We start from the raw sequence: 55,456 nt of genomic DNA, 5'->3' as shown, positions 1-55,456 counted from the left end.
TCTCGACCGCCGCGATGCCGGCGGAGGCGAGCGCCTCGTTGAGGCCGATCTCCTGGGTGGCCATCGACTTGACCTTGACCACCTCGGTGCTGCCGGTCCGCCCGACCAGCTCGGTGACCACCGCGCACGCCTCGGTCGAGTCCCGGGCCCAGTGCACGGTGGCCCCGGCGGCGGTGGCGGCCGCCTCGAACTGTTCCAGCAGCTCCGGCAGGCGGGCCAGCACGTCGTCCTTGATCGCCGCGCCGGAGCGGCGCAGCGCCTCCCAGTCCGGCACCTCGCCGACCACCCGGAGTCGCTTGTCCCGGATGGTGTGGGTGGCCCGGCGCAGGTTGGCCCGAAGCTGCCCGTCGGCCAGTTCGCGCCGGGCCGCCGTCGGAAACGGCAGCGGCGCGACGATGTTCCCGGTACCCGCGGTCATCCCCGCTCCTCGTTCGGTCCGTCGCCGCCGGCTGTCGACGGCGGCCGCTGCGGCCCGGTACCCCGCCGACCGCGCCCGTGCGCCGACCCGGGCCGCCCGGTCACGGCCGCTCCCCGGGGCTGGCCAGGATCTCCGCGTAGTGGATGGCGCGCGGGCCGCCCGGCCCGGTGCCGTCGCGCCGGGACAGGCCGCCGCCGATGTGCGCCAGGCAGGAGTTGTCCGCCGCCGCCACGTATGCCGCCCCGGTGTCGCAGACCGCCGCGCACTTGTCGGCCAGCATCGCGGCGGAGACGTCGGCGTTCTTCACCGCGAAGGTGCCGCCGAAGCCGCAGCACTCCTCGGCGCCGGCCAGCGCCACCAGGTCGAGTCCGCGTACCGCGCGCAGCAGCCGCAGCGGGCGGTCGCCCAGCCGCAGCATCCGCAGGCCGTGGCAGGTCGGGTGGTAGGTCACCCGGTGCGGGAAGGCGGCACCGACATCGGTCACCCCGAGCACGTCGACCAGCAGCTCGGAGAGTTCGTAGACCCGGGGCGCGAGGTCGGCGACCGCCGCCGCCAGGCCCGGGTCCGGACCGGCGAGCCGGGGGTACGACTCCCGCACCATCGCCACGCACGAGCCGGACGGGGCCACCACGGCGTCGTACCGGCCGAAGGTGTCGACGAAGCCCCGCACCAGCGGCAACGCCTCGGCCCGGTAGCCGCTGTTGGCGTGCATCTGCCCGCAGCAGGACTGCTCCACCGGGAACTCGACGGTGTGCCCGAGCCGCTCCAGTACGCGTACCACGGCCCGGCCGGTGGCCGGGTAGACCAGGTCGTTGACGCAGGTCACGAAGAGGGCTATCCGCATCGGGTTCCTTCGAAGAACGGCAGGTGCCGGTCGGCGGCGGCGAGCAGGTGGTCGCGCATGGCGGCGCCGGCGGCGTCCGGGTCGCCGGTGCCGATGGCGTCGACGATCAGCAGGTGCTCCCGGGCGCTGGTCCCGTGGTGCGCGGCGGGGAAGTGCAGCCGGAACAGGTGCAGGTGGGCGCGGAGCCGGACCACGGCCGAGTGCAGCATCCGGTTGCCGGAGCGTTCGGCGAGCAGGTGGTGGAAGCGCGCGTCCTGCGCGGTGAAGGCGGCGATCGCGGCGAAGCCCTCGGTCCCGGGTACCTGGTCGGGCAGCTCGGCCTCGCGGCGCAACTCGGCCAGCTCGCCGTCCGGCCCGGCGGACCCGCCGTCCCCGTCGGCGCCGCCGGTAGGTCGCCGGGCGAACCGTTCGGCCACCCGCCGCGCCGAGGCGGTCTCCAGGATCAGCCGCATCTCCACCAGCTCGTCGAACTCGGTCCGGGTGAGCAGCGGTGCGGCGGTGTAACCGGCCAGCGGCCGTTTCCGGACCAGCCCGTCGGACTCCAGCCGGGCCAGGGCCTCGCGGACCGGGGTCGGCGACACCTCCAGCCGGCGGGCCAGCGCGTCGATGTTGATCCGCTCGCCGGGGGCGACGGCGTGGTCCATCACGAGGGTCCGCACCGACTCGTACACGTCGTCGGCGAGGGTGGTCCGGCGAGCCGGCCGGAGCAGACCGTTCACGATCGAAGATCCTATAGGAAACCGTTGGCAGCCGGAAGATCGTCGAGCCCGGCGGACGTGATCGCCGGTCCGGTGGGGGCAGGTTCTGGTTTGATCGTGCCGGAGCGGCGCGACCGGGGCGGTCGGCCGGGAACGGAGCGGGCATGTCCGACGGTGCCGGGATCGTCTATATCGGCTGCTACACCGGGCAGAGCGGCGGGCGCGGTACGGGCATCGTGGCCGCCCGCCGGGACGCCGCCACCGGCGGGCTCGACGTACTCGGCGTGGTGGCGAGCACGCCGTCGCCGTCCTTCCTGGCCCGGCATCCCCGGCTACCCGTGCTCTACGCGGTCAACGAGCTGCCGGAGGGCACGGTCAGCGCCTGGACGATCCACTCCGGCGGTGCGCTGACCCCGCTCGCGGTCCGGTCCACCGGTGGCGCCGAGCCGTGTCACCTCGCCGTCGACCCGGGCGGGGAGTTCCTCTTCGTGGCGAACTACGGCAGCGGCAGTGTCGCCGTACACCCGTTGGACCCGACCGGGGCGCCGGGTGACCGGACCGACCTGGTCAGGCACGACGGACGCGGGCCCGTACCGGACCGCCAGGCCGGGCCGCACGCGCACATGGTCTCACCCGACCCGGCCGGCACCGGGCTGCTCGCGGTCGACCTCGGCACCGACTCGCTCTACCGGTACGACCGCGACCCGCAGGGGCGGCTGCACGCCACCGGCCGGATCCCGACCCGGCCCGGCACCGGCCCCCGGCACCTGGCCCGGCACCCGGACGGGCGGCGCTGCTTCCTCGCCGGCGAGCTGGACGCCTCCGTCACCGCGTACGCCTTCGACGACCACGGCCGGCTGGTCGAGCGGGCTCGGGTCGAGGCCAGCCGGCGGCCGGGCCACGTCCAGCCTTCGGAGATCGCGGTCGGCCCGGACGGCCGGTTCCTCTACCTGGCCAACCGGGGCGTCGGCACGGTCACGGTGTTCGCGCTGGACGGCGAGGCGCCCCGCTATCTGGCGGAGGTCTCCGGCATCGGCGACTGGCCCCGGCACCTGGCCCTGCTCGGCGGGCACCTCTACGTCGCGGAGGAGCGGGCCGACGCGGTGGCGGTCTTTCCGGTCGACCCCGACTCCGGGCTACCGGCGGCGCCGCCCGGCCGGGTCGCGGTGCCGAGTCCGACCTGTGTACTCGGCGACCAATCCTTAATTCTGGGATAAATATCCATAAGATCTTTTTGGCGCGGGGTGGGCCGATGACGCCCCGTTGGCCGGTATTATCGACGTTCTGAGGCCGAGCAACTACCTGAAGTGAACGATTTTCAGAAAGTCTTTGCTGCCTCGGTAACATTCCGCCGTTCGCCCCTGGCACGACTTCTCAGAAGCCCGCAAGATGGTCAGGTGCCTGGCCGCCATCGCATGCGTAGAAGTATCCGAGGGGCGGGCGCCATCGCCAGCGCGATGGCGCTCGTCCTTGTCGCGGTTGGAGGGTGGTATGGCTATCAGCAGTGGGTAGGCCCCGACTGCTCGGGCGAGCTGAAGCTCACCGTCGCCGCGGCCCCCGAGATCGCTCCGGCCGTCGAGAAGACCGCGGCCGACCTGAGCGCCGAGGAGACGTCGGTCGACGGCCTCTGCGTCGCCGTCGAGGTCACCGCCAGCGAGTCCGTGGACGTGGCCGCGGCCGTCGCCGGGCAGCACGGTGTGTCGCTGTCCGGGGTCGGACAGGCCAGCGGCAGCGCCGTACTGCCCAACGTCTGGCTGCCCGACTCCTCCACCTGGCTGCTGCGGCTGCGCCAGCAGGCTCCTGCGTTCGCACCGCAGAACAACACCTCGGTGGCGCGCAGCCCCGTGGTGGTGGCCATGCCGGAGCCGCTCGCCACCACGGTCGGCTGGCCGCAGAAGAAGCTCGGCTGGAAGGACCTGCTCGGCAGGATCACCACCGGTACCCAGCTCAAGACCGGCCTCGTCGAGCCGAGCCGGGACGCGGCCGGGCTGTCCGGGCTGCTCTCGCTGGCCATCGCGGCCCAGTCCGGCGGCGGGGTTCGGGCCCAGCAGGCGACCACGGCCGCCCTGCGGGCGCTGGCCACCGGCGCCTCGGCGGTCCGTGAGGAGCTGATCGCCCGCTTCCCCCGGGCGACCGACCAGACGTCCATCGCCCGCGGGCTGGGTGCCGCGGCACTCTCCGAAGAGGACGTCATCGAGTTCAACGCGACGAAGCCACCGGTGCCGCTCGCCGCCCTCTACCTGGAACCCGCGCCGATCTCGCTCGACTACCCGTACGCGGTGATGCCCGGCATCGAGCCGGCCAAGACTGCGGCGGCGGAGAAGCTCTTCGCCGCGCTCGACTCCGGGACGTTCCGCCGCCAGTTGGCCGCGCAGGGGCTCCGGGCCCCGGACGGCACCTGGGCGGACGGCTTCGCGCCGCCCCGGGGCGCGCCGAGCCCGGCGGGCACCCAGCCGACGCCGACCAGCGCGGCACCCAACCCCGGCGGCACCGCCGGTGGCGGTGACGGTGCGACGATCGAGCGGGTGCTCTCCAGCTGGGCCGTCGCCACCCAGTCCGGCCGGATGCTGGCGATCATCGACATCTCCGGCTCCATGTTCGAGAAGGTGCCGACCGCCAACAACGCCACCCGGATGCAGGTGACCCTGGAGGCGGCCAAGCGCGGCCTCGCGCTCTTCGACGACTCCTGGGCACTCGGCCTCTGGGTCTTCTCCACCGAGCTGAACGGCTCCCGCGACTACCGTTCGCTGGTGCCGATCGGCCCGATGTCCGCCCAGCGCGAGCGGCTGGAGAGCGAGCTCGCCGGCATCACCCCCAAGCGGGGCGGCGACACCGGCCTCTTCGACTCGATCCTCGCCGGTTACAAGGCCGTGCAGGACGACTGGCAGCCCGGCCGGGTCAACTCGGTGGTGATGCTCACCGACGGCAAGAACGAGGACGACAACGGGATCAGCCAGGCGCAGTTGCTCGCCGAGCTGAAGCGGATCAACGACCCCGACCGTCCGGTCCAGGTGATCATCATCGGGATCAGTGCCGAGGTCAGCAAGGCCGAACTGGACTCGATCCCCAAGGTGACCGGCGGGGCCGCCTTCGTCACCGAGGATCCGGCGAAGATCGGCGACATCTTCCTGCAGGCGATCGCCCGCCGGCCGACCGCTCCGCGCTGACACCGGCCCCGGTCGCGCCCGCCGGCCAGCCGCGACCCCGCTCGACCACGCCCGCCGTACCGGCCACCCGTGCCGGTACGGCGGGCGTCGCGCTGTCCGGCCGGCGTCGGTGTTCTCCGGCACCGCTCCGGGGCGGTGCCGTCGAGACCTGGTCGACCGCGTCCCGTCCCGGGGCGGGCCTCGGGTACGTGAGCAGCCGGAGCACCGGCGACGCAAACAAATGACGGTAATCCGTCGGAAGCTCTCGGTGATGCCCCCGGTAGGTGAAGATGTCGAGGTGCCTCCGGGCCGCTCCGTCAGGGCAGTGAGCGGCTGATCGGGTGCCCCCTGGAGCGAGGGAGGGCCGGTGACGTCGGCGACATTGCTGAGCCCTACCACCATGCCTCCGGAGCCGACCTCGGGGGCACCGGCGCCGTCGTACCGGACGCGGCAGCGCGGCTACATCCGCGAACTGCTCGTGCTCGACACCACCATCCTGGTGCTGGCCGTGATCGGCGGCTACTTCGCCCGGTTCGGCGGCGACGAGCCGCGCGGCTCCGACATCCCGTACGTGATCGTCGGCCCCGCCCTGGTGGTCGCCTGGCTGGTCTCGCTGAAGGGGCTGCGCTGCTACGACCACCGGGTGCTCGGCTACGGCGCCGACGAGTACCGCCGGGTCACCTCCGCCAGCCTGCGGCTCGCCGGTGGAGTCGCGATCGCGGGCTATCTCGCCGACGTCGGGGTCTCCCGGGGATTCCTCGGCATCTCGTTCGCGGTCGGCACGGTCGGGCTGGTGATCGCCCGGTTCGCCGCCCGGAAACGACTGCACTGGTCCCGGTCCCGGGGGGCCGGCTGGTCCCGGCGGGTCCTGGCGGTCGGCGACACCGCACACGTACTGGAACTGGTGCACACGCTGCGCCGCGAGCCGTACGCCGGCTACCAGGTGGTCGGCGCCTGCATCCCGGACGCGCTGCTCGCGCCGGTACCGCAGCGCCTCGGTGACGTGCCGGTGCTCGGCTCGTTCCGGGCGATCGTCGACGCCGCGGCGGCGATCAACGCCGACACGGTCGCGGTGACCGCCTCCAACGAGCTGACCGCCACCCGGCTGCGCCGGCTCGGCTGGCAGCTGGAGGGCACCGAGATCGACCTGGTGCTCGCCCCGGCACTGACCGACGTCGCCGGGCCGCGGATCCACACCCAGCCGGTCGCCGGACTGCCGCTCATCCACGTCGAGGCGCCCGAGTTCCGGGGCGCCCGGAAGGTCGTCAAGGCTTTCGTGGACCGGGCACTGGCGGCCACGGCGCTCGCGGTCGCGCTGCCGCTGCTCGCCGTCATCGCGCTCGCCATCAAGCTGGACAGCCGGGGGCCGGTGATCTTCCGGCAGATCCGGGTCGGCCAGGGTGGCCGGGAGTTCGGGGTGTACAAGTTCCGGACCATGGTGGTGAACGCGGACGCGCTCCTGGCCGAGCTGGCCACCAAGAACGAGACCGACGGCCTGATGTTCAAGATGCGGGTGGATCCCCGGGTCACCCGGGTCGGCCGGATCCTGCGCAAGTGGTCCCTCGACGAGCTGCCGCAGCTCGCCAACGTGCTGTTCGGGCAGATGAGCCTGGTCGGGCCGCGCCCGCCGCTGCCGTCCGAGGTGGCTCGCTACGACGGCGACGTCGCCCGCCGGCTACTGGTGAAGCCGGGCATGACCGGTCTCTGGCAGATCAGCGGCCGATCCGACCTGAGCTGGGAGGACGGCATCCGGCTCGACCTCTACTACGTGGAGAACTGGTCGCTCGCCGCCGATCTGACCATCCTGTGGAAGACCTTCGGGGCGGTGGTCCGGACCCGGGGCGCGTACTGACCCCGGGTCCGGGACCTCCCCGCCCCGCCGATGGCCCGGGTCAACTTCCGTGCCAGTCCAGGCAGACCACCACGGCGTCGTCCGCCAGGTCGCTGCCGACGAACGCCCGCAGGTCGCCGAGGAGCGACCGTACCGCCTCCAGTGGCGCCATCGACCTGGTCCGCCGGACGGACCGGTAGAGCGCGGTGTCGCCGTACCGGGCGGTGCGGGAGCTGGCGTCGAGGACGCCGTCGCTGACCACGAAGAGCCGGTCGCCGGGCGCCAACCGGAAACTCTGCGACTGGTAGATGGTGCCGTCGAACATGCCGAGTGGAAACTGGTCGTCCAGCGGCTGCTCCAGCACCTCGCCCTCGCGCAGCACGAGCAGCCGGGGCGAGCCGGCGTCCACCGCCGTCACCACCCCGGTGCGCAGGTCCAGCTCCAGCAGCAGCGCGGAGAGGTGCTGGATGCCCTGGTGGTAGGCGTAGATCGCCTGGTCGGCCAGGGCCGCCTGGTCGGCGAGTTCGAGACCGGCCCGCCGGGCGTTGCGCAGCGCGTTGGTGCCGAGGCAGGTGAGCATGGCGGCGGTGACCCCCTCGCCCATCCCGTTCATCGTGGAGAGCCAGAGCCGCTGGCCGTCGTCGGCCCAGTCGAAGCTGTCGCCGCGCACCGCGTACGCCGGTTCGAGCTGGCCGGCCAGGCTGAACGAGGGACGGATCCGGCTCCGGCCGGGGAGCAGCTCCCACTGCATCTCGGCGGCCAGGGTCAGCCGGCGGGTCCGGGCGCCGACCGCGTACTTGTCGGTGCCGGGCCGTACCGTGACCAGCTCGTGCGCCAGCGCCGTGGCCGCCTGTGCCAACTCGTCGTGCCGGTCCGGGTCCTCCGGGTCCTCCGGCGCCGGGGTGAGCCGGAGTACGCCGAGCCGCTCGCCGCGCATCGTGACCGGGAGATACAGCATCCCGTCCTGGAGCACCTCGGTCTGGTGGTCGAAGCACCGCCACGCCGGGGTGCCGGCCCCGACCACCGGATCGCCGCCGTGCAGCGGCACCAGGGCGGCCAGCCGGTAGTCGACCTGGAGCAGTTCGGTCTCCGCCGTCCCGTACACCCTGGTCAGCTCCGTGCCGAGCCGCTCGACGACGAGATCCGCCGGAGCCTCGGCCAGGGTGCGGCGGATGTCGACCAGGCGGACTGTCATCCCCGGCCCGCCGCTCGGGAGGCCGTACCGGCGTACCGTTCCCGGCGGTCCGGATGGGCTGTGCGGGCGCGCACCGGTGCGGTCAGCCGTGTGACGGCGGTAGGGTCAGGATCACCATGGCTGAATCCGGCGGTCCTGGCGGACCGGATCCGACCCTCGCCACCGCGGTGGACACCGCCGCGGCGGCGCTGCTGTCGGTCTGGGACGCTGCCCGGGAACGGACGAGCGGGCGGCTGTCCAGCTCTCAGTTGCGGGCCCTGATGGTGGTCGAGCAGTTCGACGGGATCAACCTTCGGGGACTGGCCGGGATCCTCGGCATGCTGCTCTCCTCGGCGAGCCGGCTCTGCGACCGGCTCGTCGCGGCCGGGCTGCTCGAACGCGAGCCGGGTCGGGCGGATCGCCGGGAGATCTCGCTGCATCTCACCACGGTCGGTCAGAAGCTGCTCGTGGAGATCCGCGCCGACCGCCGGGAGCGGCTGGCCGAGACGCTCGCCGGGATGAGTCCCGCGGGCCGGCAGGCGCTGCTGCGGGGGCTCATCGAATTCGACCGGGCGTTCCGGGCCAACGTCGAGCCGACCGAACGGTCGGCCTGAGCCGGCTGCCGGCCGCCCGTCGGCGCGGTCCGGGCGCCGGGCGGCGGCAGAGCCCGCAGCCCGTCCGCCGGGTCGTCGAGGTGTGCGCATCGGCGCTGGCACTCCTGTCGGCACAGAGGGGACCTGTTCAACCGCTGCTGCGGGCCGTGCCGGCCGCAGCCGGAACTCGGGCGCATGCGCCGCGCTGTTCAGGTTGGCGAGGGTCCAATGGTTGATGATCGGAATAGTTGTCTGGGGGCAACAATAGCGACCGGGCCCTCGGCCGCGTCGCCGCGGTCGCCCCGGTTGCCGTGGCCGATCCCATGGTGCCCGTCGGGAGCCGGCTCGGCGGGGCGGAACCGGTAACGAGTGCCCCGGTCGGGCGGGTGTCCGGGCGGTTCCCGCGCGGCTACCGGCCGGCCCTGCCGAGCCACCGGGCGGGCTGCTCCAGCACGGTGCGGACGACCGAGCCGGCGGCGCCGAGCGCGGCCGCGTCCCCGCCGAGCAGGGCGGCCCGGACGGTCACCGGTGACCAGGCGGCGGTCAGTACCCGCTGGCGGATCTCGGCCTCCACCGTCGGGGCCAGCCAGCGGGCCAGCGGCGCGTAGACGCCGCCGAGCACCACCGTGTCCACGTCCAGCAGGTTGATCACCCCGGCGACGGCGACCCCGAGTGCGGTCGCCGCCTCGACCAGTGCCCGGTTGGCGGTCGGATCCTCCCGGGTGGCCGCCTCGACCAGCCGGGCGACCGCCGCGCCCGGAGTCGGGATCGCCGGTCGACCCCGATTCGGATCGGTACCGGCGGTGGCCGGGCCGGTGTCGACGGCGGGTGGGTCGGCCAGGCGGGCGGCGGTCAGGATGGCTTCCTGGCCGGCGTACTGCTCCAGGCAGCCGCGACCGCCGCACCGGCAGGGCCGGCCCTCCGGGTGTACGGGCACGTGGCCGAGTTCGCCGCTCCAGCCCCGGGCACCCCGGAACAGGGTGCCGTGCAGCACGATCCCGGCGCCGATGCCGACCTCGCCGGAGATGTAGATGAAGTTGCCGCAGTCGGGCGGGCCGGCGTGCAGTTCGCCGAGCGCGGCGAGGTTGGCCTCGTTGTCCACCCCCAACCCGCGCCCGCCGAGCACCGGGTGCCCGCCGAGCAGCGCCGGCACGTCCACGTCCCGCCAGCCGAGGTTCGGCGCGAGCCGCACCAGCCCGGTGGCGGTGACCAGGCCGGGCACCGCGAGCGCCGTACCGGCCAGGGCCAGGTCCTGCCGGTCCGCCTCGGCTCCCGCCTCGGTGATCAGCTCGCCGACCAGTGCCAGGGCCTCGGCGGGGGGCACCGGCCGGAGGTCGACCTGGCGTACCGCGCGGTGCCGTACCGTCCCGGCGAGGTCGACCAGGACGGCGGCCAGGTAGTCGACGTTGATCTCCAGGCCGAGGCCGGCCGGACCGTGGCCGGCGAGCGTGAGGCCGACGGCGGGCCGGCCGGCGCCGGACCGGGGCATCGGGGCGACCTCGGTGAGCAGCCGTCCGGTGATCAGGTCGTCGACCAGTGCGGAGACGGTGGCCCGGGTCAGGCCGGTGGCGGTGGCCAGGTCGGCCCGGGACGGCGGGCGCTCGGCGGTGGCGATGTGCCGCAGCACCAGGGCCAGGTTGTGCTCGCGCAGGCTCGCCTGGCGGACGGCGGTTACCGCCGCGCCGACCGGCACCGCCGCGGGTTGCGCCACGGTATTGACAATGCCATACCGCGGTCAAATAATTCAACCGATAAACAAATCGGCCGGGTTGCCGGGGCGTCAACCGGGGATTTCGGCCCAGTCTCTCTCCTCAACGTCGAGTCGGTTCCCCTGGAGGTCAGCCATGGCAGCCCAACCAACCCCTGCCGACAAGTTCTCCTTCGGCCTCTGGACGGTGGGCTGGACCGCCCGGGATCCGTTCGGGGAGGCCACCCGGGAGGCCCTGGACCCGGTCGAGGCGGTCAACCGGCTCGCCGAGCTGGGCGCGTACGGGATCACCTTCCACGACGACGACCTGATCCCGTTCGGCTCCGACGACGCCACCCGGGAGCAGCACATCTCCCGGTTCCGCAAGGCGCTGGCGGAGACCGGTCTGGTGGTGCCGATGGTCACCACCAACCTCTTCGCCCACCCGGTCTTCAAGGACGGCGGCTTCACCAGCAACGACCGGGACGTACGCCGGTTCGCGCTGCGCAAGGTGCTGCGCAACATCGACCTCGCCGCCGAGCTGGGTGCGCACACCTTCGTGATGTGGGGCGGCCGGGAAGGCTCGGAGTACGACGCCGCCAAGGACATCCGGGCGGCGCTGGACCGCTACCGCGAGGCGGTCAACCTGCTCGCCCAGTACGTCATCGACCGGGGCTACGGGCTGAAGTTCGCGATCGAGCCGAAGCCGAACGAGCCGCGCGGCGACATCCTGCTGCCGACGGTCGGGCACGCGCTCGCCTTCATCAACGAGCTGGAGCACCCGGAGCTGGTCGGGTTGAACCCCGAGGTCGGGCACGAGCAGATGGCCGGGCTCAACTACATGCACGGGATCGCGCAGGCACTCTGGGCCGGCAAGCTGTTCCACCTGGACCTGAACGGGCAGCGGGGGATCAAGTACGACCAGGACCTGGTCTTCGGCCACGGTGACCTGCTGAACGCGTTCGCGCTGGTGGACCTGCTGGAGAACGGCGGGCCGCAGGGCGGGCCGGCCTACACCGGGCCCCGGCACTTCGACTACAAGCCGTCGCGTACCGAGGACTACGCCGGGGTGTGGGCGTCGGCGGCGGCGAACATGCGGACGTACCTGCTGCTCAAGGAGCGGGCGGCGGCGTTCCGGGCCGACCCGGAGGTGCAGGAGGCACTGGCCGCCAGCAAGGTGGCGGAGCTGTCGACGCCGACGTTGAACCCGGGTGAGACGTACTCGGATCTGTTGGCGGACCGGAGCGCGTTCGAGGACTTCGACGTCGATGCGGTGGCGGCGCGGGGGTTCGGGTTCGTGCGGTTGAACCAGCTTGCGGTGGAGCATCTGCTCGGGGCGCGCTGAGTCTGCCTGTCCCTGTTCGCGGGGTGGGGGGTTGGGGGCCGGATCGCCCGCTCTGGGCGGTCAGGCTTGATCCCGACGCGGGCGATCCGGCCCCCAACCCCTGACCTGGTCCGGGTGCGCGACCACGCTCGCGCTCCGATGTGGGTACGACCAACCATTGGTGCTGACTTGCGACAACCGTCCGTGAAGCCCAGAAGGAGGGCGTGAGATGGCGCTCGTTGCCGGGGTCGACTCGTCGACCCAGTCGTGCAAGGTGGTGATCCGGGACGGCGAGACCGGCGCCCTGGTCCGCAGTGGCCGGGCGGCGCATCCGGACGGGACCGAGGTCGATCCCCGGGCCTGGTGGGACGCGTTGCAGTCGGCGATCGCCGAGGCCGGGGGGCTCGACGACGTGGCGGCGGTGGCCGTCGCCGGGCAGCAGCACGGGATGGTCTGCCTCGACGAGGCGGGCGAGGTCGTCCGGCCCGCGCTGCTCTGGAACGACACCCGGTCGGCGGGGGCGGCGGACGAACTGGTCGAGGAGTTGGGCGGCGGCGAGACCGGGCGGCGGGCCTGGGCAGAGGCGGTCGGCAGCGTACCGGTGGCGAGCTTTACCGTCACCAAGCTGCGCTGGCTGGCCCGGCACGAGCCGGAGAACGCGGCGCGGGTGGCCGCCGTCTGCCTGCCGCACGACTGGTTGACCTGGCGGCTGGGTGGCGCGGCCGGGCTGGGAGCGCTGCGTACCGACCGGGGGGACGCGAGCGGGACCGGATACTGGTCACCGGCGACCGGTGAATACCGGCCGGACCTGCTGGAGCGGGCGTTCGGGCGGGCGGTGGCGGTGCCGACGGTGTTGGGGCCGGCGGAGGTGGCCGGGCGGTTGCCGGGTGGCGCGCCCCTGGGGCCGGGGACCGGCGACAACGCGGCCGCCGCGCTGGGGGTCGGCGCGGTCGCCGGGGACGTGGTCGTCTCGATCGGTACCTCGGGGACGGTGTTCAGCGTCGCGGACACTCCGGCGGCGGACTCCTCGGGTGCGGTGGCCGGGTTCGCGGACGCGACCGGGCGGTTCCTGCCGCTGGTCTGCACCCTGAACGCGGCCCGGGTGCTGGACGCGGCAGCGGCGATGCTCGGGGTCGGCCTGGACGAGCTGGCCAAACTGGCGTTGAGCACGCCGGCCGGTGCCGACGGGCTGGTGATGGTGCCCTACCTGGAGGGCGAGCGGACGCCGAACCGGCCGCTGGCGACGGGTGCGGTGCACGGGCTGACCCTGCGGACGTCGACGCCGGGGCATCTGGCCCGGGCCGCCGTGGAGGGCATGCTCTGCGCACTGGCGGACGGGCTGGACGCGCTGCTCGCCGAGGGGGCGACGGCGAACCGGATCATCCTGGTCGGTGGCGGGGCCCGCTCCGAGGCGGTACGCCGGATCGCGCCGGAGGTCTTCGGGTGCCCGGTGCTGGTGCCGGAGCCGGGGGAGTACGTCGCCGACGGGGCGGCCCGGCAGGCCGCCTGGGTCGTCCAGGGTGGGGCGGAGCCGCCCGCCTGGTCGGCCGGCGAGTCCCAGGAGTACGTGGGCAACGCCGTCCCGCGCATCCGTGAGCAGTACGCCCGCGCCCGTGATTCGGTCCTGGATCGGCCGGTGGACTAGGGATCTCCGCGCGGCAGCGCTTCGTTTCGTCGATACACGGCTGCATAGGCATCCAAAGTTGCCTATGGAGCCGTGTATCGACGTTTGACACACTGCCTGTGGCCGGAGTTCCGGCCGGATCTGTGTGCGAGCGCGAGAGGACTGTCGATGGAGGCGCCGGCGGCCGGCGAACTGCGGGAGGAGTCGGGGGAGCGGGCGGAGCCCGGGGAGCCGGCCGACGAACCTCGGGTGCGCCCGGGGCGGGCGGAGCCGGCTGCGGTGCCGGGACGGTCCGGTGGTCGGGTCACGGCGGTGCTGGAGTGGGCGCTGATCGGTGCCGGCATGCTGCTGTTGGCGGTCCATCCCCGGCCGCCGATGATGGGGGACGGGCTGGTCCGGTACCAGGCGTTGCTCCAGTTGCTGGAGCAGCGGCAGCTGCCGGAGACGGCGTACTCGTTGATCGGCCCGCTGTTCGCGGCTCCGCTCTGGATGGTCGGCCGGTGGTACGGCGACCCGGAGCCCGTGCTGGCGCAATACAATCTGCTGCTCTTCGGGTTCGGGCTGGTGGCGCTCCATCTGCTGCTGCGCGACCGGATGGACCGCCGGCTGCTCCGGCGGTTCCTGCTGGTGCTGGTCGCCGGGAGCATGGCCGCCGCGCACGTCCAGGACTTCTACGGCGAGATGTTCACGGCGACGACGGTCGGGGTCGGGCTGCTCGCCGCGACACTGCCCGGGACGGGCCGGCCGACCCGGCTCGCCGGCTGGGCCGCCGTGGTGCTCGGGGTCGCCAATACGCCCGCGTCGGTGGTGGCGCTCGGTCTCGTCGTCGGGGTGCTCTGCTTCCGGGAGCGGCGGTTGCGCTACCTGCTGGTGCTGCTGGCGGCCGGGACGCTGGTCGCCGGTGAGGCATGGCTGCGCCTCGGTGACCCGCTGCACCGGGCGTACGCGAACAACGGCGGCGGGCAGACCGTGATGCCGTACTCGGGCGAACCGGGTTTCTCATATCCGCTGCTGCTCGGGGTGGTGGCGATCCTCTTCTCGTTCGGCAAGGGTTTGCTCTGGTTCACGCCGGGGCTGTTCCTGCCGGCCCGGCGGTGGTTGGCGGAGCGGGCCGGCCGGGGTATGGCCGGAGTCTGGCTGTTGTGGCTGGTCTTCGTGGCCGGCCTGGTGCTGGTCTACGCCTCCTGGTGGGCCTGGTACGGCGGCCTGTACTGGGGGCCGAGGTTCTTCCTGCTCGCCATCCTGCCGGCCAGCCTGGCGCTCGCCGTACGGCTGGGAGCGGCGGAGGCGGGGCCCTGGGCCAACCTCGCCACCCTGGCCGCCGTACTGCTCTCGGTCTGGGGTGCCGCCAACAGCCTGCTGTACGCCCAGCTCTGGCCGTGGACCTGTTACGACAACAACTACTACCTGGAGTCGCTCTGCCACTTCACGCCGGAGTTCAGTCCGCTGTGGTACCCGCTGGTGGAGCGCCCGGCCCTGACCGGGATGCAGCGGGTCGCGCTCGCCGGTTACGCCGTGGTGCTGCTCTGGCTGGTCGCGCCGGTGCTCGGCCGGCTCGCCCGGCAGGCGGCTGCGGCGATCCGGAGCGACCGGCGGGTGTGGTCGCCGCGCGACTGGCGCTGGTAGCCCGGGCGGCTCCGCAGGGTGCGCCGTCCGGTCCGGCGGCGGCCCGCCGGTGCTCGGGCGGAGCGGGTCGGTCGGTACGGGAGCGCTAACAACAGACACGGTGGGTAGTCGGATCGCGGCGAGGTGTGTAGCTTCCTTACGGGCTGGTGAAACTGTCCGAGGAGGCCGCTCATGGAGGAGACCGAACGCGTCCGGCGCGCGGCGGTGTGCCGGGACGCATTCGAGTTGTTGCTGACCGGGGAGCCGGAGTCGGCCGCCGCGCAGCTCAAGGGACTCACGGAGGCGGCACCCGGCGCGCCGTACCGGACCGAGGCGGCGTTTCTCCTCGCGTTGGCGAAGGCGGTGCCGTACACGCACCGGCAGTTGGCCGACGGCGTGGACGCGCTGCGGATCGCCGCCGAAGGGGACCACCCGATCTACAGCCCGGCGGCGAAGCTGCTGCTCGCCGGGCATGCCACCCGGATCGAGGACTACGAGTTGGCGAACCGGTTCTGGAACCAGCTCGCCGGGCCGTACCGGCTGGGGTACAGCGCGGTGGCGTGGTTCCACATCGCCCTCAACCACGAACGGGCCGGCGAGCTCGACCGGGCCCGGGACGCCATGGCCAAGGCGCGATCCACCAGCGATCCGCAGTACGCCCCGAAGGCGATGAGCTGGATGATCACCTACTACAACAACCGGGGCCGGCACGACCGGGTGGAGGCGCTGGCCGAGATCGCGTTCGACTTTCCGGACGATCCACTGGGGCTGGACCGGTACATGCAGCGGAACCAGCACGTGGTGATCGGCCGGCAGAAGCTGCTCGACCTCGCCGAGCCGGCCGGGGTGCTGGCCGGTGCCCAGATGCTCGCCCAGGCCAACGGCATCGAACATGACCCGCTGCCGGTCGCGCTCGCAAACGACCTCCAGTTTCAGCCCACCCCGATGGCCGGCGTCGACCTGCCGTGGTTCGAGCCGTACCTGCGGCACCAGCCCGGCACCGAGGCGCTCTACACCGCGGCGCACCAGGCGCTCGCGTACGCCGACTACGTCTGCACCCAGGCCGCCATCCAGTACCTTGAGCGGAACAACGGGCCGGCGAACACGTTCCGCAACATGGTGCAGTACCCCACCAGGTTTCCGTGGGGGCCGGTGATGCACGAGAGCATCCGGCAGCGCCTGCTCAACGTGCTGCACGCGCCCGACCACTTCATCCCGACCGACTGGGCGACCGTGCACGACCGGGACTGACCGGGCCCCCGGTCGCCGGGGTACCCGCGCGGGGCGGCGATCTGGAATTCTCGCTGTCGTGCGGAGGGCATCGTGGCGGTGGAACCCGGCCGAACGGCGGGTGTGGTCGGCGTTCCACCGGGGAGTCGAGGTCGACCTGCGCGGCACGACGCACCCGGTCCGGGCGGAGCTGCTGGTGGAGCTGCTCACCGGCGGCGCCGACCGGCCGGGCTCCCGGGCCGGACTGCGGTTGCGGTCGGCCCGGATCGTCGGCCGGGTCGACCTGCGGCACGCCGAGATCACCGTTCCGGTCTCGATCGGCGGGTGCACCTTCACCCACGTACCGGAGCTGACCGAGGCCCGGGCGGTCAACCTGGTCCTCACCGACTGCACCCTGCCGGGACTCCGGGCCCGCCTGCTCGACCTGCGCGGCGACCTGGCGCTGCTGCACTGTGTCGTCACCGGCCCGGTCGACCTGCGGGACGCCCAGGTCGGTGGCACCGTCACCCTGAACGGCTCGCGGTTGGCCGATCGGGCCGAGCCGACCGGCGATCCGGTCTTCCCGCCGATCGACCCCGGCACGGCGCTCGCGGCCGGCCGGCTGAGCGTGACCGGCAACCTGCACGCCCGGCAGGGGTTCGTCGCCGAGGGTCAGGTCTGGCTCGGTGGAGCCAAGGTCGGCGGCAACCTCGATCTCGACGGCGCCACCCTGCGGCATCCGGCCGGGGCGGCGCTGAGCGCGGACCGGCTGACCGTGGCCGGCAGCCTCACCGCCCGGTACGGCTTCACCGCCGAGGGCGACGTACTGCTGATCCACGCCCAGATCGGCAACCAGCTCAACTTCCACAACGGAGCGCTCCGCGGGGCGGGGATGTTCGCCCTGCATCTCGGTGGCGCCCGGGCCGGCAGCGTCTGGCTGACCTTTGCCGAGCGGCCGACCGGACGGGTCCGGCTCTCCGGTCTACAGGCCGACTCGATCTTCGACGATCCGCGGACCTGGCCGGCGGAACTCGACCTGATCGGCTGCACCTACCGGCTGCTGATCGCCCGCGCACCGTCCCCGCCGCACCTGCCGTCGCCGCCGGTGCCGGTCAGCGTCCGGCAGCGGCTGGACTGGCTGCGGCGCAGTCCCGAGGGCTACACCCCGCAGCCGTACGAGCAACTCGCCGAGCAGTACCGGCGGGGCGGGCAGGAGGCGGAGGCCCGTCGGGTGCTGCTGGAGCGGCAGCGGCAACGCCGGGCCACCCTGCGGGCGCCGGGGCGACTCTTCGGCTATCTGGTCGACGGCCTGGTCGGGTACGGCTACCGCACCTGGCTGGCCGGCATCTGGCTCGTCGCCTTCTGGGCACTGGGGACGCTCAGCTTCGCCCTGGACCCGTCGGTGCCCCGCAACCCGGCCGAGGCGCCGGAGCGGAACGCCACGCTCCAGGCACTTGACCTGCTGCTGCCGATCGTCAACCTGGGGCACGACAACGCCTGGAAACCGGCCGGCGGCACCGAGTACGTCGCCGCGCTGCTGGTCCTGGCCGGCTGGGTGCTCAGCACGGCGGTCGTCGCCGGGCTGACCCGTACGCTCAACCGCTGAGCCGGTGCGGCCGATGGGGGCGAAGATCGTTTTACCGGGCGGAAATCGATCCGTACCGTAGCGTCAACATCAGAACCGTGTGCTTCCGAGATCCCCTCACGCCCGGGTGTCCGTGGGCCGCCCGGGCGTGGCCTCATGGAAGGGCGTGCAGGTGCATCAATCCGATGTGCATCAACCCGCTGTGCCGATCCGGCCGCGATCCGCGTTCCGGCTCGTCGTACTCGCCACCGTCCTGGTCAGCATCGCCGCACTGGTCGCCACCGCGCTCGGCGTACCGTCCGAGGCGACCGGGCGGCACCGGCCGTTCCCGCTCGACCTGGAGCGGGCCGGTATCCCGCAGATCCGCGAGGCGCTGGCCGCCCGGCGGATCACCTCCGAGGAACTCGTCCAGGCATACCTGGAGCGGATCCGGACGCTGAACACCAACGGCCCGGGCCTGAACGCCGTCCGGGTGGTCGCCCGGGACGCGGTCGCGCAGGCGAAGCGGGCCGACCAGGAGCGCCGCAAGGGCCGGGCGAAGGGACCGATGCACGGCATCCCGGTGCTGATCAAGGACAACATCGACCTGTCGGGGCTGCCCACCACCGCCGGAGCGATGGCCCTGGCGACGTCGTACCCGGCGAAGGACGCCTTCCTGGTGACCCGGCTGAAGGCGGCCGGGGCGATCATCCTGGGTAAGACCAACCTGACCGAGTTCGCCAACTTCACCACCAACGGGATGCCGTCCGGCTACAGCGGACTCGGCGGCCAGGTGCTCAACCCGTACGACGTCAGCCAGACCCCGAGCGGGTCCAGTTCGGGTTCCGGCTCGGCCGCGGCGGCGGCGCTGGCCACCGTCACCATCGGTACCGAGACCTCCGGCTCGATTCTCAGCCCGTCGGCGGCGAACTCGCTGGTCGGGGTGAAGCCGACGGTGGGTCTGGTCAGCCGGACCGGGGTGGTGCCGATCGCCGCCAGCCAGGACACCGCCGGGCCGATGACCCGGACCGTCTACGACGCCGCCGCGCTGCTCAGCGCGCTGACCGGGATCGACCCGGAGGACCCGGTCACCGGGACCAGTTCGGGCGTGGTCGGCACCGACTACACCCGGACGCTCTCGACGACCGCGTTGCAGGGCAAGCGGATCGGGGTCGCCAGCAGCCCGACCGGCAACCAGGGGGTGCTGTTCACCGAGGCGCTGGACGTGCTGCGGGCCCGGGGCGCCACGGTCGTGCCGGTCACGGTCAACACCGGCGGCCTGCCGCCGAGCATCCTGAGCTACGAGTTCAAGCGGGACCTGAACGCCTACCTGGCCCGGCTGCCCCGCAGCGCGCCGATGGACACCCTCGACGACGTGGTGAAGTGGAACCTGGCGCACGTCGACGAGGGCACGATCAAGTTCGGCCAGACCCAGCTCGTCACCTCGAACGAGATCGACCTGACCGATGCAGCGGCGAAGGCGGCGTACGAGACAAACCGGGACACCGGCATCGCCGGGGCGCGGGAGCGGATCGACTCGGTGCTCGCCGCCGAGAACCTGGAGGCGATCGTCTTCGTCGGCAGCGGGTCGGCCGGGATCGGCGCCCGGGCGCAGTACCCGTCGGTCGCGGTCCCGATCGGGTACGACCCGGCGAACGGTCGCCCGGTCGGGATGTCCTTCCTGGGTACCGCCTACACCGAGGCCCGACTGCTGGCCCTGGCGTACGACTACGAGCAGGCGTCGCTGACGTGGCGCCCGCCCTCGCAGGTCAACCCGTCGCTGTTCCGCTGCGCCGACTTCGCCGACCGCGACCCGAGCTGCGCACCCTGACGTCCACTCGGCACCGAGGGACAGACCGTGACGTCAGGGCGTTCGGGCTGGTGTCGGACGCGATCTGACCTGGGATGACGAAACCCCCGGACCCGGGAATCCCCGGGCCGGGGGCAATTCGTCGTTCTTGGGGGCCGGCTACGGCCGGTCCGGTGACCGGTTCGTCGGTGCCGCCGCGCCGGAGGTGCGGGCCGGTGTCAGGCGTGCGACTTCGCCAGGCTGACGAACGCCCGCCAGGCGGCCGGGCCGAAGGTCAGCGTTCCGCCGTCCCGGTCCTTGGTGTCCCGGACCAGCACCCGGCCCGGAAGGTTGTCGGCCACCTCGACACAGTTTGAATTGCCGCCGGAACGCGTGGACTTCCGCCAGGCCGGGGCGTCACGTGTGGTCATTGAGTAGCTCCAGAAGTAGGTCTCTGCTCTGGTCGGCCGCCATCGCCAAGCCGTTGATCGACTCCCAGGATTGCTCCAGCTTACCCACATCCCCCGCCGAGGTCACTACCTTGCCCTGTAACTGGTCATCAAGGTATGAGATCCGCTTGCCGTCTCTCAGGGTCGCCAGCGAGATCGGACCACCCAGACCAGCGTGCAGCCCGCCGGCGGCATCCGGGAGCACGCGCACCGTGACGGATGGTCTGTCGCCGATGTCGGCCAGGTATCCGAGCTGATCTTTCATGACCTCGCGCGGACCTCGCCGGAGTGCGAATTCCGCGATGATGCAGGAAATCGTCACCGGTGGGTCTTGATCCATAATTGCTGCCTGCCGGGCTGTCCGGTTCGCGACGAGATCCTCCACCCTCCCCGCGTTCGCCGGAACTCCCGCGAACATCTCTCGCATGTACGGCTCACGCTGTAGCGGACACGGGATCAACAGCGGTTCCCAGGTCCGCAGCAACAGTGCGCGGCGCTCGTGCTCGGCCCATGGGCGCAGCCACGGGCGCAGGTCTTCGTGTGCGGTCTTTGCCAGTTCTTGGATTTCGCGGCCGGTGCCGAACACGTCGTCTAGGCGCTGCGCGGTGCCTTCCTGTGGGATCAGCTTTCCTGACTCGAAGTACTGCACCGAGGACTTCGACACGCCGATTGCGGTGGCAAGCCTGTCTTGAGACAGCTTCCGCTGCGTGCGTAGCTCCCGGATGCGGGCCGGCAGCGATGCCGATTGGCCATTCATGGTTATCACCCCGGGTGGTCGGTGGGTGTTGTCGCCATCATTGGGCGGTCGTCCTATTCATCTTCCGTTACCGCGCACTCACGGTCCAGGGTGGAGAGCAGACGGAAAAGCCATTACCGCGGCCCGCTTCAACATGCCGGAGGCGTGGCCCGCAAGATCTGCCCCGATGGTGGGTCGTCTTTCCGTCAACGGGCGGTTGCTCGTAGCGGACACGAGCGCCGCCCCTTTCCTGTTGTTTACCGGAACGGGAGGGCAAAAGAATGAGACTGGTACGAGGGACGAGACTTCGCCATCGTCGGGCATGGTGGCGCTTGTGGCGGTACTGCTGGTGCGGACATCGATGGATCTGCCCCGACTCGGATCCCGGCGTGTGCTCCTACTACCCCCGGCGGGGTAGTAGGAGCACACGATCGGCGGGTGCCGACACCGCACCCGCCGAGAGTGCGTCCCTGACGGGTGCCGAGTTCCGCCGGGCGGTCCGGGCTGCCACGGTGGACGCCAGGATCGCCAGGGAAGAACGGGCCGGGCACGGGGAAGCGCCGCCACCCCCTCTACCGCCGGAACAGCCACAGCGCCCGTGGGTCGATTTCCCCGACTCCCGCAACGCGGGCCGGTACGACGGGTGGAAGGGGCCGACCCGGGCACACCTGGCCAACGGCCGGGCGGGCGGCTTGACCCCAGCGCAGCAGCACCGAGCCCGGCATGCCGAGCGGGTGTAGCCCGTGATCGGGCCGTGGGTGCGATGGGAACGGCACATCGCCCGACGGCGGCTGCGTGCGCGCCGGGCGGCCGGGCAGCACGTCCCTACGGATACCTACGCCTGCCGAGAATGCGAACACGACTGGCCCTGCGCGCCGGCCCGCCTGTCACTGCTGATCGGCTTCAAGGGCGACCGGGTGGGGCTGATGATGTACCTCGCCCGCGCCCTGGAAGCGCTGCCCGACCGGCATCCCGCGCTGATTGTCGGGCAGATCATCTACTGGGTGCCCCGGCGCCGTTAGCGCCGGTCCGGCAGCCCCCGAAACGTCGGCACCGGCCTCCGCTTCCCCGCGCATCATCCGGGGCCGGCACCGACACGGAAGCACAACGGGGCCGCCGTTATCCCTTCGGAGCGGCCTCGGGGTGCGACCCAGACAGGGTGACGGGGTTGGTCGCTGTCGGAGCCGACGGCGGTTCGACCGGCAGCGGCGGCTTCGACCGGGCCAGTCGCGATGTTTCGGCAGGTCAGCCCGGTGTGACGATTCGTCGGCTCGGCGACTGGGTAGCAGGACCAGGACAGCCAAGCATCCCCCCACGAGGAGGCGTGTCATGGGTATCGGCACCAGCATCTTCCTGATCGCGCTCGGCGCGATCCTCACCTTCGCACTGAACGTCAGCCTGGGCGGCCTGGACCTGGACGTGGTCGGCTGGATCCTGATGGCGGCCGGCGTACTGGGTCTGATCATGACCACGGTGATCTGGAACAACCGGCGCCGCTCGGTCGTGACCACCACCGAGCCGACCGAATACCGCCAGGTCAGCGCCACCGAGCCGACCGAGTATCGCCGGGTCGAGGAGCGGCGCGACGTGCTGCCGCCCCGGTGACCGGCCGTCCGGTTCCGTCACGGTGATGCGAAAGGCGACGGGCCGGCTGGGGTGCGGTTCGGTGGCTGGGGGCACCGGGCGTACCCCACACCCCAGCCGGCTACTCGGATAGCGCCGCCGGCCCGGTACGTGTCACAGCGCCGGGTGTAGCCCCGTCCGGCTGACCCGGGTCACCGACCGTCGGCGGCCCCGGCAGCCTTCCCGGCGCGCGATCCCGGGGCCGATGACCGGCGGGCCACCGGCCGGGCACCTGATCGCGCCGGGGGCGGCTGACCGCGCCAGCTATGGATCAGCAGCGCGAGCCGCTTCGGGCGGTCCTGGTCGCTCACCACCCAACAGATGGCGCCCACCGCCATCGCGCTGACCGCGAAGAGCGCCAGCAGCACCGGCCAGTCCACCATCGACAGGCCGGTGACGAGCCCGCCGCCCGCCGCGACCGCGCCCGCCCGGCGTAGCGGCACGGCTACTCCGCCTCGACCCGCGGCTGCCGCAGCGCGCGCCGGAGCGCGACCATCGACAGCAGCAGGCGGGTGGCGTAACCGAGCTGGTGCAGGCCGCTCAGCCTGCTCAGTTCGGCCCGGAACTCCTCCTGGTAGCGGGGGCGTTCCGGGGCTGGCAGGGCCTGCACGACGAGACCGATCAGCCGCATCGCGGCGGCGCCGGTCCGGGCGGCGATCCGGTGGCGGACCCCGCCGGGTAGCGCCGGGGGAGGCGGAATCCGGGCGGCCACGGCCGCGGCCGCCGCCGGCCTCGCGGCCCGGACGGCCTCGTTGCCGAGGCGCCATCCCCGCAGGTAGTTGCTGGTGTTCCGGGCGATGGCCGAGGCTTCCCGGACGGCCGGGACGAGGGGCTGGTCCGCCCATGGCGCGTAGGGGCCGGGGTCGAGGCCCGGCACCCGGCGCGGCAGCGGCCAGTCCGACGTCGCGCGGTGCGGCTGCGGGCCGGACCGGGGCCCGCCGGCCGCGCGCAGGCCGGCCAGGACCCGCAGCACCACCTCGTCGGCGGTGTCGGCGTGCCGCAGGGCGTTGCCAACCGTGATCTCGTACGCCTCCGCCGGCTGCTCCTGCCCGGTCACGACTGCCCTCCGGCGAGTCCGGGCCGGAGGGTGCCGAGCTTGGCCACCCGTGCGTCCACCCGGGCCAGTGCCCGGTGAGCCTGGACGGCCCCGTCCGAGGTGAGGGAGTAATACCGGCGGCGTGGGCGACCGGCCTCATGCGGGTCCAGATCCTCCCAGCGGGATCGCAGCCAGCCGAGACTCTCCAGCCGGGCCAGGATGGGATGGATGGTGCCGCTGGCCAGCCCGGCGGCGGCGCAGAGTTCCAAGCCGTAGAACTCGCGCGACGGGTGCTCCAGCAGGGTACGCAGCACCGCCCGGGTGGGCAGTGTCATCCGGGGGTTGGGCATGCTCGTACTCTACCAAGCCCTAGCTAGAGTTCAACCTAGTCTTTGCGCGGGTACGCCCACCCGGCGCTACCGTCACCCCGCCGTTACCTGATCCTGGTTGAGTGCCGGACATGACGATCGGTGGCCGGAGAGTCGCCCGAGGTGGGGGCCCGGTCCACCGGTTCTACAGCGTGGCGGTCTTCGTGGTGCTCGCCTCGCTGGACAACGTCGCGATCGGGCTGGTGCCACCGCTCTACGGCTCCATCGCCCCGGCGCTCGACGTCCCTGCCGGCGCGATCGGCGCGGTCACCGCGACGAGTTTCCTGGTCAGCGCGGTGGCTGCGGTCGGCTGGGCGTACGTCGGGGACCGGGCCAACCGCAAGCCGCTGCTCATGGTCGGCACGCTGCTCTGGGCCGCCGGGACGGCCGGCAGCGCCGTCGCCCCGACCTACCTGGCGTTCTTCGGCGCACAACTGCTGGCCGCGATCGGGCTCGGCGCGGTGGGTTCGGTCGGCTTCTCCGTGGTCACCGACCTGGTCAGCCCGCGCCGCCGGGGCGTGGTGCTGAGCTTCTGGGGACTCTCCCAGGGCATCGGCACCCTGGCCGGCACTCTGGTCGGCGGCGTGCTCGGCGCGCAGGACTGGCGGCGCCCGTTCCTGCTGCTCAGCGTCGCCGGCCTGGTGGCGACCGTGGCCTACCTGCTCACCTACGACATCCGGCGCGGCCAGAGCGAGCCGGAGCTGACCGGTGCGCTGGCGGTCGGCGCGGACTACGACTACCGGATCAGCCGGGCCGACCTGCCCGGAATCCTGCGCCGCCGGACGAACCGGTGGCTGGTGTTGCAGGGGCTCACCGCGCAGGTGGCCTTCGGCTCGCTGGTCTGGCTGCCGGCGCTGTTCCGGGAGCGGGCCGAGGCCCAGGGCTACTCGTCGGCCACCGCGACCGTCGTGGGCAGCATCTTCGCCGTACTCTTCCAGCTCGGCGGGGTGCTCTCCATCGTCGGCGGGCTGGTCGGCGACGCCGCGCAACGGCGTACCCCTCGGGGCCGGGCGATGGTCGCGGCGATCGGGGTGCTGGCCGCGGTGCCGTTCTACGCGGTGCTCTTCTTCGTGCCGATCCGGATCGACGTGCCGGACGGCGCTGGTGCCGGTGCGGTGGCCGCGGCCGTGCTCGGCAGCGTCCTCACCGAGCCGACGGTCGGGCTCAGCCTGCTCACCGCCCTGTTCGCGCTCGGCCTCACCTCGGCCAACTCGCCGAACTGGTTCGCGCTGATCGCCGACGTCAACCCGCCGGAACACCGGGGTACGGTCTACAGCCTCGGCAACCTGGTCAACGGGGTGGGCCGGGCGGCCGGCAACGGGCTGATCGGGGTGGCGGCCTCGGCGCTGCGCGCGGCGTTCCCGCCACCGCTGAACTTCGCCGTCGGGCTCGCCGCCTTCCAGCTCTTCTTCCTGCCCACCGGGATCATGTACTGGCTCGCCTCACGCAGCGCTCCCGAGGACATCCGCCGGGTGCACGAGCTGCTCACCGTACGGGCCGGGGAGGTCGCCCCGGACGACCGGCCGGTCGGCTCGGCACCGCCGCCCTCGGGCCGGTCGGCATGAGCCGGCCGGACCGAGGGCCCCCGCACGGCGCCCGGCCGGCCGGGGATCCCCGCCCGGCCGGCCCGGTCCGCCGACTACCGGTTGTACTCGCCGTAGTAGAAGCCGAGCGGATGCCGGGAATCCCACTCGAGCATGCAGTCGGTCTTGTACGGCCAGTCGTTCAGCCCGCGGTGGATGTAGCACGCGTCCAGGCTGGAGAACGGCCCGTACTCGACGTACATCATCGGACTGACCGGAGCGGTTCCCCGGCCGTCGGTGGCGGCGCTGGCCGGCGAGCTGGCCGCGAGGCCGCCCAGGACGAGGCCGCCGGCCAGGGCGGTGGTCAGGACGAGCCGGCGCAGTCGGGTGATCATATTTTCCCCCCAGGTCCCACGGGTGTGTCGACCGCTCCAGTAGACCTGCACCGGCTGTCAGACCGCTTTCACCGCCCGGTCGCCGCCGCCGACCTCTATCGGGTACCGGCCTCCTCGGCGACCCGGATCCAGACCGTGACGTCGGTCGGCACCCGGCCGTCGGCGTCGAGTGGACCGCTGGCGTGCACCAGCTCGGCACCGGCCGGCAGCTCGACCGGGTCGGCGCCGAAGTTGGTCAGCACCCGCAGCTCCCCGTTGCGGAAGTAGAGCACGTCGTCCGGACTGGTCAGCCAGTACACCGTGCCGGAGCCGAGCCGCAGCTCCCGGCGCAGCCGCAGGCTGGTCCGGTACAGCTCGTACGTCGAGCCGACCACCCCGCGCTGCCGGTCCAGGGCGTACTCGGCCCAGAGTGGAGGCTGCGGCAGCCAGCTCGCGTCCCCCGGCCCGAAGCCGTACGACGGGGCGTCCGCCTCCCACGGGATGGGCACCCGGCAGCCGTCCCGGCCCCGCTCGGCGTGCCCGCTCCGTTCCCAGGTCGGGTCCTGCCGGGCCTCGTCCGGCAGCGTGGTGTGCTCCGGCAGCCCCAGCTCCTCTCCCTGATAGAGGTAGGCCGAGCCGGGCAGCGCGAGCATCAGCAGGGTGGCCGCCCGGGCCCGGCGCAGCCCGACGACGGAGTCCGGCTGCGGGTCGTCGACGCCGATGCCCCGGGGCCGGGGCGTGCCGACCGGCAGCCCGAGCCGGCTGGCGTGCCGCAGCACGTCGTGGTTGGAGAGCACCCAGGTGGTGGGGGCGCCGACCGCCTCGTTGGCGGCCAGCGAGCGGGTGATCACCGCGTACTGGATCGGGGCGGTCCAGGCCGCCTCCAGGTATTCGAAGTTGAACGCCTGGTGCATCTCGTCCGGCCGGACGTACGCGGCCAGCCGCTCCGCGGACTGCACCCACGCCTCGGCGACCAGGATCCGCTCGCCCGGATATTCGTCCAGCACCCGCCGCCAGTCCTGGTAGATCTCGTGTACCCCGTCCTGGTCCCACATCGGCGGCCGGGGACCCTCGGTGCCCTCGCCGGTGACCGGCTCCACCGGCGGATGCCAGTCGGCCAGGTCGGCCTGCTTGACCAACCCGTTCGCCACGTCGACCCGGAACCCGTCCACCCCCCGGTCCAGCCAGTACCGCAGGATGTCCCGGAACTCGGCGCGGACCTCCGGAAGGTCCCAGTTGAGGTCCGGCTGGCCACGGTCGAAGAGGTGCAGATACCACTGCCCGGGGCTGCCGTCCGGTTCGGTGACCCGGGTCCAGGCCGGGCCGCCGAAGACGCTCTGCCAGTCGTTCGGCGGTTCGGTGCCGCCGGGGCCGCGACCGTCCCGGAAGATGTAACGCTGCCGCTGCGGGCTGCCCGGCCCGGCCGCCAGCGCGGCGGTGAACCACGGATGCGCCGAGGAGGTGTGGTTGGGCACGAGGTCGACGATGAACCGCAGGCCACGGCCGTGGGCCTCGGCGATCAGCCGGTCGAGGTCCGCCAGCGTGCCGAAGAGCGGATCCACGTCACGGTAGTCGGCCACGTCGTAGCCGGCGTCCGCCTGGGGCGACGGATAGAACGGCGACAGCCACACCGCGTCCACGTCCAACTCGACCAGGTGGTCCAGCCGGGCTGTTATCCCGGGCAGGTCGCCGACACCGTCGCCGTCGGAGTCGGCGAAGGAGCGCGGATAGATCTGGTAGATGACCGCGTCCCGCCACCATGGCCCGGCCTGGGTCGGCCCGTCGCCCGGGGCCGGCTCGGCGGCGGTGGCGGAGGACATCGTCTCGGTGCTGTTCAGGGTGCTCTCCCATCGGTCACGACGCGCGGGCGGGCCCGGCGTACGGATCCGGTCGGTCGAGGTCCAGTCTTCCGGACGATCGAGGCCCCGTCCTGCCGAGGATCGAGACCCTCTTCCCTTCCCGGGGTTCGAGGTGCGGTCTTCCCCGGTCTTCCCGGGGATCGAGGTTCAGTCCTCCCGAGCCGGACCGGTCGAATCGCGTACGACGAGCCGGGCGGGCAGGATCACCGGGGCCGGCTCTTCTCCGGTCCGGGCCCGGCCGGCCAGCGGGCCCAGCAGCGTACCGGCGGCGAGCCGGCCCTGTTCGGCCGCGGGCTGGGCCACGGTGGTCAGGCCGAACGCGCCGGCCAGGTCGTGGTCGTCGATGCCGATCACGCTGACCTGCTGCGGCACCCGCACTCCGGCCATCCGCAGCGCGATCAGCACACCCATCGCCAGCTCGTTACAGCTCGCGAAGATCGCCGTGGGCAGCTCGCCCTGCGCGATCAGCCGTTCGGTGGCCGCCCGGCCCCCCTCGGCGTCCGCCCGGACCTCGATCTCGAGCCGGGGATCGGGGCTGATGCCGGCGGCCCCGAGCGCCTCCCGGTAGCCGCGGTGCCGCTCCAGGTGGGCGGGATGCGCGAACTCGTCGTCCGGGTCGCCCCAGACGCAGGCGATCCGCCGGTGACCGAGGCTCAGCAGGTGCTCGGTGGCCGTCCGGCCGGCCGCCTGGTCGTCGATCCGGATGCTCGGCCAGCCCGGCACCACCACGCCGGAGCTGACCGTGACGCCCGGCAGCGCCAGGCTGGCGATCGTGGCCAGGTCGTCGGCGCGCATCGGCGTCGCCACCAGCATCACCGCGTCGACCCGCTTGGGCAGGTTGGACTTCAGCAGGCGCGTCCGGGCGTGCTCCCGGCCGCCGATGTTGTAGAGCAGCAGGTCGTACCCGGCGGCGTGCAGGACCTCCTCGGCGGCCTCCACCACGGCACCGACGAACCAGGGGGTGATCCGGGGGACGATCACGGCGACGGTGCCGGTCTTGCCGCCGGCCAGCCGGGAGGCGCTGGGCGACACGGTGTAGTCGAGTTGCTCGGCGGCGAGCAGGACCCGGATCCGGGTCGACTCGGAGACCGTCGGCAACCCGCGCAGCGCCCGGGAGACGGTGGCGGTGGAGACCCCCGCCAGCCGGGCCACGTCGTCGATTGTGGTCACGGTGCCATCCTGATCCGGCCGTACCGCCGGCCACGGCTGCCGGGTCCGGGTCCCGGCCGCCGGGCGGTCCGCCCGCCCGGCGGCCGTCGACCCGCGACGGCCGGTCAGCCCTTGACGCCGCCGGCGAGCAGGCCACGCACGAAGAAGCGCTGGAGGGACAGGAACACGATCAGCGGTACGACGATCGAGATGAACGCGCCCGAGGTGAGCCGCTGCCACTCATTGGCCCGGGTACCGGCCAGCTCGGCCAGGCGTACGGTCAGCGGTGCCGTCTCGCTGCCACCACCGGCGAAGATCAGCGCCACCAGCAGGTCGTTCCAGACCCAGAGGAACTGGAAGATGCCGAACGCGGCCAGCGCCGGCACGATCAGCGGCAGCACGATGGAGCGGAAGATCTTCGGATGGGTGGCGCCGTCCACCCGGGCCGCCTCCATCAGGTCCTTCGGAAGCTGCGAGATGAAGTTGTGCAGCAGGAAGACGGCGACCGGCAGCGCGAAGCAGGTGTGTGCGAACCAGACCTGGACGAACTTCTCCTCGTCGTCGAGGTTCCACGCCGGCATCAGTTCGACACCGCCCAGGCTGACCCCCTCGGAGAAGAAGCTGAGCAGCGGTACCAGCGCCATCTGCAACGGCACGATCTGCAACGCGAAGACGGCGATGTAGATCCAGTCCCGCCCCTTGAAGTTGATCCAGGCCAGCGCGTACGCGGCCAGCGCGGCGAAGGCCAGCGGGAAGAGCACCGACGGGATCGTGATCACCAGCGAATTGATGAAGTAGCCGGCGAGCTGCCCGGAGGAGGCCGAGCGGCCGAAGAGCACCTCCTGGTAGTTCTCCAGGGTGAACTGCGGGTTGGTGAACGCCGTCCACCAGCCGGTGGTCTTGATCTCGTCCTCGGGCCGGAACGACGAGACGAACAGCCCGAAGGTGGGCACCGTCCAGAGCACCGCGATCAGGATCGACGCGGCGGTGGCGAACGGGTTGTTGAGCCGGCGGCGTACCCGGGCGGCCCGGGTGACCGGCGGGGTGGCGACGGACTGCGTACCGGCCAGCGCGGGAGGGGTCGTGGTGGTCATCTCATGCCTCCCGCTGCTTGCGCAGGTTGCGGACCTGGTAGATCACGATCGGGATCACCAGGACGAAGAGGAAGACGGCCAGCGCCGACCCCTGGCCGGTCTGGCCGAACCGGAACGCCTGGTTGTACATCTCGTTGGCGATCACGCCGGTGTCGAAGTTGCCGTTGGTGGTGGTCCGGACGATGTCGAAGACCTTGAGCGTGGCGATCGAGACCGTGACCACCACGACGATCAGGGCCGGCCGGATGCTCGGCAGGGTGATCTGCCAGAACATCTGCCAGGGGTTCACCCCGTCCAGCCGGGCCGCCTCGACGACGTCGGCCGGGATCGCCTTGATCGCGGCCGAGAGCACCACCATCGCGAAGCCGGCCTGGATCCAGATCATGATCACGATCAGCAGCAGGGTGTTCAGCGGGGGGTTGTTGAGCCACTGCTGCGGCTCGCCGCCGAGCATCACCCAGACCTGGTTGAGCAGGCCGATCTGGTCGTACTCGCCGGAGCGGTAGGCGTAGACGAACTTCCAGATGATGCTGGCGCCGACGAACGAGATCGCCATCGGCATGAAGATCAGCGCCTTGGCCGCCGCCTCGAACCGGGCCCGGTCGACCAGGACGGCGTAGAGCAGCCCGATGGTGGTGGCCACCAGCGGCACCAGGACCACCCAGATCAGGGTGTTGGTGAGGATGCCGAAGATCTCGTCCTGAGCGAACATCCACCGGTAGTTGGCCAGCCCGACCCAGTTGTTGCTGCCACCGTCCATGAAGGACAAGATGGTGGTCCGGACGGCCGGTACGACCAGGCCGATCGTGAGCAGTGCCAGGGTGGGCAGCAGGAAGAAGAGCGCGAGCGCGCCCTCCGGGCGGTTCGCCACCGACCGGCGGCGCGGCCGGGGACCGGCGGCGACCGCCGAGCCCTGCGCCGAGGCCGCGATCAGGGCCGCCTCGCGGCGCCGGGCGAACCAGTTGGGTACGACGTCGAGCAGCACGAGCAGTCCGCCGACCACGACCGCGAAGGCGATCAGGCCGTAGAGCAGCATCAGCAGCTTTGGTGCCTCGTCGGCGAAATCCATCAGCGCCTCCAACGCCAAGACGTTCGGGAAGCCGAACGGTCCGGCCCGCAGTGGCGCGGGCCGGACCGTCGGGGTGTCACTTCGGCCAGGAGCCTTCGACGAAGTCGAGGGTGCTCTTGGTGTCCTTGCCGTTGACCCAGTCGATCATGCCCTTCCAGAGGGTGCCGGAGCCGACGGCGGCGGGCATCAGGTCGGAGCCGTCGAACCGGAAGACCGCGCTCTTGTCGAGCAGGACCTCCATCGAGAGCTTGTCGACCTCCTGCTGGACCTTGCTGACGTCGAGCTTGTTGTTCGGCGTGATCCAGTTGCCCAGTCCGGCCCGGGAGTTGGCGTACTCGCCGGTCATCAGGTACTGCCGGACGGCCTGCACCGCCGGGCCGTCGGTGAAGGCGACGGTGAACTCGCCGCCGCCGAGTACCGGCTTGCCCTTGGCCGGGTCGACCGCCGGGAAGTAGAAGGCGTAGATGTCGCCGTCCGGGCCGATCTTGGTACCCTTCGGCAGGTAGTTGGCGTAGAAGTTCGCCTGCCGGTGCATCGAGCACTGGCCCTGGAGGATCGGCAGGCCACCCTCCTGGAACGGGGTGGTGGTCAGGCTCTTCACGTCACCGTAGCCGCCGTTGACGTACTTCGGGTTCTTCAGGACCTGACCCGCCTGGTCGACGGCCTGGAGCACCCGGGGGTCGTTGAACGGGATGCCGTGGGTGGTCCACTGGTCGTAGACCTCCGGCGTCTGCGTACGCAGCATCAGGTCCTCGATCCAGTCGGTCGCCGGCCATCCGGTGGCGTCGCCCGACTCCAGCCCGACGCACCAGGGCTTCTGGTTCGTCGCCGCGATCTTGTCGCTCAGCTCCATCAACTGCTGCCAGGTGGTCGGCACCTGGTAGCCCTTCTCGGCGAACGCCTTCGGCGAGTACCAGACGAAGGACTTCACGTTCGCGCCGAGCGGGGTGCCGTAGAGCTGCCCGCCGACGGTGGCGTACTTCAGCCAGTCGGCCGGGTAGTTGGCCTCGGCCAACGTCTTCTGCTCCGCCGTCATCGGCTTGAGCTTGTTGGCCTGGGCGAACCGGGCGAGCAGCCCGGGCTGCGGGATGAAGGCCAGGTCGGGCGGGTTACCGCCGTCGACCTGCACCTGGAGCTGGGCCTCGAACTCGCCGCTGCCGTCGTAGTCGATCTCGATGCCGGTGCAGTCCTCGAACTGCTTCCACGACTGCCGCAGCAGGTCGGCCTCGGCGTCCCGGATCGACGCGTAGATGGAAACGCTCTCGCCGTCGTGACCCTGGTAGGCCGAGTACGGTGCGCACTCCGCCGAGTCGGGGTCGAGCCCGCTCTCACTGTCGCCGGAACAGGCGGTGGCGCCAAGTGCCAAGGCCAACACACTGGCGATCGCGAAGGCCTGGCGTGGTCTGGACTGGACCGCCATGCCGTCCTCCTTTCGTGCCGGCGTGCCGATTGCCTGTTGGCTACCGAGCCGGCCTATGGGCGTCACCACATGTAAGCGCTTGCAGCCATGGTCGTCCAGCCCCGGCGAGCCACGAGGCCGTAACGATTCGGAAACCCGACCTCAACCGCCGGGCCGGCCGGACGCCGCCCGGCTACTCGGACGCGGGGGCCGCCGGTACGGCCTCGGGCTCGTCGAGGATCGCGGCGAAGCGCTGCTCGGCCAGGTCGAGCTGGCCGAGGATGTGTGCCCGGGCCTCGGCGGCCAGCGGGGTGTCCGGCCGGGTGACCAGGTCACGGAAGAGCGGCACCAGGGGCCGGTATTTCCGGGCCGAGCGGTGCACCTTGTCGCCGGTGGTGTGGATGACCCCCACGCCGTTGTCGGTGAAGTCGGACACCTTGATCACCCGGGCCCAGGGCTCCCGGTCCAGGCTTACCGCCAGGTGCGCGCGGTACTGCTCGTCCCGGTCGCGGTCGGGGTCGTACTCCGGGTTGGTGACCGCCGCGATCAGCCGGGCGACCCGGGGGTTGAACCGCCGGGCCGCCTCGGCCAGCGCCGCCTCGGTGGCCGCCGGCCCGGTCGTCCCGGCGGGCAGGCCGGCGAGTTCCGCCGGGTGGTCCTCCACCGCGTCGTGCAGCAGCGCCGCCACGATCACGTCGACGTCGGTCACCGAGTAGTAGCAGATGATCCGGATGGCCACCCGGAGCAGGTGGTTGAGGTAGGGCTCGCGGACCCGGCGGTCGTCGCGGTGCAGCGTGCCGGCGAGGTCCAGCGCCGCTGCCAGCCGGGTCTGCTCCGCCGGGGTGAAGCGCTCGGCCTCCAGCCGGAACCGGTCCCGCAGGCCGGCTTCGCCGTAGACCTCGGTCACGGCGTGCAGCGGCATGCTCTTCAGGTACGTCGGCGAGGCCATGTCGTCCAGGTATACCGGATCGGCCCCACCGGCGGGTCCTCCCGGGGCCCGGTTCCGCTCTTCCACTTGCTGAAGTTTTCTGCCACGATCGATTTACACATGGAAAACTTTCGCCATGGGAGGTCATCGTGCGCTTCCGCCTGTCCGCTTCCGTCGGTGCCGGCCTGCTGCTGGCCGCCGCGGTGCTGGTGCCGGCCTCGCCGGCCGCCGCCGCACCCACCTTCAAGGTGCCGTTCCCGTGCGGCCAGTCCTGGTCCGGGCAGACCCGGACCAACCACAGCCCGGCGTACGCCGTCGACTTCAACCGCACCGACGACCAGGGCGACCCGGTGGTGGCCAGCGCCCCCGGCACCGTCGACGTCGTCGCCGATCTCGGCAACACCAGCTACGGGAAGTACGTCCGGATCAACCACGGCAGCGGGTACACGACCTACTACGCCCACCTGAACAGCTTCAACACGGCCGTCGGGCGGACCGTCGGCTACGGCACCGTGATCGGGTACGTCGGCACCACCGGCGGCTCCACCGGCCCGCACCTGCACTACGAACAGCGGCTCAACGGTTCAGACATCCAGGTGCGGTTCAACGGCACGCTGGCGCTCTACTGGGGCACCCGCACCTACACCAGCGACAACGCCTGCTCGGGCGGGAGCACCGGATCCGGCACGGTGAACACCGCGGGCAGTCCGCTGACCGTCCGGTCCGGCCCCGGCACCGGCTACTCCTCGGTCGGTACGGTCGCCGACGGGGCGGGAGTCACCATCTACTGCCAGACCACCGGTACGACGGTGACCGGCACCTACGGCACCAGCAACATCTGGGACCGGATCGGGACCGGCCGGTTCATCTCCGACGCCTACGTCCTGACCGGCTACGACGGCTTCATCCCCGGCGTACCACGGTGTTGAGCGGCGGTCGCCGGTAGGCCGGAGAAGACAGATCGCCGGGACGCCGGGCCCGGGTCGTCCAGGGGAGAGAGGGAGACCCGGGCGCGGCGCCCCGGCTTGCCTGTCGGGGGTTCTTCGGTACGGACAGGGATTCTTCAGCGATGCAGGGCCGGCGCCGCGCCAACGTCGGCCTCGCGTCAGCTGAAGAGGCTGACGCCGCCGGGGCCGACGAGCAGACCGACGATGATGAGCACGACGCCCCAGAGGATCTGCCGCCGGAACAGTGCCAGCACACCGGCGACCACCAGTACAACCGCGAGGATCCAGAGCAAAAATTCCATGGCTCAGGAACTACCCCCGGCGCTGATCGCGGAAACCTTGCCGGCGGTGGCTCCGGCGAAGGGCGGGTGCAGGTGGAACACGCTGTACGCCTGCTTGATCACCGGGTGCGCGACGTTGCGGACCCGTACCCCGCCCGGGGTGGTGCCCCGCTCGCTGCCGGCGTGCGCGTGCCCGTGCAGGGCCAGTTCGGTCGGCGCCGAGTCGATGGCCTGACCGAGCAGGTACGAGCCGAGGAACGGATAGATCTCCGGCGGCTCCCCGGCCAGGGTGTCGGGCACCGGGGCGTAGTGGGTCAGCGCCACCCGTACGTCGCAGTCCATCTCGCGCAACGCCTCGCCGAGCTGGTCGGCGATGGCGCTGGTGGTCCGGACGAAGGCCTTCATCTCCGGTTCGCCGAACTCGCTGGCGCACCTGCCGGCGAAGCCGCCGCCGAAGCCCTTCGCGCCGGCGATGCCGAGCCGCACCCCGGAGCACTCCAGCACCACGTTGGTGCCCTCCAGCACCAGGATGCCGGCGTCCTCCAGCACCCGGATCACCGCCGGCACCTCGTCGCAGTGGTGGTCGTGGTTGCCGAGCACCGCGACCACCGGTACGCCGAGGTTGCCGAACTCGGTCGCCACGCAGCGGGCCTCGGACTCGGTGCCATGCCTGGTCAGGTCACCGGCCAGCAGCAGGACGTCGGCACTGTCCGGCAACTGTTCCAGAGCCGGCCGGAACCGCCCGACCACGTCCTGGTCCAGGTGCACGTCGCCGACCGCCGCGATCCGGATCACCATGTCGTCGCCTCCCTCACCGCAGCTCCTCCACCTCGGTCGGCGCCTGGGTACGGATCAGTCCGATGTCGACCGTCACCGGCACCTCGGGGAATTGCTCCAGCACCAGGCGGAGGATCTCCTCGCGGCGCTGCGCGCTCTCCACCTCGCCGCAGAGCACCACCGAGTGGTCCCGGCGGGTCACCGTGATGCCCTGTTCGGCGATCTCGGTGCGTTCGGTGAGCAGGCGCTGGATAGCCGCCTCCAGATAGTCGTCGGGCGGCTCCGGCGACGACCCGCGCCTCGTTCTACCTGTGCCCGCCGTGCCGCGCTGGTTCATGTCGCCACCTCGCTCCGCTCGTCCATGCCGGTCATTCCCTCCTCCTCCCCGGCCGAGGAGGAGTAGCGCTTCTGCTCGCCGGCCGGGTAGCGCTTCTCCTCGCCGGCCGGCGAGTAGGGCACCACGTCCAGCCGGTCCAGCAGCACCAGGAAGGCCTCGGCGTACGGGGAGTGCGCCGTCTCCTTGCGTACCCGGTCCCAGTCGATCTGTTCCCGCAGCGAGCGGGCCAGCGGCAGTCCACGGGCGAAGTCGCAGTAGTGCTGCGAGAAGCTGAGCAGCTTGTGCACCATCAGATGGGTGGCCGACAGCACCGGCATGTGGATGGCGTCGACCGGGCGTACCACGGTGTCCCGGAAGGTCTCGTCGGTGACCGGGGTCTCGATCGGCCGGTGTATCAGATCCACCATCCGGTCGTTGTCCCAGACCTTGACCAGCCAGTCCTCCGGGGGGCGCTCGGCGGTGAAGCCGGCCTCGACGAGCGCCTCCAGGGCGCGCTCGGTGTCCTGCTCGCGGATGAGGAAGTCGACGTCGTGGTCGCTGGAGTGGCCGCCGTGCGCGTACACCGCGAAGCTGCCACCCAGCGCGAAGGGGATCTCGGACTGCTTCAGGACGGCGGCGACCCGCTTGAGGGTGGCAAGAAGGGTCTCGTCGCCGCGGTGATCCATCGGGTCTCCCGTGTCGGTGATCATTGGGCATCTGGTCAATGGGGTGGAGATTTACCGGTACCCGGCACTTCGTTCCTTCACACCTGGGCCGGGATCCGGTGGCGGTGGCCCCGAGCGGGAACCGGCACGGCCTGAGCGGAAACCGGACGTACCGGCACGGAGAGCGTGGCCAGGCCCGCGGGACGGGCCGGCCGGAACGGCTCATCCCGCACAGCCCGGACGGCGGCGGCTTTGTCGGGCCGGGGGGCTGCGCGGGCCGGGTACCGTTGCTGAGCGTGGCCCGAACTCTCCAGGAGCGGCGGAACGGGGGACGGCTGCGGGCCGTGGCCCTGGTCGGAATCGACGGCTCGGGCAAGACCACCCAGGCGCACCGGCTGGCGGACGCGTTGACCGAGGCCGGCATACCGGCGACGTACTGGCAGAACGCCGGCGGGCGGCGGTGGTTCGGCCGGCTGGCTCGCAAACTGGGCCGGCGGGACGCCCAGCGCCTGCTGGGCCGGGACGGGATGCTGCTGGCCGAGTCGGGGCTGCGTTGGCTGGCCATCGCGCGGGCGCTGCTCCGCTCCCGGCTCCGCTCCCAGGTCGCCGTGATGGACCGCTACTCGGTCTGCCAGTACGCCAGCATCCGGGCGCACGGCGGCGGGCGTCGCTGGGAGACCCTCGCCCGGCTGCTGTACCGGATCTTCCCCCCGCCCGACATCACCATCCTGCTCGCGGTGGACCCGGGTGAGGCGTACCGGCGGATCGAGGCCCGGGGCACCGACCACGAGGACATCACCTACCTGGCCGCCGGAGCGGCGGCGTACCGCTCGCTGCCGGAGTTCGCCGGGTTCGTGGTGGTGGACGCCAACCGCTCCCCGGACGAGGTGACCCGGGCGATCCAGGCCGGTGTGCGGGACTGGCTGCCGGCAGCCCGCCGACCGCCCGGGTTCGGCAGCCCGCCGCCGGTACCGTCCGGCGGATCCGGCCCCGTGCCGGGCGTCGCGGACTCCGGTCCCGGGCCGGCCCCGGAAGCGGCATCGACCGTCGGTGTCCCGGACCTCGCCGAGACCGCCCCGACCGGCTCGGCCGGCACCGGTCCACCCGACCCGACCGGCTCACCGGACCCGGCGGGCGCACTCGACCCGACCGGCTCGCGGGGTGCCCCGGATCCGCTGGGTACGCCGGATCCGGCCACCCGGTCGTCCGGACCGGACGGGGGCGAGCCGGCCGGGGCCGGGTCGGTCAGGCCCGGCCGTACACCGGTATCGTCGCACCGCTCGTCGGCGCCGACTCGTCACTGGCCAGGAAGCGGATCACCCCGGCGATCTCCGCCGGGGCCACCCAACGGGAGTGGTCCGCGCTGGGCTGCGCCGCCCGGTTGGCCGGCGTGTCGATGACACTCGGCAGCACGGTGTTGCACCGCACGCCCGACTGCCGGTATTCCACGGCTACCGCCGAGGCGAAGGCGAGTACCGCCGCCTTCGCGGTGACGTAGCCGGCGGCACCGGGGAACGGGGCGAGCGCCGCCCGGGAGGAGACGCAGACCACCGATCCGCCGCCGGCCTCCAGCAGGTACGGCAGCGCGCTCCGGGTGACCAGGTAGGTCGGGCGCAGGTTGCGGACGATCATCTGTTCGAAGTCGGCGACGGGGGTCTCGTGCACCAGGCCGCCGGCCGCGTACCCGCCGGCCAGGTTCACCACCGCCCGCAACGGCGCCCCGGCGGTACCGCCGGCCACCTCGACCGCTGCCGCGACCTGTTCCGGATCGCTGAGGTCCGCCGCTACCCGCAGCACCCCGTCACCCCCCTCGCCGGGGAGGGGCGCCGGTTCCGCCCCGCCGGCCGGCCGTACGGGTACGACCACCCGCCACCCGGACGAGACGAATGCGGCGGTGACCGCCCCGCCGAGCCCGCCCGCCCCGCCGCTGATGAACACAGTGCGATCCGCCATGCCTGCCACGCTATCGGCAGCACCGGGCGGGTCGCCGGCACACCACCCCAAGCCACGCCCGGTGACCACCCGCGGGACGGACGGTCCGATCTGGACAACCCGGATCGGCTCCACCACCCGGTGGCACCCAGGCCCGAGCCGCCCGTCCGGCCCGGACGCGCCGCCCCGTCGTACGGTGGGCGGCGCTCCCGTGCCCGTCGGGCACCGGTTTCCGCCCGGGTTTCCGGCCCGCCGCCGGGGCCACTCCGGTAGCCTATCGATGGATGACTATTCACCCGGATGCCGTCCAGCGTTGCGGGCTCGGTGACCCTGCCGAGACGAAGGTGTGGTGGGAATGGCACGCTCGGCTGGCCGGACCGGCCGCAATTTCCCACCCGTTGGGCGTACTTTCGCAGGTGTAGCGCGTCACGGTTGACGCTCCCGCCTCCGTGAAAGTAAGTTTCATCCGTGGTGAAGACTGCGAAGGTTTCTGCGAGTCACGAGACAGGTGGGCTGATTGTCCATATCAGCGGCCTGCTCCCGTCGCTGTCGCCCGCCGAGCAACGGGTCGCCAGACTCGTCGTGGCGGATCCCGCCGACGCCGCTCGCCGGACCATCACAGACCTCGCGACCGCCGCCGAGACCTCCGAGGCCACCGTCATCCGGTTCTGCCGGTCGGTCGGCATGGACGGCTACCCGCAACTGCGGATCCGGCTCGCCGCCGAGGCGGCCCGCCGGGTGGAGCCGCCGGACGCCCGGGTCGTCGGCGGCGACATCCCGCCCGGCGCCGACCTGGCACAGATCATCGCGACCATCGCCTTCAGTGACGCCCGGGCGGTCGAGGAGACCGCGGAGCAGCTCGACGCGGCGGTCTGCGAGCAGGTGGTCGAGGCGATCAGCGGTGCCGGCCGGGTCGACATCTACGGCGCTGCGGCGAGCGGTTTCGTCGCCTCCGACTTCCAGCAGAAACTGCACCGGATCGGCCGGACCGCGTTCTACTTTCCGGACGTGCACACCGCGCTGACCTCGGCGGCTCTGCTCGGCAAGGGCGACGTGGCGATGGGCATCTCGCACACCGGCACCACGCTGGACGCGATCGAGGTGCTGGAGCAGGCGCGGGCCCGGGGGGCGACCACGGTCGCGCTGACCAACTTCCCACGGTCGCCGATCACCGACGTCGCGGACTACGTGCTGACCACGGCGGCCCGGGAGACGACGTACCGGTCCGGCGCGATGGCCAGCCGGCTCGCCCAGTTGACGGTGGTCGACTGCCTCTTCGTCGGGGTCGCGGCGCGTAACCGGGCCAGAGCCAAGAGGGCACTTGAGGTCACCGCCGAAGCGGTGCTCCCGCACCGGGTCAAGGGGAGGCGGGCATGAGAAGCGGGCGGACCGGCCGGTCCGGCGTGACGGTGTCGCGACGCGGCGCCGTGCGCGGCGAGGCGACGGTATGAGGCACGGGCTCTGGCCGAGGCGAGGCGGCGGTGTGAGTCACGGACTCTGGGGTGGCCGAGGCGCTGGGGGGCGGACATGACGGCCGGACGGGTCGAGCCCGGTGCGCTACCTGCCACCACCCCGCGTCCGGATTCCGACGCGGGGTCCTCTTACCCGCCGACCGGGCCCGGCCACCGGCCGGAGGACGGCGGCGGGCGGCCCGGAGACCCCGGCCCGACGGCGGGCGTGGCCGAGGGGCGGGAGCCGCGGGCGGTGGTCCGGGTCAGTTCCCCGACCGAGCTGCGCAACCCGCGCAGTCTCGACCTGGACGTGATGTCCGTCCGGGACGTCCTGAAGGTGATCAACGAGGACGACCGGCGGGTACCGGCCGCGGTGGCGAAGGTGCTGGACGAGATCGCCGTGGCGGTCGAGTTGGCCGTGACGGCGCTCCGGTCCGGGCGCCGGGTGCACTACTTCGGCGCGGGCACCTCGGGGCGGCTCGGTGTGCTCGACGCCGCCGAGCTGGCGCCCACCTTCAACGCTCCGGACCGCTGGTTCTGCGCCCACCTGGCGGGTGGGCCGGACGCGATGTGGCGGGCCGTCGAGGATGCCGAGGACGACGAGGCCGGCGGTGCCGAGGAGGCGCGGTCCTGCGTACGCCCCGGTGACCTCGTGGTCGGCCTGGCCGCCAGCGGGCGTACCCCGTACGTGCTCGGGGCGCTGCGCGCGGCGACCGACCTGGGCGCGGACACCGCGCTCATCTGTGCCGATCCGGGCGCTGCGGCGGCCCGGTCGGTGACCGTGTTCATCGGGGTCGAGACCGGCCCGGAGGTGGTTACCGGTTCGACGCGGATGAAGGCCGCGACCGCACAGAAACTGGTGCTGAACGGGTTTTCCACCGCCGTGATGGTGCGGCTGGGGCGGGTCTACTCAAACCTGATGATCGACATGGTCGCCACCAACGCGAAACTGCGGGGACGGATGATCTCGATCCTCGTGGAGGCGACCGGCTGTGCCGAGGAGGTCGCGCAGCACGCGCTGACCGAGGCCGACGGTGACCTGAAGGCCGCTCTGGTGTCGCTGCTGTCCGGTGCCGCCCCCGCCGACGCCCGGGCCGCGCTGGATCGCTCGGCGAACCAGGTACGCGGCGCGATCGCCCTGCTCGCCGGCTGACTCCCGGGGCGTCGGCCGACGCCCCCGGAGTCCGGTTTCCGGCCGGCCCAGCCCGACCTGCGGAGGGCGGCGCCGGGAGTGTCGGGGACCCGACGTACCGGCCCGGGACTATCTCCGGGCTCCGGATTGTTGGGCAGGCGGAGGGGTAACCCTGGGGCGGCGGGATGAACCGACTGGCCGCGCCGTGCGTATATCGAAGCGTGACGAGTATCGCAGCAACCTGGTGACGTGGATCGCTGTGTGTCGTTGTGTGGCGATGATGCGATAGCCGGTGTAGAGCCGTCGCAGGCCCCGTAGCTGCGGTATCGCCGGCTCCGACATGCCCCGATCGAGACGACTGACAGCAAACGTCGATCGTGCTTTCAGCAACTACTCAGGCATTCGTGACACTTTCGACTCACCAGATGGAATCCCTAACGCGTCTCAACTGTTGTGTAGGTGTCAGCACCGCGGGGCACAGCGGAAGTTACGGGGAGGGCTGATGAACGTGGGGATGGCAGGAGCAGGAACCCGGGCCACCGGGAGTAACGACGAGGGGACCGTGGGGAACGTGGAGAAGAAGATCGTGATGCGGACCGACGAGGTCGCCGAGGAGCGCGACCTGGTCGGCGTGTACCTGCACGAGATCTCCCGCACACCGCTGCTCGACGCCGCCGCCGAGGTCGACCTCTCCAAGGCCATCGAGGCTGGCCTCTACGCTGAGCACCTGATCGACTCCGAGAAGCTCCCGGTCGGCGTCAGCCGCGCGGAGCTGGAGCGGCTGGTGGTCGAGGGGGAGCGGGCGAAGGACCTCTTCATCCGGGCCAACCTCCGGCTGGTCGTCTCCATCGCCCGCCGGTACGTCCGCTCCGGGATGCCGATGCTGGACCTGATCCAGGAGGGCAACACCGGTCTGGTCCGAGCGGTCGAGAAGTTCGACTACGAGCGGGGCTACAAGTTCTCGACGTACGCGACGTGGTGGATCCGGCAGGCGATCAGCCGAGCGATCGCTCAGCAGGAGCGCACCGTACGGCTGCCCGTGCACCTGGTCGAGGACGTCAACCGGATGCGCAACGTGGCCCGCCAGCTCACCCGTGAGCTGGGCAGCGACCCGGAGCCGGAGCAGATCGCGGCGGCGCTGGGCGTGCCGGTGGAGCGGGTGCACGAGCTGGTCCGCTGGTCGCAGGACACCGTCTCGCTGGACACTCCGGTCGGTGACGACGGGGACACCAACCTCGGTGACCTGGTCGCGGACAGCGACGCCCCGTCGCCGGAGGAGATCGTGCTCACCGGCCTGGAGCGGCAGCGCATCGAGGGCCTGTTGAACCACCTCGACGACCGGTCGGCCGGGATCATGCGGGCCCGGTACGGCCTGGAGGACGGCCGCGAGCACTCGCTGACCGAGGTCGCCTCCCGGTTCTCGCTCTCCCGGGAGCGGATCCGGCAGCTGGAGATCCAGGCACTGGGCCGGCTGCGTGAGCTGGCCCGGGCCGAGGGACTACAGGCGGCCTGAGCGAGCAGGGCTGACTCCCGGCGGCAGGCCGGCGGTCGGCAACTTCGACGAACCGGCGAGCGGCCGGCGTCCGACATCGGACGCCGGCCGCTCGTCGTCGTACCCGGGACCGGACGCCGGGTGCCTGCGGAGCGCCGTACCAACATCAACCATTAGGGTGACCGGCACCACGACAGTGAGTTCCGCTCGCGTCGGGAGGTGCGCCGCCGGCCGGACGGTGGCGTGCCCACCACCGACGGAGGAATCCGGGGAGGACTCCGTGCCGATCAGTCCGACCGCCCGGCGTCGCCGGCTCGGCATCGAGCTGCGTCGCCTGCGCGAACGGGAGCAGCTCACCCTTCTCCAGGTCGCACAGCGGATGAAGTGCTCCGATGCCAAGATCTCCCGGATCGAGGCGGGAAAGCACTCCACCCGGACCCGCGACGTCCTCGCCCTGCTCGACATCTACCGGGTGGCCGACGAGCGTACCCGCGAGGTGCTGGCGACCCTGGCCAAGCAGTCGACCCAACGCGGCTGGTGGGTCACCTACGGCGGCGCGATCCCGGACTGGTTCGAGGTGTACGTCGGACTGGAGTCCGAGGCGACCGAGATCCGTACCGTGGAGACCCATCTGGTGCCCGGGCTGTTGCAGACCGAGGCGTACGCCGCCGCGCTGATCCGGTCCACCCAGCCGCTCGCGCCGGCCGAGGAGCTGACCCGGCAGGTGGAGCTCCGGCTGGCCCGGCAACGGCGGCTGCACGAGCACGACCCGATGCGGCTGCGGGTGGTGCTCGGCGAGGCGGTACTGCGCTGCCGGGTCGGCGACGAAGCGGTCATGCGCGACCAGCTCGGCCACCTGGCGGTGCTGGCCGAACGGTCCCACGTCGAGCTGCGGGTGGTCCGGTTCAGCAGCCCGGCGTACACCGCCTTCGGCCGGCCGTTCGCGATCCTCGGCTTTCCCGAGCCCACCGATCCGGGCCTGGTCTACACCGAACATCGGACCGGCGCGCTCTACATCGACGAGCCGGCCCAGATCGCCTCCTTCGCGCTTGCCTTCGACCACCTGGTTGCGGCAGCGTTGTCGCGGAAAGAATCGGCGCGGCTGCTCAGGGAGACGGCGGCCTTCTGGACGTGAGGGAGGACCGGACGGGATGCGGCCGGACGAAAGCATGCTGACCTGGCAAAAGAGCAGCCGATCTGGCGGTGAGGGCGGCAACTGTGTCGAGGTGGCCCGGCTCGCCGCCGGCGTCGCCGTACGTGACTCCAAGGACACGGCCGGCCCGGTACTCCGGTTCGTGCCGACCGCCTGGGTGGCCTTTCTCACCGTCCTCGGCTCCGACGGCCGGGTTCCCGGCTGACCCGGTGATCACTGGCCGCGGATCACCCGGCGGCCCATTCCTCATACCAGCCCGGGCACCAGGATGCCGGCCAGCAGCGCCGCCACGACGGCGGCCAGCAGCAGCACGCTCCGGGGGTTGCCGAAGTTGAGGGTCCAGCCCACGCCGATCCGCTTCTGCACCAGGAGCGCCGGATCGTCGCGGTTGACGTAGCAGAGGCCGGCCAGCCGCCAGTGCCGGTCGTCGTCGGGGTGCGCGACGTCGGGGCGTTCGGCCGGCGGGGCCGGGACGGTGGCGATCCGGCTGCCGCCCTGGCCGGCGCGCACCGCCACGACGATCACGTAGACGGTGCCGAGCAGGGCGGAGAGCAGCATCGCGACGGTGGCCAGCGGACCGGGTGCCCGTCCCTGCCACATCGGCAGGACGGCGCAGAGGATGGTGAGGTTTCCGCAGGTGGCGAGCACCAGCAGGGCCCGGGAGAAGCGCCGGAGGAAGAGCCGGTGCTGGCTGGCCGAGCGCTTCGGAGCGGAGGGCTCCAGATCGGCCCGGCTCCGGTACGACCAGGCGAGCAGGGCGATCAGCAGGACCGTGCTGGCCAGTTCGATCGCCACTGGTACGCCGACCACCCACGGCGACTTCGCCTGCCAGGCCACCACGGTGGAACCGTTGGTGCGGGTCGGCACCCGTTCCGGCATCTCCGGGTAGCCGGCGATCCCGGCGGCGAGCGTGACCAGCGGGACCAGCAGCGCGGGCAGCATCCACGGCCAGGGCAGCCGCTCCGGCCCGGTACGCAGCGACGTGTCCACCGTGATCCGCTGAGTGACGCCGGTGTACCAGCCGTCCTCGGCCTTGACCCGCTGGATCGCCCGGCGGGCCCGCAGATAGAAGAGCGCGACCAGCAGCATCAGTGCCACCATCGGGGCCAGGCCGACCAGCGCCACGGTGTCGTCGTCGCCGTCGCCGGCCACGGTCAGCGTGAGGGCGACGCCGGCCAGCAGTCCGACCAGTCCACTCGCGGCGACCCTGCTCCGGAAGGTGCGGATCTGACCGGCGATCGCCGCGTCGCCGGCCCGCTGGGCGGGCACCCGTACCCCGAACGGTAGGGTCGGTCGCTGGACCGAGGGCATCATCCAGGCGGAACCGGCGACGGTGAGCAGCGCGATGTTGACCCAGGCGACCGTCATCATCGCGACTCCTCCTGGCTCTCGCCGAACGCCGTCAGGATGGTGCGGCAGATGTCGAGCACCTCTTCCCGGTTCAGGCCGTGCGCGGTCGCCTCGGCCAACAGGGTGGTGGCCCGGGCGGTCCAGTCGGCGACGAACTCCGGTGCCGGCGGTCCCGAGTTGCCGTCCCGGAGCACCACCGCGCCGGACTTCCGGTTGATCCGCAGCAGGCGCTGCTGGCGCAGCAGGTCGTAGCCCTTGTTGACGGTGTGGAAGTTGATGCCGAAGTCGGTGGCCAGGGCCCGGGTGGAGGGCAGCGGACTGCCCTCCCGGAGCGCGCCGCTGGCGATCGCCTCGACCACCCGGTCACGCAACTGCTGGTAGATCGGGACCTCGCTGTTCGGGTCCACCTCGATTATCACGCCGCCGCCCTTCTGTTCCACAAGTTATAGAACAGTCCAAGTCCCCCTGACAAGCTCGCCGCGCTTCGGCGGCGCCCGCCCCCGCCCCCCGGCCTCCCCGCCGTCGCGCTCGGCTGCCACTCGCCCTCGGCCCGAGGATCTGCTATACAACTTATAGAACAGATAGTCGTCCTGGCCAGAAGCGGCGCCGACGGCGGCAGCGGCTGGCGGAGGGAAACGGGCTCCGGTCGGAAGTGACCGACCACGACGAGGAAACGCGGGTGGAGCAGATGGCGACGATGAGGATCTCCGGTGACGCGGTGGCCTTCGAGTTCACCGGCCTGGACCGACTCTGGCTCGGTCGACGGGCCCTGACCGTGCCACTGCGGTCCGTACGGCGGGTGGCGTACGTCGAGCGGTCGCTCCGGCTGGCCGCCGGCGCCCGCCGAGGGCTGGTGGTCACCGGCATTGCCAAGATCGGGGTCTGGGGCCTGTTCGGCGGCCCGCGCCAGTTGGTGTACGCCCGCCGTGGCATGCCCGGCCTGCACCTGCGGCTCGATCGGAGCACGGTGGACGGAGCCCTCGACGAGGTGGTCTTCGCCACCCCGGACGCGGCCCGGCTCGCCGCCGCCGTGCAGCGGCACATCACCCGCACCCTGGACCGGGCATGAGCCGGGCGGCCGTCCCGGTCGAGGTGTCCCGGCTGACCAAGCGGTTCGGCCGGGTCACCGCCGTACGCGAGCTGAGTTTCAGCGTCCGGCCCGGGGCGATCACCGGCTTTCTCGGGCCGAACGGCGCGGGCAAGACGACGACGATGCGGATGATCCTCGGCCTGGTCAGGCCGACCTCCGGTACGGCGACGATCGGCGGCCGGCGCTACCGGGAGTTGGAGCGGCCCTCCGGTACGGTCGGCGCGGTCTTCGACGCCTCGGCCTTCCACCCCGGACACACCGCCCGGGACCACCTGCGGACGTACGCCGCGATGGGCGGGTACCCGGACGGTCGGGTCGAGGAACTATTGCGGCTGCTCGGGCTGGCCGAGGCGGCCCACCGGCGGACCCGGACCTTCTCGACCGGCATGCGGCAGCGGCTGAACCTCGCCACCGCACTGCTCGGCGATCCGCCGGTGCTGCTGCTCGACGAGCCGGGCAACGGGCTCGACCCGGAGGGCATCGCCTGGCTGCGGGACTTCCTGCGCGAGCTGGCCCGGCAGGGCCGGACCGTGCTGATCTCCAGCCACGTACTGAGCGAGGTCCAGCAGATGGTGGACGAGGTCGTGGTGATCCGTGGCGGACGGCAGGTGGCGGCCGGCCCGCTCGTCGACCTCGTCGGCGCGTCGGGAAGCCTCGAACAACTCTTCCTCCGGCTCACCTCGACCGCGCCGGACGCCGACGGCGCCAGGACCGGTGACCGTGCCGAGGATGTGGAGGGGGTCCGATGAACCGCCTGGTCCGGGCCGAGTTCCGTCGCCTGCTGGCCACCCGGCTCTGGCTGGTGGCGCTGCTGATCGCCCTGCTCTGCGGCGCCGGTCTGATCGGCCTGCTGACCCTGCTCGGGCCGGAGAACTTCGACCCGCCGATGCCGGGGCTCGACACCGACACCGGGGTACGGACCGTCCTCGGCATGGTCGGCTACACCATGTTCGTTCCGGCGGTACTGGGCACGTGGGCGGTCAGCGCGGAGTACCGGCACCGGACCGTTGACTTCACCTTTCTGTTCGCGCCCCGGCGCTGGCAGGTGCTGGTGGCGAAGCTGGTCGCGTACGGCGTCGCCGGGCTGGCGTACGGGCTGGTGCTCACCGGCTCCGGCGCGGCGGTGTTCTTCGCCGCTGCGGCGGCCCAGGGCGTCACACCAGGACTCTCCACCGGGTCGATCCTGGAGCTGTTCGCCCGGCTGGCCGTCTCGATGGCGGTGTACACGCTGCTGGGAGTCGGGATTGGCGCGCTGGTGGGCAACCAGGTAGCGGCCCTCGCCGTGGTCGTCGGCTACTTCTACCTGCTCGAACCCCTGCTCGTGATCGTCCCCGGGGTGAGCCGGCTGTACCCGTACCTGCCGGCCGGGGCGACCGCCGCGCTCACCGGGTTCAGCCACGTCGTCGACGCGGCGGCCGAAGGGCTCGGTCTCGCACCGGTCCAGCTCATGTCACCGCTGGGCGGCGGGCTGCTGCTCGCCGGCTACGCGGCGGTGGCCGCGGTGCTCGCCGTCGCCGTACCCCTGCGGCGGGACGTCACCTGAGCCGGGCCAACGGCCGGCGAGGGGCTCAGCCGTCGAAGCGGGCGACCAGGTCGCCGATCCGCGCCGACGGTGAGGCGTCGCAGAGCTGGTCCACCGCCGTCATCACCAGCGGACTGTCCACTCCGGAAATGCCCTTGGCCAGCCCGATCTGGCGGATCGCGGCGACCCGCTCCTCGGGTGGCGCCTGCTGGTATTCCCGGCAGGTCGAGTCGGCGGTCAGCCCACCGGCGTCGGTGAGCCCGTCGAGCACCGCGCGGACGACCAGGCCGCCGACCACCAGCAACAGCACGACCGCGCCGAGGGCGATCCACGGACCGTAGCGGCGCGGCCGTCGACCACCGGCCGATCCGGGTACGGCGTCAGCCGCCGCCCCGACCGGCTCCCCGGTCTCCGGCCGCGTCGCCGCGTCGGCGGCCGTCCGATTCGCCGGGACCGGCGTGCCGGCCTCGGCCGGCAGGGCCTCGACGGCGGCGGCCAGCTCGGCGGCGTACCGGGGATCCTCGGCGGCGGCGGTGCTCAGCAGGCGCTTGACCAGTGAGTTGTTCCGGGGTTCCCGGACCAGGTCGGCCAGCGCCTCCACCTCGTCGAGGGTACGCAGCCGCTCCGCCACCAGGTCGTAGAGTCGACGGTCCGGTCCCGCCGGGTCCGGGTCACCGGCCGCGGCGACCTCGGGCAGGTGCGGGGCGAGGCGGTCGAGCACCGCAGCGGCGAGTGTGCTGGCCTCCGACGGGGTCATCCCGGCAGGTTAGCGCCTGACCGGGTGCGGTGCCGGTTCGGGCACGACCTCGGCTCGCGCACCGCTCCCGGGAGGCCGAACCGTTCCCGCACTCCGCCTTCACAAGAACCGCACAGACTCCTTCTAGTCTCACACAACGTGATCAAACTCGGCGGAGCGGGTGGCCTGGCCCCACTCGCGGAGGCGGTGGTCGACCTCGACGCGATCGCGCACAACGTCCGTACCCTGGCCGGACGGACCGGCGCGGAGCTGCTCGCGGTGGTCAAGGCGGACGGGTTCGGGCATGGCGCCCTGCCGGTGGCCCGGACGGTGCTGGCGGCCGGCGCGCGGTGGCTGGGCGTGACCTCCCGGGCCGAGGCGCTGACCCTGCGGGCCGGCCGCGTCGACGCGCCGGTGCTGTGCTGGCTGCACGCCGAGGACGAGGACTTCGCCCCGGTCGTCGCGGCCCGGATCGACCTGTCGGTGCCCTCGGTGGCACACCTGCGCGGGATCGCCGCCGGGGCGGCCCAGACCGGCGTACGGGCCGAGGTGCACCTCAAGGTCGACACCGGGCTCTCCCGCAACGGTGCGAGCGACGAGGAATGGCCCGAGCTGGTACGCCTGGCGCGCGGCTTCGAGAGCGTCGGGCGGATCCGGGTTCGTGGGCTCTGGTCCCATCTGGCCGGCGGGGAGTTTCCGGCCGACCCCAGGGACACCGCGCAGCTACGGCGGTTCGGCCGCGCCCTGGCACTGGCCCGGGGCGCCGGGCTCGCACCCGAGCTGGTGCACCTGGCGAACTCGGCCGCCCTGGTCGGCCAGCCGGAGACGCACTTCGACCTGGTCCGGGCCGGCATCGCGGTCTACGGCGTGGAGCCGCTGCCGGGGCTGCCCGTCGGACTGCGCCCGGCGATGACCCTGCGGTCCCGGGTCATCCTGACCAGGCAGGTCGCGGCAGGCACCGGCATCTCCTACGGGCACGACTACGTCACGGCCGCCCCGACGACCCTGGCGCTGGTGCCGGTCGGCTACGCGGACGGGATTCCCCGGGCCGCCGCCGGAGCGGCCCAGGTCTGGATAGCGGGCCGGCGGTGCCGGGTCGCCGGTCGGGTGACCATGGACCAGATCGTCGTGGACGTCGGGGACCTGCCGGTGCGTACCGGCGACGAGGTGCTGATCTTCGGGCCCGGTGAGCAGGGCGAGCCGACCGTCGTCGAGTGGGCCGGTTGGGCCGGTACCAACCCGCACGAGATCTTCACCGGCATCGGGTCCCGGGTCGGCCGGCGCTACCTGCCGGTGCGGGCCGAGCGGCACAGCGGACGGGAGCGGGTCAATGTCTGAGTCGACGATCAGGATCGCAGTGCTCTACGGCGGGCGCAGTGGGGAACACCGGGTCTCCCGCCAGTCGGCGGCGAGCGTACTGGAGAACCTGGACCCGGCGCGCTACCGGCCGGAACCGGTGTTGATCACCCGGACCGGGCAGTGGGTCTTCGGCACCGGAGCGCCGGTCAGCGTCTTCGAGGCGGTCGACCGGCTGCGTACGGTCGACGTGATCTTCCCGGCCCTGCACGGCCCGTACGGCGAGGACGGCACCCTCCAGTCGGTGCTGGAGCTGACCGGCGTGCCGTACGTCGGCAACGGCGTACTGGCCAGCGCCGCCGGGATGGACAAGGAGTTCACCAAGAAGCTGCTCGCCGCCGAGGGGATCCCGGTCGCCGACGCGGTGGTGTCCCGGCCGACCGACCCGGACGGGGTGCCGCCGGCGGCGGAACTGCGCCGACTCGGCCTGCCGGTCTTCGTCAAGCCCGCCCGGGCCGGCTCCAGCCTCGGCGTGACCCGGGTGACCGACTGGGCGGAGCTGCCGGCGGCCCTGGAGTGGGCCCGGTCCAGCGACCCGAAGGTGCTGATCGAGGCGGCGGTCCCCGGGCGCGAGATCGACCTGGCGGTACTCGAACGTCCCGACGGCCGGCTCGAGGTCGGTCCGCCGCTGGAGATCCGGGTCGCCGGCGGCCGGTCGTTCTTCGACTACGACGCCAAGTACGACGACCCGGGGACGGTCTTCGAGATTCCGGCCCGGCTGGACGCCGCGGTCACGGCCGAACTCTCCGACCTCGCGGTACGCGCGTTCCGGGCGCTCGGCTGCGCCGGGCTGGCCCGGATCGACTTCTTCCTCCGCGCCGGGGTGGCACCGGTGCTGAACGAGGTCAACACGTTCCCCGGCTTCACCCCGGTCTCGCAGTATCCCCGGATCTGGCAGGTCGCCGGGCTGGATTATCCGGAGTTGCTGGACGTGCTGGTCCAGAACGCGCTCGCGCGCCGGACCGCCCGGTCCGGCGCGCGAGCGACCCGGTCTGACTAGCGGACGCGTCCGTAGCCGTACGGGCTCATCATGTCGACGCTGGCGAGCTTGACGGTCTCGCCCGCCTGCGGTGCGTGGATCACCTTGCCGCTGCCCACGAAGAGCGCCACATGGCCGAGTCCACTGTAGAAGACGAGATCACCGGGTTTCAGCTCACCACGGCTGATGTGTGCCACCTTGTCCCACTGCATCGCGGCGTTGTGCGGCAGTGACTTGCCGGCGGCCCGCCAGGCGGCCAGGGTCAGCCCGGAGCAGTCGTAGCCGTTCGGGCCCTCGGCCGCCCAGACGTACGGCGTGCCGATCGCGTCGTAGGCGTACCGGACGGCGACACCAGCCTTGCCGGAGACCGCCGGGACGCTGCCGGTGTACTTGCTGCCGGACGAGGTCGCCGACCCGTACGCCTCGCGGCGCATCTCGTAGAGCTTGGCCAGCTCGCCCTCGATCCGCTTCTTGCCGGCGGCCAGCTGCTTCGCCTGCGCGGTCTGCCGGGCCAGCGTGGCGTCGAGCCGGGCCTTCTCCTCGGCGTACTGGCGCTGGGTCGCGTCGAACCCGGCGATCTGCCGGTCCCGGTCCCGGGCCAACTGCTCCAGCGCACCGAGCCGGCCCACCAGGGTGCTGGCGTCGCCCCGGTTCAGCAGCGCGCTCGCCGTGCTCAAGCCGCCGAGCTTGTACGCCCGGGTGGCGAGCTCGGCCACCTCGGCCCGGCTCTGGTCCGCCTGCTGTTGCAGCGGTCCGATCCGGGCGCTGAGCGTGGCCGCGGCGGCCTTGCTCTCCTTGATCTCCTCGTTGAGCTTGTTGTACGACTCGACGACCTTCTCCAGTTCGGCGGAGGCCTTGTTGATCCGCTGCGTGAGCTCGCTGGCCGAGGGTTCGGCCCGGGCCGCCGACATCGGGGCGAGAAGCGCCGCCGAGAGGCCGGCCGCGACGAGGGCACGCAGCAGGATCCGCACCGAAGACAACGTGTGCAGAACCCTTCTTCCTTGCGCCACCGCGAGTGCTGCCTGCGGCGGCACCGGACCGGCGCCACCCGGAGGATGACTGACGACCGGGCCAGCCGGTTCAACGTAGCCCGGGCCCGGGATTACCGACAGTGGCCGGCGGGTGAGATGCGGCAGTGGCGAGCGATAACCCGAATGTCGTGATCACGAACCGTGCTGGCGTGCGTTCCGGTAGTGATATTGGCTGGCCGCGGAGGTGTTGCCCAGCCACTCCCTGATCCTTCGCCCGATAGGTCGGTCTTGGCGGATAGCGGCTCTGGCTGAGTATGGGCAAACCACCATGCAATCGGGCAGAGCGCGACGAGTGGCCCGGCTGCCGCCTGGAAATCAGCCAGGTGGCTGTCTGCGTCCCTTCCACTTGCTGGTGTGCCCTTCGCACAATGAATGCAGGGAGCCGACAGGCTCCCCGGGGGCCCGGCGCAGCAGTACCCGGCGTAGTCGCCAGCAGGGGGGCGAGGTCGCGTGCAATGAACCAGCCATAGTTCCCGGGCCTCGCGTGCGCCCCAGATCGCTTGCAAGACGATCGGCATCCGGCTGCCACCAGATGCCGATCTCTACGAACCGTCCACACCAGCCCGCCTCAGGAGCCGTTGGAGGCAAGAATGGAGCCTACTCGCCCTCCCGTCCACCTGCCAGACGCGTCATTCGAGGTATCTGGACTGGCCCGCCCCCGTCCGGTCGACCTCTACCGGGCACCCGGCGTGCGGATCACCAACGAGGCATTCATCGTCGCCGGCCGCAAGTTCTCGATCTCCGAACTCACCCACCTGCAGACCGCCCGCGGGCCGCACGACCGACTGACGCTGCGAGCGGTGATGGTCACCGCCGCGGTACTCGTCGGCATCGGAGTCGCGCTGGGCTACACCGGTGACCTCTACCGGCTCCCCGCCACCACGTACGCCGGGCTCGGGCTCGCGGCCTTCGTGCCGGTCGGGCTCGCCCTGGTGGGCCACCGGTGGCGGCCGCCGGCGTACGAGCTGTGGGGGCGGTACAAGGGGGAGTCGGTGCTGCTGTTCAGCTCCGACCACGAGCGGCAGTTCGGTCAGGTGACCCGGGCGCTGATCCGGGCCCGGGAAGCCGCCCGGCTGGGCGGGCTGGCGTTCCCGCCAGCCTCGGACACCCCGTACGAGCCGATGCCCTAGGGAGCGCGTCCGTGGCGTGCCCGCCGGACCTTCGCCGGTCCGGCGGTGCCGCTCCGGGTTGGGCGACGACCGGCCGATCCGGACCGGTGCGCACGGCGGAGGGCCGCACGTCAGCCGGTCAGGCCGGCGGCGATCTCCGAGATCCGGCGCAGCGAGTCGGCCGGGGTCAGGGCCGCCTCGCGGAGCCCGGTGAAGGTCCGCAGGTGCGCGGTCACCGCCTCGGGGTCGTCGAGTACGTCCTCCAGGCCGGTGCTCTCCAGATAGACGACGTCGGCGTCCTCCCCGGCGGCGAAGCGTATGATCACGAACTGCCCGAGCGGGGTGTAGACGGTGGAGGTGAACGGCAGCACCTGGACGGTGATCCGGCCGGAGTCGGCGAGGCCGACCAGATGCAGGAGCTGCTCCCGGATGACGGCCGGACCGCCGGTCTGCCGGTGCAGCGCCGCCTCGTCGAATACCACGACAATGTTCGGCGGATCGGCCCGGCCGAGCATTTCCTGCTGGCGGCGCAACCGCAACGTGATGGAAGCCTGTGCCTCCTCGGGATCGTCCAGTTTGGGAATTGCCGTCTTCAGAACCGCCTGCGCGTACGCCTCTGTCTGGAGTAGTCCGGGCATGCCGACGGACTGGTAGAAATAGAGTTCCGAGGACTCCGCCTCCAGCCCGATATACGAATAATAGGCCGGACGCAGTGCGTCACGATATTGCGACCACCAGGTGCGCTGCCGGGACACCCGGGCCAGTTGCACCAGTTCGGCGACCTGTTCCGGATCGCGCACCTGATAGTAATTGAGTAACGCCTTGACGTCGTTGGTGGAAATCGAGACGTATCCCGCCTCTATCCGGATCAGCTTGGAGAGCGACCAGTCCATCGCGACGGCCGCCTGCTCCTGGGTGAACCCGGCGGCCTCGCGGGCCCGCCGGATCGCCGAGCGGAGCTTGCGGCGACCCACGGTCGGGCCGTACGCCGTAGTCATCGGGAACGCTCCCTTCAAACGGCGCCCCGGCGGCCGAGCGAGGGTCAATTCGGCTCATTCTGATCCCGGCAACCTGCCACCTGGCTACCGGCTACCTGCCAGATCGCCAGACTTTTGTGCAGGCTACACGGGCCCGCTGCGTTCCACCAGCGTCCCTGCTTGCCGCGACGACGCCATCACCGGTTGTGTCCATTGTCTACGGGTACATCATAATCGGGATATTGCGGGCTGTGCGGAATGCGGTCGTGAGGGTAGCCTCTCTCCCTGTCGCGGCACCTGCCGCAACGCTATTAGGTGCCGGGGAGGGCGCATGTCACAGACTGGTTCCGCCGAGCTCGACTGGCGGAAGAGCACCCGATGCGAATCGCAGCATTGTGTCGAGGTGGCTCAGGTCGGGGGCGGTGCCGCCGTCCGCGACTCGGTCGATCCGGAGCAGTCGCTGCTGTTCGGTGCGGGTGCCTGGCGGGCATTCGTGGACGGGCTCCGCAACGCGTGAAATCCGACCCCGGCGGCGTGATTCATTCACGTTCCGGCCTATCGGGCGCCACTGAGCATGGTGCGTGACCTCGCGTATCGCGAGACATTCAAATGAATGACCTCTTTGGTGGAACGGGGCGGCTCGCGGTCGGCGGCCGCCCCGGCGCGGCGGTTCAGCCGGCCACCGGCTCCGGCTGGCGCACCTGCCGGGTGACCGCCCGCTCGGCGAAGAACGAGACGAACGGGATCGTCCCGGCGAGCATGACCAGCACCATCCGGGTCAGTGGCCAGCGCGCCCGGCGCCCCAGGTCGAAGGTGGCCAGCAGGTACACCATGTAGAGGAAGCCGTGCGCCGGGCCGACCGTCTCGACGACCACGGGGTCGTGCCAGAGGTACTTGAGCGGCATGCCCACCACGACGAGCGCGATCAACACGACGCCGACCACGTAAGCGACCACACGGTAGCGGGTCAGGGCTGCGCCCACGGTTCATCCTTCCTGCTGCCGGCCCAGGCCGGGATAGTCGGCGGGGCGAGCGCCCGGATTGGCGTTCAGCCACCCGAGGTAGTGGTTGTATTCGGTCAGAGCCGGGTCCTCCGGGCCCTCGGCGGCCAGCCGTGGCCGGGTCGTGCGCACCGGTCGGCGTACCCCCGAAGTGGTCGCCCGGGCCGGCGGAGCGGCTGGCTCGGCGGCCGGTGGCCGGCCACCGCGCAGCGTGTAGCGCGCCTCACGCACCCAGAGGAAGACGACGAACCCGGCGAAGATCGGCCACTCGAAGGCGTACGCCCAGCTCAGGGTGTTGCCCCCCAGGGCCCGGCTGATCTGCCACCAGCCGAGGGCCAGGAAGCCGACGACCAGCGCGACGGTGAGCACGTGACGCACGATCCACGCCGGTGTGCACAGCCGTTTCATGCCCACGAGCGTACCGGGCGGGTCGGTCCCGACTCCGACGCGGCGTCGTAGTGTCGCCCGCCCGGTCGGGGTTTGGCACTACCCGGTTTGGGCAACCGTCTAGTCGTCCACCCAAACGAGTTATCGGGGGCGACGATGTCCGAATCAGTACGCCACGACGAGTTCTCCCCGGCCGACGTCGGGTCGCCGATCGACGCCAGCCCCGAACAGCGGGTCGGCCAGTGGGACGGTGACCCGGTCCGGCGCGGCGGCACGGCCAGCGACTTCGTGGCCGCCGAGGAGGAGGTCCTCGGCATCGACCCGGTCGAGCTGAGCGACGAGGACCTGTTCCGGGAGATGCACAGCCTGCACCGGACCAGGCTGGACACGCTCCGGCACGCCGCCGACACCGCGCTCGGCAACCACCTGCGGCGGACCGCCGAACTGGAGACCGAGTACCTGACCCGGCATCCGGGCCGGGAGGTCGACCCGAGCCGCCTACGGGACGGCGCGTGGTGACGGCCCGTGCCGAGCGGGGCATCTCCGCCCCACCGGAGGTGGTGTTCAGCACCGCCACCGACCCGGACCGGGTCGCGGCCTGGCTGCCCGCCCCGCTGCGCGCCGGCGGCGTGCCGGGAGCGGAACTGACCGCCGCCGAC

The 55,456-nt window shown here is 72.0% G+C and carries 56 protein-coding genes and 2 pseudogenes (2 of these 58 cut by a window edge); 29 read left to right on the top strand and 29 right to left on the bottom strand.

Annotated features, from left to right (window positions below):
* The 3 genes from AAH979_RS24850 to AAH979_RS24840 form a co-directional block, all read right to left on the bottom strand.
* Window positions 1-418: the start of a lactate utilization protein B gene (locus tag AAH979_RS24850; protein ID WP_346260534.1), read on the bottom strand. The gene continues 1,055 nt to the left of window position 1, outside the view; only the first 418 of its 1,473 coding nucleotides appear in the window; its start codon is at window positions 416-418; its stop codon lies off the left edge, out of view.
* Window positions 419-518: 100 nt separating this feature from the next.
* Window positions 519-1,262 (bottom strand): (Fe-S)-binding protein, encoded by a 744-nt coding sequence (locus AAH979_RS24845; protein ID WP_346260533.1) that lies wholly within the window; start codon window positions 1,260-1,262, stop codon window positions 519-521.
* Complete coding sequence (locus AAH979_RS24840) at window positions 1,253-1,981, bottom strand: GntR family transcriptional regulator (protein WP_346260532.1); 729 nt, start codon at window positions 1,979-1,981, stop codon at window positions 1,253-1,255. Before AAH979_RS24840 ends, AAH979_RS24845 begins: the two co-directional genes overlap by 10 nt.
* 143 nt (window positions 1,982-2,124) lie before the next feature.
* Between AAH979_RS24840 and AAH979_RS24835 the strand changes: the two genes are divergently transcribed.
* From AAH979_RS24835 to AAH979_RS24825, 3 genes are all read left to right on the top strand, one after another.
* On the top strand, window positions 2,125-3,177 hold the full coding sequence (locus AAH979_RS24835; RefSeq protein WP_346260531.1) for a lactonase family protein: 1,053 nt from the start codon (window positions 2,125-2,127) through the stop codon (window positions 3,175-3,177).
* 240 nt (window positions 3,178-3,417) lie between these two features.
* Window positions 3,418-5,127, top strand: a complete 1,710-nt coding sequence (locus AAH979_RS24830) for a substrate-binding domain-containing protein (protein ID WP_346260530.1) — start codon at window positions 3,418-3,420, stop codon at window positions 5,125-5,127.
* Between the two features lie 379 nt (window positions 5,128-5,506).
* Complete coding sequence (locus AAH979_RS24825) at window positions 5,507-6,958, top strand: sugar transferase (RefSeq protein WP_346260559.1); 1,452 nt, start codon at window positions 5,507-5,509, stop codon at window positions 6,956-6,958.
* 40 nt (window positions 6,959-6,998) lie between these two features.
* Here AAH979_RS24825 and AAH979_RS24820 read toward each other — a convergent pair whose 3' ends face one another.
* The gene (locus tag AAH979_RS24820) at window positions 6,999-8,132 is read right to left on the bottom strand and encodes a PP2C family protein-serine/threonine phosphatase (RefSeq protein WP_346260529.1); all 1,134 of its coding nucleotides are present in this window, start codon (window positions 8,130-8,132) and stop codon (window positions 6,999-7,001) included.
* Window positions 8,133-8,248: 116 nt separating this feature from the next.
* Here AAH979_RS24820 and AAH979_RS24815 point away from each other — a divergent pair, with 116 nt between their 5' ends.
* A complete protein-coding gene (locus tag AAH979_RS24815; RefSeq protein ID WP_346260528.1) occupies window positions 8,249-8,725 on the top strand; it encodes a MarR family winged helix-turn-helix transcriptional regulator in 477 nt (158 codons plus the stop codon).
* Window positions 8,726-9,113: 388 nt separating this feature from the next.
* On the opposite strand, the gene AAH979_RS24810 is transcribed toward AAH979_RS24815, so the two are convergent.
* Complete coding sequence (locus tag AAH979_RS24810; RefSeq protein WP_346260527.1) at window positions 9,114-10,415, bottom strand: ROK family transcriptional regulator; 1,302 nt, start codon at window positions 10,413-10,415, stop codon at window positions 9,114-9,116.
* A gap of 133 nt (window positions 10,416-10,548) precedes the next feature.
* On the opposite strand from AAH979_RS24810, the gene xylA reads away from it, so the two are divergent.
* From xylA to AAH979_RS24780, 6 genes are all read left to right on the top strand, one after another.
* On the top strand, window positions 10,549-11,736 hold the full coding sequence (gene xylA, locus AAH979_RS24805; RefSeq protein WP_346260526.1) for a xylose isomerase: 1,188 nt from the start codon (window positions 10,549-10,551) through the stop codon (window positions 11,734-11,736).
* A 208-nt stretch (window positions 11,737-11,944) separates the two neighbouring features.
* On the top strand, window positions 11,945-13,360 hold the full coding sequence (xylB, locus tag AAH979_RS24800; RefSeq protein WP_346260525.1) for a xylulokinase: 1,416 nt from the start codon (window positions 11,945-11,947) through the stop codon (window positions 13,358-13,360).
* A 147-nt stretch (window positions 13,361-13,507) separates the two neighbouring features.
* On the top strand, window positions 13,508-14,965 hold the full coding sequence (locus AAH979_RS24795; protein ID WP_346260524.1) for a hypothetical protein: 1,458 nt from the start codon (window positions 13,508-13,510) through the stop codon (window positions 14,963-14,965).
* Between the two features lie 171 nt (window positions 14,966-15,136).
* Window positions 15,137-16,195 (top strand): hypothetical protein, encoded by a 1,059-nt coding sequence (locus AAH979_RS24790; protein WP_346260523.1) that lies wholly within the window; start codon window positions 15,137-15,139, stop codon window positions 16,193-16,195.
* 58 nt (window positions 16,196-16,253) lie between these two features.
* Window positions 16,254-17,759, top strand: coding sequence for a hypothetical protein (locus AAH979_RS24785; RefSeq protein WP_346260522.1), 1,506 nt, complete (start codon window positions 16,254-16,256; stop codon window positions 17,757-17,759).
* 181 nt (window positions 17,760-17,940) lie between these two features.
* Window positions 17,941-19,548, top strand: coding sequence for an amidase family protein (locus AAH979_RS24780; protein WP_346260521.1), 1,608 nt, complete (start codon window positions 17,941-17,943; stop codon window positions 19,546-19,548).
* 197 nt (window positions 19,549-19,745) lie between these two features.
* On the opposite strand, the gene AAH979_RS24775 is transcribed toward AAH979_RS24780, so the two are convergent.
* A complete protein-coding gene (locus AAH979_RS24775; RefSeq protein WP_346260520.1) occupies window positions 19,746-19,937 on the bottom strand; it encodes a DUF397 domain-containing protein in 192 nt (63 codons plus the stop codon).
* On the bottom strand, window positions 19,924-20,712 hold the full coding sequence (locus AAH979_RS24770) for a helix-turn-helix transcriptional regulator (protein WP_346260519.1): 789 nt from the start codon (window positions 20,710-20,712) through the stop codon (window positions 19,924-19,926). The genes AAH979_RS24775 and AAH979_RS24770 overlap by 14 nt, the downstream gene beginning before the upstream one ends.
* Before the next feature lie 722 nt (window positions 20,713-21,434).
* On the opposite strand from AAH979_RS24770, the gene AAH979_RS24765 reads away from it, so the two are divergent.
* Complete coding sequence (locus tag AAH979_RS24765; protein ID WP_346260518.1) at window positions 21,435-21,713, top strand: hypothetical protein; 279 nt, start codon at window positions 21,435-21,437, stop codon at window positions 21,711-21,713.
* Between the two features lie 307 nt (window positions 21,714-22,020).
* Complete coding sequence (locus AAH979_RS24760; protein ID WP_346260517.1) at window positions 22,021-22,296, top strand: DUF6458 family protein; 276 nt, start codon at window positions 22,021-22,023, stop codon at window positions 22,294-22,296.
* Window positions 22,297-22,466: 170 nt separating this feature from the next.
* On the opposite strand, the gene AAH979_RS24755 is transcribed toward AAH979_RS24760, so the two are convergent.
* From AAH979_RS24755 to AAH979_RS24745, 3 genes are read right to left on the bottom strand one after another with little or no spacing between them, the layout of a single operon-like run.
* Window positions 22,467-22,757 (bottom strand): hypothetical protein, encoded by a 291-nt coding sequence (locus tag AAH979_RS24755; RefSeq protein WP_346260516.1) that lies wholly within the window; start codon window positions 22,755-22,757, stop codon window positions 22,467-22,469.
* Between the two features lie 2 nt (window positions 22,758-22,759).
* Window positions 22,760-23,371, bottom strand: coding sequence for a hypothetical protein (locus tag AAH979_RS24750; protein WP_346260515.1), 612 nt, complete (start codon window positions 23,369-23,371; stop codon window positions 22,760-22,762).
* Entirely contained in the window at window positions 23,368-23,700 is a 333-nt protein-coding gene (locus tag AAH979_RS24745; protein ID WP_346260514.1) for a PadR family transcriptional regulator, read from the bottom strand. Before AAH979_RS24745 ends, AAH979_RS24750 begins: the two co-directional genes overlap by 4 nt.
* Before the next feature lie 110 nt (window positions 23,701-23,810).
* On the opposite strand from AAH979_RS24745, the gene AAH979_RS24740 reads away from it, so the two are divergent.
* The gene (locus AAH979_RS24740; protein ID WP_346260513.1) at window positions 23,811-25,283 is read left to right on the top strand and encodes an MFS transporter; all 1,473 of its coding nucleotides are present in this window, start codon (window positions 23,811-23,813) and stop codon (window positions 25,281-25,283) included.
* Between the two features lie 74 nt (window positions 25,284-25,357).
* Here the strand turns inward: AAH979_RS24740 and AAH979_RS24735 are convergent, their stop codons facing one another.
* The 7 genes from AAH979_RS24735 to AAH979_RS24705 form a co-directional block, all read right to left on the bottom strand.
* Entirely contained in the window at window positions 25,358-25,636 is a 279-nt protein-coding gene (locus AAH979_RS24735; RefSeq protein ID WP_346260512.1) for a hypothetical protein, read from the bottom strand.
* 95 nt (window positions 25,637-25,731) lie between these two features.
* Window positions 25,732-27,435 (bottom strand): glycoside hydrolase family 13 protein, encoded by a 1,704-nt coding sequence (locus AAH979_RS24730; protein WP_346260511.1) that lies wholly within the window; start codon window positions 27,433-27,435, stop codon window positions 25,732-25,734.
* 186 nt (window positions 27,436-27,621) lie between these two features.
* Entirely contained in the window at window positions 27,622-28,644 is a 1,023-nt protein-coding gene (locus tag AAH979_RS24725) for a LacI family DNA-binding transcriptional regulator (RefSeq protein ID WP_346260510.1), read from the bottom strand.
* Between the two features lie 104 nt (window positions 28,645-28,748).
* Window positions 28,749-29,717: a carbohydrate ABC transporter permease gene (locus AAH979_RS24720; protein WP_346260509.1), complete on the bottom strand. Its 969-nt coding sequence runs from the start codon at window positions 29,715-29,717 to the stop codon at window positions 28,749-28,751.
* A gap of 1 nt (window position 29,718) precedes the next feature.
* Entirely contained in the window at window positions 29,719-30,786 is a 1,068-nt protein-coding gene (locus AAH979_RS24715) for a sugar ABC transporter permease (protein ID WP_346260508.1), read from the bottom strand.
* Window positions 30,787-30,862: 76 nt separating this feature from the next.
* Window positions 30,863-32,206 carry an ABC transporter substrate-binding protein gene (locus AAH979_RS24710; RefSeq protein WP_346260507.1) on the bottom strand — a complete coding sequence of 448 codons (1,344 nt, stop codon included), beginning with the start codon at window positions 32,204-32,206 and terminating at the stop codon, window positions 30,863-30,865.
* 172 nt (window positions 32,207-32,378) lie between these two features.
* Window positions 32,379-33,134 carry an HD domain-containing protein gene (locus tag AAH979_RS24705; protein ID WP_346260506.1) on the bottom strand — a complete coding sequence of 252 codons (756 nt, stop codon included), beginning with the start codon at window positions 33,132-33,134 and terminating at the stop codon, window positions 32,379-32,381.
* Between the two features lie 128 nt (window positions 33,135-33,262).
* Between AAH979_RS24705 and AAH979_RS24700 the strand changes: the two genes are divergently transcribed.
* The gene (locus AAH979_RS24700) at window positions 33,263-34,042 is read left to right on the top strand and encodes a peptidoglycan DD-metalloendopeptidase family protein (RefSeq protein ID WP_346260505.1); all 780 of its coding nucleotides are present in this window, start codon (window positions 33,263-33,265) and stop codon (window positions 34,040-34,042) included.
* A 176-nt stretch (window positions 34,043-34,218) separates the two neighbouring features.
* Here the strand turns inward: AAH979_RS24700 and AAH979_RS24695 are convergent, their stop codons facing one another.
* The 4 genes and pseudogenes from AAH979_RS24695 to AAH979_RS24680 form a co-directional block, all read right to left on the bottom strand.
* A complete protein-coding gene (locus AAH979_RS24695) occupies window positions 34,219-34,362 on the bottom strand; it encodes a GPGG-motif small membrane protein (protein ID WP_346260504.1) in 144 nt (47 codons plus the stop codon).
* Window positions 34,363-34,365: 3 nt separating this feature from the next.
* The gene (locus AAH979_RS24690; protein WP_346260503.1) at window positions 34,366-35,139 is read right to left on the bottom strand and encodes a metallophosphoesterase; all 774 of its coding nucleotides are present in this window, start codon (window positions 35,137-35,139) and stop codon (window positions 34,366-34,368) included.
* A 13-nt stretch (window positions 35,140-35,152) separates the two neighbouring features.
* Entirely contained in the window at window positions 35,153-35,455 is a 303-nt protein-coding gene (locus AAH979_RS24685; RefSeq protein ID WP_346260502.1) for a hypothetical protein, read from the bottom strand.
* A gap of 110 nt (window positions 35,456-35,565) precedes the next feature.
* Window positions 35,566-36,120, bottom strand: a pseudogene (locus tag AAH979_RS24680) (nucleotidyltransferase); the annotation flags it as partial.
* Between the two features lie 275 nt (window positions 36,121-36,395).
* On the opposite strand from AAH979_RS24680, the pseudogene AAH979_RS24675 reads away from it, so the two are divergent.
* Window positions 36,396-37,034 (top strand): annotated as a pseudogene (locus AAH979_RS24675) (thymidylate kinase); the annotation flags it as partial.
* A gap of 310 nt (window positions 37,035-37,344) precedes the next feature.
* On the opposite strand, the gene AAH979_RS24670 reads toward AAH979_RS24675, so the two are convergent.
* The gene (locus tag AAH979_RS24670; protein WP_346260501.1) at window positions 37,345-38,052 is read right to left on the bottom strand and encodes an SDR family NAD(P)-dependent oxidoreductase; all 708 of its coding nucleotides are present in this window, start codon (window positions 38,050-38,052) and stop codon (window positions 37,345-37,347) included.
* 447 nt (window positions 38,053-38,499) lie between these two features.
* On the opposite strand from AAH979_RS24670, the gene AAH979_RS24665 reads away from it, so the two are divergent.
* The 5 genes from AAH979_RS24665 to AAH979_RS24645 all read left to right on the top strand — a co-directional run bounded on the left by AAH979_RS24665 (window position 38,500) and on the right by AAH979_RS24645 (window position 43,464).
* Entirely contained in the window at window positions 38,500-39,408 is a 909-nt protein-coding gene (locus AAH979_RS24665) for a MurR/RpiR family transcriptional regulator (RefSeq protein ID WP_346260500.1), read from the top strand.
* 150 nt (window positions 39,409-39,558) lie between these two features.
* Window positions 39,559-40,635 carry an N-acetylmuramic acid 6-phosphate etherase gene (locus AAH979_RS24660; RefSeq protein ID WP_346260499.1) on the top strand — a complete coding sequence of 359 codons (1,077 nt, stop codon included), beginning with the start codon at window positions 39,559-39,561 and terminating at the stop codon, window positions 40,633-40,635.
* A 481-nt stretch (window positions 40,636-41,116) separates the two neighbouring features.
* Window positions 41,117-42,127: a sigma-70 family RNA polymerase sigma factor gene (locus AAH979_RS24655; protein ID WP_346260498.1), complete on the top strand. Its 1,011-nt coding sequence runs from the start codon at window positions 41,117-41,119 to the stop codon at window positions 42,125-42,127.
* 259 nt (window positions 42,128-42,386) lie between these two features.
* The gene (locus tag AAH979_RS24650) at window positions 42,387-43,241 is read left to right on the top strand and encodes a helix-turn-helix transcriptional regulator (RefSeq protein WP_346260497.1); all 855 of its coding nucleotides are present in this window, start codon (window positions 42,387-42,389) and stop codon (window positions 43,239-43,241) included.
* Window positions 43,242-43,257: 16 nt separating this feature from the next.
* Complete coding sequence (locus tag AAH979_RS24645) at window positions 43,258-43,464, top strand: DUF397 domain-containing protein (RefSeq protein WP_318394888.1); 207 nt, start codon at window positions 43,258-43,260, stop codon at window positions 43,462-43,464.
* A 41-nt stretch (window positions 43,465-43,505) separates the two neighbouring features.
* On the opposite strand, the gene AAH979_RS24640 is transcribed toward AAH979_RS24645, so the two are convergent.
* Together AAH979_RS24640 and AAH979_RS24635 are read right to left on the bottom strand one after the other, a co-directional pair.
* A complete protein-coding gene (locus AAH979_RS24640; RefSeq protein WP_346260496.1) occupies window positions 43,506-44,630 on the bottom strand; it encodes a DUF5808 domain-containing protein in 1,125 nt (374 codons plus the stop codon).
* Complete coding sequence (locus AAH979_RS24635) at window positions 44,627-45,049, bottom strand: GntR family transcriptional regulator (protein ID WP_346260495.1); 423 nt, start codon at window positions 45,047-45,049, stop codon at window positions 44,627-44,629. The genes AAH979_RS24640 and AAH979_RS24635 overlap by 4 nt, the downstream gene beginning before the upstream one ends.
* Window positions 45,050-45,297: 248 nt before the next feature.
* Between AAH979_RS24635 and AAH979_RS24630 the strand changes: the two genes are divergently transcribed.
* From AAH979_RS24630 to AAH979_RS24620, 3 genes are read left to right on the top strand one after another with little or no spacing between them, the layout of a single operon-like run.
* Window positions 45,298-45,678: a hypothetical protein gene (locus AAH979_RS24630; protein WP_346260494.1), complete on the top strand. Its 381-nt coding sequence runs from the start codon at window positions 45,298-45,300 to the stop codon at window positions 45,676-45,678.
* Complete coding sequence (locus AAH979_RS24625) at window positions 45,675-46,448, top strand: ATP-binding cassette domain-containing protein (protein ID WP_346260493.1); 774 nt, start codon at window positions 45,675-45,677, stop codon at window positions 46,446-46,448. Before AAH979_RS24630 ends, AAH979_RS24625 begins: the two co-directional genes overlap by 4 nt.
* Entirely contained in the window at window positions 46,445-47,242 is a 798-nt protein-coding gene (locus AAH979_RS24620) for an ABC transporter permease (RefSeq protein ID WP_346260492.1), read from the top strand. The genes AAH979_RS24625 and AAH979_RS24620 overlap by 4 nt, the downstream gene beginning before the upstream one ends.
* 25 nt (window positions 47,243-47,267) lie before the next feature.
* Here AAH979_RS24620 and AAH979_RS24615 read toward each other — a convergent pair whose 3' ends face one another.
* Window positions 47,268-47,978, bottom strand: coding sequence for a hypothetical protein (locus AAH979_RS24615; RefSeq protein WP_346260491.1), 711 nt, complete (start codon window positions 47,976-47,978; stop codon window positions 47,268-47,270).
* A gap of 138 nt (window positions 47,979-48,116) precedes the next feature.
* Between AAH979_RS24615 and alr the strand changes: the two genes are divergently transcribed.
* Entirely contained in the window at window positions 48,117-49,295 is a 1,179-nt protein-coding gene (gene alr, locus AAH979_RS24610; protein WP_346260490.1) for an alanine racemase, read from the top strand.
* Complete coding sequence (locus AAH979_RS24605) at window positions 49,288-50,313, top strand: D-alanine--D-alanine ligase family protein (RefSeq protein WP_346260489.1); 1,026 nt, start codon at window positions 49,288-49,290, stop codon at window positions 50,311-50,313. The genes alr and AAH979_RS24605 overlap by 8 nt, the downstream gene beginning before the upstream one ends.
* Here AAH979_RS24605 and AAH979_RS24600 read toward each other — a convergent pair.
* The gene (locus AAH979_RS24600) at window positions 50,310-51,272 is read right to left on the bottom strand and encodes an NlpC/P60 family protein (RefSeq protein WP_346260488.1); all 963 of its coding nucleotides are present in this window, start codon (window positions 51,270-51,272) and stop codon (window positions 50,310-50,312) included. The genes AAH979_RS24605 and AAH979_RS24600 overlap by 4 nt on opposite strands.
* Window positions 51,273-52,012: 740 nt before the next feature.
* On the opposite strand from AAH979_RS24600, the gene AAH979_RS24595 reads away from it, so the two are divergent.
* A complete protein-coding gene (locus AAH979_RS24595; RefSeq protein WP_346260487.1) occupies window positions 52,013-52,453 on the top strand; it encodes a DUF6232 family protein in 441 nt (146 codons plus the stop codon).
* 110 nt (window positions 52,454-52,563) lie between these two features.
* Here the strand turns inward: AAH979_RS24595 and AAH979_RS24590 are convergent, their stop codons facing one another.
* A complete protein-coding gene (locus AAH979_RS24590; RefSeq protein WP_346260486.1) occupies window positions 52,564-53,430 on the bottom strand; it encodes a helix-turn-helix transcriptional regulator in 867 nt (288 codons plus the stop codon).
* 310 nt (window positions 53,431-53,740) lie between these two features.
* Here AAH979_RS24590 and AAH979_RS24585 point away from each other — a divergent pair, with 310 nt between their 5' ends.
* Window positions 53,741-53,926 (top strand): DUF397 domain-containing protein, encoded by a 186-nt coding sequence (locus AAH979_RS24585; protein ID WP_346260485.1) that lies wholly within the window; start codon window positions 53,741-53,743, stop codon window positions 53,924-53,926.
* A 154-nt stretch (window positions 53,927-54,080) separates the two neighbouring features.
* Here the strand turns inward: AAH979_RS24585 and AAH979_RS24580 are convergent, their stop codons facing one another.
* Together AAH979_RS24580 and AAH979_RS24575 are read right to left on the bottom strand one after the other, a co-directional pair.
* Window positions 54,081-54,392: a DUF3817 domain-containing protein gene (locus AAH979_RS24580; RefSeq protein WP_346260484.1), complete on the bottom strand. Its 312-nt coding sequence runs from the start codon at window positions 54,390-54,392 to the stop codon at window positions 54,081-54,083.
* A 3-nt stretch (window positions 54,393-54,395) separates the two neighbouring features.
* A complete protein-coding gene (locus tag AAH979_RS24575) occupies window positions 54,396-54,818 on the bottom strand; it encodes a hypothetical protein (protein ID WP_346260483.1) in 423 nt (140 codons plus the stop codon).
* Between the two features lie 135 nt (window positions 54,819-54,953).
* On the opposite strand from AAH979_RS24575, the gene AAH979_RS24570 reads away from it, so the two are divergent.
* Window positions 54,954-55,316 (top strand): DUF6158 family protein, encoded by a 363-nt coding sequence (locus AAH979_RS24570; RefSeq protein WP_318394900.1) that lies wholly within the window; start codon window positions 54,954-54,956, stop codon window positions 55,314-55,316.
* On the top strand, window positions 55,313-55,456 hold the 5' end (the start) of the coding sequence (locus AAH979_RS24565; RefSeq protein WP_346260558.1) for a hypothetical protein. Its footprint extends 195 nt past the window's final position; 144 of the gene's 339 nt are visible here — the first part of the coding sequence; it begins with the start codon at window positions 55,313-55,315; its stop codon lies off the right edge, out of view. Before AAH979_RS24570 ends, AAH979_RS24565 begins: the two co-directional genes overlap by 4 nt.

Source organism: Plantactinospora sp. ZYX-F-223, from assembly GCF_039649625.1.
Taxonomy (GTDB): Bacteria; Actinomycetota; Actinomycetes; order Mycobacteriales; family Micromonosporaceae; genus Plantactinospora.
The sequence above is the reverse complement of the archived record's forward strand: the minus strand, read 5'-3'. Positions and strand labels throughout refer to the sequence as shown.

Excerpts from the sequence above, each read along its gene's own strand:
- AAH979_RS24715 (WP_346260508.1), bottom strand. The coding sequence starts at position 30,786 with ATGGATTTCGCCGACGAGGCACCAAAGCTGCTGATGCTGCTCTACGGC.
- AAH979_RS24695 (WP_346260504.1), bottom strand. The coding sequence starts at position 34,362 with ATGGAATTTTTGCTCTGGATCCTCGCGGTTGTACTGGTGGTCGCCGGT.
- AAH979_RS24570 (WP_318394900.1), top strand. The coding sequence starts at position 54,954 with ATGTCCGAATCAGTACGCCACGACGAGTTCTCCCCGGCCGACGTCGGG.
- AAH979_RS24625 (WP_346260493.1), top strand. The coding sequence starts at position 45,675 with ATGAGCCGGGCGGCCGTCCCGGTCGAGGTGTCCCGGCTGACCAAGCGG.
- AAH979_RS24630 (WP_346260494.1), top strand. The coding sequence starts at position 45,298 with ATGGCGACGATGAGGATCTCCGGTGACGCGGTGGCCTTCGAGTTCACC.
- AAH979_RS24590 (WP_346260486.1), bottom strand. The coding sequence starts at position 53,430 with ATGACTACGGCGTACGGCCCGACCGTGGGTCGCCGCAAGCTCCGCTCG.
- AAH979_RS24745 (WP_346260514.1), bottom strand. The coding sequence starts at position 23,700 with ATGCCCAACCCCCGGATGACACTGCCCACCCGGGCGGTGCTGCGTACC.
- AAH979_RS24575 (WP_346260483.1), bottom strand. The coding sequence starts at position 54,818 with ATGAAACGGCTGTGCACACCGGCGTGGATCGTGCGTCACGTGCTCACC.
- AAH979_RS24705 (WP_346260506.1), bottom strand. The coding sequence starts at position 33,134 with ATGGCCTCGCCGACGTACCTGAAGAGCATGCCGCTGCACGCCGTGACC.
- xylA (WP_346260526.1), top strand. The coding sequence starts at position 10,549 with ATGGCAGCCCAACCAACCCCTGCCGACAAGTTCTCCTTCGGCCTCTGG.
- AAH979_RS24620 (WP_346260492.1), top strand. The coding sequence starts at position 46,445 with ATGAACCGCCTGGTCCGGGCCGAGTTCCGTCGCCTGCTGGCCACCCGG.
- AAH979_RS24820 (WP_346260529.1), bottom strand. The coding sequence starts at position 8,132 with ATGACAGTCCGCCTGGTCGACATCCGCCGCACCCTGGCCGAGGCTCCG.
- AAH979_RS24585 (WP_346260485.1), top strand. The coding sequence starts at position 53,741 with ATGTCACAGACTGGTTCCGCCGAGCTCGACTGGCGGAAGAGCACCCGA.
- AAH979_RS24730 (WP_346260511.1), bottom strand. The coding sequence starts at position 27,435 with ATGTCCTCCGCCACCGCCGCCGAGCCGGCCCCGGGCGACGGGCCGACC.
- AAH979_RS24760 (WP_346260517.1), top strand. The coding sequence starts at position 22,021 with ATGGGTATCGGCACCAGCATCTTCCTGATCGCGCTCGGCGCGATCCTC.
- AAH979_RS24770 (WP_346260519.1), bottom strand. The coding sequence starts at position 20,712 with ATGAATGGCCAATCGGCATCGCTGCCGGCCCGCATCCGGGAGCTACGC.
- AAH979_RS24615 (WP_346260491.1), bottom strand. The coding sequence starts at position 47,978 with ATGACCCCGTCGGAGGCCAGCACACTCGCCGCTGCGGTGCTCGACCGC.
- AAH979_RS24815 (WP_346260528.1), top strand. The coding sequence starts at position 8,249 with ATGGCTGAATCCGGCGGTCCTGGCGGACCGGATCCGACCCTCGCCACC.
- AAH979_RS24790 (WP_346260523.1), top strand. The coding sequence starts at position 15,137 with ATGGAGGAGACCGAACGCGTCCGGCGCGCGGCGGTGTGCCGGGACGCA.
- AAH979_RS24775 (WP_346260520.1), bottom strand. The coding sequence starts at position 19,937 with ATGACCACACGTGACGCCCCGGCCTGGCGGAAGTCCACGCGTTCCGGC.
- AAH979_RS24720 (WP_346260509.1), bottom strand. The coding sequence starts at position 29,717 with ATGACCACCACGACCCCTCCCGCGCTGGCCGGTACGCAGTCCGTCGCC.
- AAH979_RS24670 (WP_346260501.1), bottom strand. The coding sequence starts at position 38,052 with ATGGCGGATCGCACTGTGTTCATCAGCGGCGGGGCGGGCGGGCTCGGC.
- AAH979_RS24830 (WP_346260530.1), top strand. The coding sequence starts at position 3,418 with ATGGCGCTCGTCCTTGTCGCGGTTGGAGGGTGGTATGGCTATCAGCAG.
- AAH979_RS24845 (WP_346260533.1), bottom strand. The coding sequence starts at position 1,262 with ATGCGGATAGCCCTCTTCGTGACCTGCGTCAACGACCTGGTCTACCCG.
- AAH979_RS24660 (WP_346260499.1), top strand. The coding sequence starts at position 39,559 with ATGACGGCCGGACGGGTCGAGCCCGGTGCGCTACCTGCCACCACCCCG.
- AAH979_RS24795 (WP_346260524.1), top strand. The coding sequence starts at position 13,508 with ATGGAGGCGCCGGCGGCCGGCGAACTGCGGGAGGAGTCGGGGGAGCGG.
- AAH979_RS24740 (WP_346260513.1), top strand. The coding sequence starts at position 23,811 with ATGACGATCGGTGGCCGGAGAGTCGCCCGAGGTGGGGGCCCGGTCCAC.
- AAH979_RS24605 (WP_346260489.1), top strand. The coding sequence starts at position 49,288 with ATGTCTGAGTCGACGATCAGGATCGCAGTGCTCTACGGCGGGCGCAGT.
- AAH979_RS24655 (WP_346260498.1), top strand. The coding sequence starts at position 41,117 with ATGAACGTGGGGATGGCAGGAGCAGGAACCCGGGCCACCGGGAGTAAC.
- AAH979_RS24645 (WP_318394888.1), top strand. The coding sequence starts at position 43,258 with ATGCGGCCGGACGAAAGCATGCTGACCTGGCAAAAGAGCAGCCGATCT.
- AAH979_RS24685 (WP_346260502.1), bottom strand. The coding sequence starts at position 35,455 with ATGAACCAGCGCGGCACGGCGGGCACAGGTAGAACGAGGCGCGGGTCG.
- AAH979_RS24690 (WP_346260503.1), bottom strand. The coding sequence starts at position 35,139 with ATGGTGATCCGGATCGCGGCGGTCGGCGACGTGCACCTGGACCAGGAC.
- AAH979_RS24825 (WP_346260559.1), top strand. The coding sequence starts at position 5,507 with ATGCCTCCGGAGCCGACCTCGGGGGCACCGGCGCCGTCGTACCGGACG.
- AAH979_RS24640 (WP_346260496.1), bottom strand. The coding sequence starts at position 44,630 with ATGATGACGGTCGCCTGGGTCAACATCGCGCTGCTCACCGTCGCCGGT.
- AAH979_RS24710 (WP_346260507.1), bottom strand. The coding sequence starts at position 32,206 with ATGGCGGTCCAGTCCAGACCACGCCAGGCCTTCGCGATCGCCAGTGTG.
- AAH979_RS24735 (WP_346260512.1), bottom strand. The coding sequence starts at position 25,636 with ATGATCACCCGACTGCGCCGGCTCGTCCTGACCACCGCCCTGGCCGGC.
- AAH979_RS24835 (WP_346260531.1), top strand. The coding sequence starts at position 2,125 with ATGTCCGACGGTGCCGGGATCGTCTATATCGGCTGCTACACCGGGCAG.
- xylB (WP_346260525.1), top strand. The coding sequence starts at position 11,945 with ATGGCGCTCGTTGCCGGGGTCGACTCGTCGACCCAGTCGTGCAAGGTG.